The sequence below is a fragment of the Photorhabdus sp. RM322S genome (assembly GCF_042879395.1).
In the GTDB taxonomy this organism is placed as follows: domain Bacteria; phylum Pseudomonadota; class Gammaproteobacteria; order Enterobacterales; family Enterobacteriaceae; genus Photorhabdus; species Photorhabdus khanii.
Window position 1 is genome coordinate 1 of record NZ_JBHFKW010000007.1, and the last position, 57,671, is coordinate 57,671.

Annotated in this window: 50 protein-coding genes and 2 pseudogenes (1 of these 52 running past the window's edge); 36 read left to right on the forward strand and 16 right to left on the reverse strand. The window is 42.9% G+C overall.

Annotated features, from left to right (window positions below; translation table 11 throughout):
* The 4 genes from ACGF63_RS06250 to lhgO all read left to right on the forward strand — a co-directional run.
* On the forward strand, positions 1–860 hold an 860-nt coding region (locus tag ACGF63_RS06250; RefSeq protein ID WP_387629558.1), incomplete at its 5' end, for a glycosyl hydrolase family 65 protein.
* On the forward strand, positions 844–2,058 hold the full coding sequence (locus ACGF63_RS06255; protein ID WP_036843055.1) for an MFS transporter: 1,215 nt from the start codon (positions 844–846) through the stop codon (positions 2,056–2,058). The genes ACGF63_RS06250 and ACGF63_RS06255, both read left to right, overlap by 17 nt.
* An 11-nt stretch (positions 2,059–2,069) precedes the next feature.
* Positions 2,070–3,170 carry a DegT/DnrJ/EryC1/StrS aminotransferase family protein gene (locus ACGF63_RS06260; RefSeq protein ID WP_036843056.1) on the forward strand — a complete coding sequence of 367 codons (1,101 nt, stop codon included), beginning with the start codon at positions 2,070–2,072 and terminating at the stop codon, positions 3,168–3,170.
* Positions 3,171–3,439: 269 nt separating this feature from the next.
* The gene (lhgO, locus tag ACGF63_RS06265; protein WP_036843058.1) at positions 3,440–4,630 is read left to right on the forward strand and encodes an L-2-hydroxyglutarate oxidase; all 1,191 of its coding nucleotides are present in this window, start codon (positions 3,440–3,442) and stop codon (positions 4,628–4,630) included.
* Between the two features lie 262 nt (positions 4,631–4,892).
* Here lhgO and srmB read toward each other — a convergent pair whose 3' ends face one another.
* Positions 4,893–6,230: an ATP-dependent RNA helicase SrmB gene (gene srmB / locus ACGF63_RS06270; RefSeq protein ID WP_387629563.1), complete on the reverse strand. Its 1,338-nt coding sequence runs from the start codon at positions 6,228–6,230 to the stop codon at positions 4,893–4,895.
* 136 nt (positions 6,231–6,366) lie between these two features.
* On the opposite strand from srmB, the gene ACGF63_RS06275 reads away from it, so the two are divergent.
* Entirely contained in the window at positions 6,367–7,116 is a 750-nt protein-coding gene (locus ACGF63_RS06275) for a tRNA1(Val) (adenine(37)-N6)-methyltransferase (RefSeq protein ID WP_036843060.1), read from the forward strand.
* A 36-nt stretch (positions 7,117–7,152) separates the two neighbouring features.
* Here the strand turns inward: ACGF63_RS06275 and nadB are convergent, their stop codons facing one another.
* Complete coding sequence (gene nadB / locus ACGF63_RS06280; RefSeq protein ID WP_152962384.1) at positions 7,153–8,757, reverse strand: L-aspartate oxidase; 1,605 nt, start codon at positions 8,755–8,757, stop codon at positions 7,153–7,155.
* A 203-nt stretch (positions 8,758–8,960) separates the two neighbouring features.
* Between nadB and rpoE the strand changes: the two genes are divergently transcribed.
* From rpoE to acpS, 11 genes are all read left to right on the forward strand, one after another.
* Positions 8,961–9,530: an RNA polymerase sigma factor RpoE gene (rpoE, locus tag ACGF63_RS06285; RefSeq protein ID WP_036843065.1), complete on the forward strand. Its 570-nt coding sequence runs from the start codon at positions 8,961–8,963 to the stop codon at positions 9,528–9,530.
* A gap of 40 nt (positions 9,531–9,570) precedes the next feature.
* Entirely contained in the window at positions 9,571–10,227 is a 657-nt protein-coding gene (gene rseA, locus ACGF63_RS06290) for an anti-sigma-E factor RseA (protein WP_152962383.1), read from the forward strand.
* Positions 10,227–11,183 carry a sigma-E factor regulatory protein RseB gene (gene rseB, locus ACGF63_RS06295; protein ID WP_036843068.1) on the forward strand — a complete coding sequence of 319 codons (957 nt, stop codon included), beginning with the start codon at positions 10,227–10,229 and terminating at the stop codon, positions 11,181–11,183. The genes rseA and rseB overlap by 1 nt, the downstream gene beginning before the upstream one ends.
* On the forward strand, positions 11,183–11,647 hold the full coding sequence (rseC, locus tag ACGF63_RS06300) for a SoxR-reducing system protein RseC (protein ID WP_036843070.1): 465 nt from the start codon (positions 11,183–11,185) through the stop codon (positions 11,645–11,647). The genes rseB and rseC overlap by 1 nt, the downstream gene beginning before the upstream one ends.
* A gap of 191 nt (positions 11,648–11,838) precedes the next feature.
* Positions 11,839–13,635, forward strand: coding sequence for a translation elongation factor 4 (gene lepA, locus ACGF63_RS06305; protein WP_036843519.1), 1,797 nt, complete (start codon positions 11,839–11,841; stop codon positions 13,633–13,635).
* Between the two features lie 20 nt (positions 13,636–13,655).
* Positions 13,656–14,636: a signal peptidase I gene (gene lepB, locus ACGF63_RS06310; protein WP_387629570.1), complete on the forward strand. Its 981-nt coding sequence runs from the start codon at positions 13,656–13,658 to the stop codon at positions 14,634–14,636.
* A gap of 176 nt (positions 14,637–14,812) precedes the next feature.
* Positions 14,813–15,493, forward strand: a complete 681-nt coding sequence (gene rnc, locus ACGF63_RS06315; RefSeq protein ID WP_036843075.1) for a ribonuclease III — start codon at positions 14,813–14,815, stop codon at positions 15,491–15,493.
* Positions 15,490–16,398 carry a GTPase Era gene (gene era / locus ACGF63_RS06320; protein WP_036843076.1) on the forward strand — a complete coding sequence of 303 codons (909 nt, stop codon included), beginning with the start codon at positions 15,490–15,492 and terminating at the stop codon, positions 16,396–16,398. The genes rnc and era overlap by 4 nt, the downstream gene beginning before the upstream one ends.
* Before the next feature lie 10 nt (positions 16,399–16,408).
* Complete coding sequence (gene recO / locus ACGF63_RS06325) at positions 16,409–17,134, forward strand: DNA repair protein RecO (protein WP_036843078.1); 726 nt, start codon at positions 16,409–16,411, stop codon at positions 17,132–17,134.
* Positions 17,135–17,203: 69 nt separating this feature from the next.
* Positions 17,204–17,935, forward strand: a complete 732-nt coding sequence (gene pdxJ, locus ACGF63_RS06330; RefSeq protein WP_036843079.1) for a pyridoxine 5'-phosphate synthase — start codon at positions 17,204–17,206, stop codon at positions 17,933–17,935.
* The gene (gene acpS / locus ACGF63_RS06335; protein ID WP_152962380.1) at positions 17,935–18,315 is read left to right on the forward strand and encodes a holo-ACP synthase; all 381 of its coding nucleotides are present in this window, start codon (positions 17,935–17,937) and stop codon (positions 18,313–18,315) included. Before pdxJ ends, acpS begins: the two co-directional genes overlap by 1 nt.
* 2 nt (positions 18,316–18,317) lie before the next feature.
* On the opposite strand, the gene ACGF63_RS06340 is transcribed toward acpS, so the two are convergent.
* From ACGF63_RS06340 to ACGF63_RS06365, 6 genes are all read right to left on the reverse strand, one after another.
* A complete protein-coding gene (locus ACGF63_RS06340) occupies positions 18,318–18,578 on the reverse strand; it encodes a YfhL family 4Fe-4S dicluster ferredoxin (RefSeq protein WP_132353112.1) in 261 nt (86 codons plus the stop codon).
* A gap of 453 nt (positions 18,579–19,031) precedes the next feature.
* Positions 19,032–19,862: a phage tail protein gene (locus tag ACGF63_RS06345; protein ID WP_241826115.1), complete on the reverse strand. Its 831-nt coding sequence runs from the start codon at positions 19,860–19,862 to the stop codon at positions 19,032–19,034.
* A gap of 388 nt (positions 19,863–20,250) precedes the next feature.
* Positions 20,251–20,685 carry a tail fiber assembly protein gene (locus ACGF63_RS06350; RefSeq protein WP_387629577.1) on the reverse strand — a complete coding sequence of 145 codons (435 nt, stop codon included), beginning with the start codon at positions 20,683–20,685 and terminating at the stop codon, positions 20,251–20,253.
* A 1-nt stretch (position 20,686) separates the two neighbouring features.
* Positions 20,687–21,514, reverse strand: coding sequence for a phage tail protein (locus ACGF63_RS06355; protein ID WP_387629579.1), 828 nt, complete (start codon positions 21,512–21,514; stop codon positions 20,687–20,689).
* Between the two features lie 482 nt (positions 21,515–21,996).
* Positions 21,997–22,431 carry a tail fiber assembly protein gene (locus tag ACGF63_RS06360; protein ID WP_387629582.1) on the reverse strand — a complete coding sequence of 145 codons (435 nt, stop codon included), beginning with the start codon at positions 22,429–22,431 and terminating at the stop codon, positions 21,997–21,999.
* Positions 22,432–22,485: 54 nt separating this feature from the next.
* Positions 22,486–23,205 (reverse strand): phage tail protein, encoded by a 720-nt coding sequence (locus tag ACGF63_RS06365; RefSeq protein ID WP_387629585.1) that lies wholly within the window; start codon positions 23,203–23,205, stop codon positions 22,486–22,488.
* Between the two features lie 670 nt (positions 23,206–23,875).
* On the opposite strand from ACGF63_RS06365, the gene ACGF63_RS06370 reads away from it, so the two are divergent.
* Positions 23,876–24,472 (forward strand): hypothetical protein, encoded by a 597-nt coding sequence (locus ACGF63_RS06370; RefSeq protein WP_051477111.1) that lies wholly within the window; start codon positions 23,876–23,878, stop codon positions 24,470–24,472.
* 233 nt (positions 24,473–24,705) lie between these two features.
* Positions 24,706–25,212, forward strand: a complete 507-nt coding sequence (tadA, locus tag ACGF63_RS06375) for a tRNA adenosine(34) deaminase TadA (RefSeq protein ID WP_036843093.1) — start codon at positions 24,706–24,708, stop codon at positions 25,210–25,212.
* A gap of 84 nt (positions 25,213–25,296) precedes the next feature.
* On the opposite strand, the gene mltF is transcribed toward tadA, so the two are convergent.
* The gene (gene mltF / locus ACGF63_RS06380) at positions 25,297–26,718 is read right to left on the reverse strand and encodes a membrane-bound lytic murein transglycosylase MltF (RefSeq protein ID WP_051477112.1); all 1,422 of its coding nucleotides are present in this window, start codon (positions 26,716–26,718) and stop codon (positions 25,297–25,299) included.
* 267 nt (positions 26,719–26,985) lie between these two features.
* On the opposite strand from mltF, the gene purL reads away from it, so the two are divergent.
* The 7 genes from purL to ACGF63_RS06415 all read left to right on the forward strand — a co-directional run bounded on the left by purL (position 26,986) and on the right by ACGF63_RS06415 (position 38,233).
* Positions 26,986–30,873, forward strand: coding sequence for a phosphoribosylformylglycinamidine synthase (purL, locus tag ACGF63_RS06385; protein WP_387629589.1), 3,888 nt, complete (start codon positions 26,986–26,988; stop codon positions 30,871–30,873).
* A gap of 827 nt (positions 30,874–31,700) precedes the next feature.
* Positions 31,701–33,140 (forward strand): HAMP domain-containing sensor histidine kinase, encoded by a 1,440-nt coding sequence (locus tag ACGF63_RS06390; protein ID WP_162524110.1) that lies wholly within the window; start codon positions 31,701–31,703, stop codon positions 33,138–33,140.
* Between the two features lie 3 nt (positions 33,141–33,143).
* Entirely contained in the window at positions 33,144–33,986 is an 843-nt protein-coding gene (qseG, locus tag ACGF63_RS06395) for a two-component system QseEF-associated lipoprotein QseG (RefSeq protein ID WP_387629592.1), read from the forward strand.
* Positions 33,983–35,320 carry a two-component system response regulator GlrR gene (gene glrR / locus ACGF63_RS06400; protein ID WP_387629594.1) on the forward strand — a complete coding sequence of 446 codons (1,338 nt, stop codon included), beginning with the start codon at positions 33,983–33,985 and terminating at the stop codon, positions 35,318–35,320. Before qseG ends, glrR begins: the two co-directional genes overlap by 4 nt.
* Positions 35,321–35,397: 77 nt before the next feature.
* The gene (locus ACGF63_RS06405) at positions 35,398–37,020 is read left to right on the forward strand and encodes an NAD+ synthase (protein WP_387629597.1); all 1,623 of its coding nucleotides are present in this window, start codon (positions 35,398–35,400) and stop codon (positions 37,018–37,020) included.
* 15 nt (positions 37,021–37,035) lie between these two features.
* Positions 37,036–37,374 carry a nitrogen regulatory protein P-II gene (gene glnB / locus ACGF63_RS06410; RefSeq protein ID WP_036843101.1) on the forward strand — a complete coding sequence of 113 codons (339 nt, stop codon included), beginning with the start codon at positions 37,036–37,038 and terminating at the stop codon, positions 37,372–37,374.
* 541 nt (positions 37,375–37,915) lie between these two features.
* The gene (locus ACGF63_RS06415) at positions 37,916–38,233 is read left to right on the forward strand and encodes a hypothetical protein (RefSeq protein WP_152962373.1); all 318 of its coding nucleotides are present in this window, start codon (positions 37,916–37,918) and stop codon (positions 38,231–38,233) included.
* Positions 38,234–38,537: 304 nt separating this feature from the next.
* Here ACGF63_RS06415 and ACGF63_RS06420 read toward each other — a convergent pair whose 3' ends face one another.
* Complete coding sequence (locus ACGF63_RS06420; protein ID WP_152962372.1) at positions 38,538–38,909, reverse strand: type II toxin-antitoxin system HigA family antitoxin; 372 nt, start codon at positions 38,907–38,909, stop codon at positions 38,538–38,540.
* Between the two features lie 3 nt (positions 38,910–38,912).
* Positions 38,913–39,125 (reverse strand): annotated as a pseudogene (locus tag ACGF63_RS06425) (type II toxin-antitoxin system HigB family toxin); the annotation flags it as partial.
* 539 nt (positions 39,126–39,664) lie between these two features.
* Here ACGF63_RS06425 and ACGF63_RS06430 point away from each other — a divergent pair.
* The 3 genes from ACGF63_RS06430 (at position 39,665) to ACGF63_RS06440 (ending at position 42,186) form a co-directional block, all read left to right on the forward strand.
* Positions 39,665–40,537 (forward strand): phage tail protein, encoded by an 873-nt coding sequence (locus ACGF63_RS06430; protein ID WP_152962370.1) that lies wholly within the window; start codon positions 39,665–39,667, stop codon positions 40,535–40,537.
* A 5-nt stretch (positions 40,538–40,542) separates the two neighbouring features.
* Positions 40,543–40,878, forward strand: coding sequence for a hypothetical protein (locus tag ACGF63_RS06435; RefSeq protein ID WP_387629602.1), 336 nt, complete (start codon positions 40,543–40,545; stop codon positions 40,876–40,878).
* Positions 40,879–41,268: 390 nt separating this feature from the next.
* Entirely contained in the window at positions 41,269–42,186 is a 918-nt protein-coding gene (locus ACGF63_RS06440; protein WP_387629605.1) for an AraC family transcriptional regulator, read from the forward strand.
* 37 nt (positions 42,187–42,223) lie between these two features.
* Here ACGF63_RS06440 and ACGF63_RS06445 read toward each other — a convergent pair whose 3' ends face one another.
* From ACGF63_RS06445 to hmpA, 4 genes and pseudogenes are all read right to left on the reverse strand, one after another.
* Entirely contained in the window at positions 42,224–43,807 is a 1,584-nt protein-coding gene (locus ACGF63_RS06445) for an aldehyde dehydrogenase family protein (protein ID WP_387629608.1), read from the reverse strand.
* A 119-nt stretch (positions 43,808–43,926) separates the two neighbouring features.
* Positions 43,927–44,571, reverse strand: a complete 645-nt coding sequence (locus ACGF63_RS06450) for a LysE family translocator (RefSeq protein WP_387629611.1) — start codon at positions 44,569–44,571, stop codon at positions 43,927–43,929.
* Positions 44,572–44,636: 65 nt separating this feature from the next.
* The gene (locus ACGF63_RS06455) at positions 44,637–45,455 is read right to left on the reverse strand and encodes an AraC family transcriptional regulator (RefSeq protein WP_387629614.1); all 819 of its coding nucleotides are present in this window, start codon (positions 45,453–45,455) and stop codon (positions 44,637–44,639) included.
* A 395-nt stretch (positions 45,456–45,850) separates the two neighbouring features.
* Positions 45,851–47,044, reverse strand: a pseudogene (gene hmpA, locus ACGF63_RS06460) (NO-inducible flavohemoprotein); the annotation flags it as partial.
* 363 nt (positions 47,045–47,407) lie between these two features.
* On the opposite strand from hmpA, the gene glyA reads away from it, so the two are divergent.
* The 5 genes from glyA to treC all read left to right on the forward strand — a co-directional run bounded on the left by glyA (position 47,408) and on the right by treC (position 54,338).
* Positions 47,408–48,661, forward strand: coding sequence for a serine hydroxymethyltransferase (gene glyA, locus ACGF63_RS06465; protein ID WP_132353142.1), 1,254 nt, complete (start codon positions 47,408–47,410; stop codon positions 48,659–48,661).
* 192 nt (positions 48,662–48,853) lie between these two features.
* Complete coding sequence (locus ACGF63_RS06470) at positions 48,854–49,999, forward strand: 3-phenylpropionate MFS transporter (RefSeq protein WP_387629617.1); 1,146 nt, start codon at positions 48,854–48,856, stop codon at positions 49,997–49,999.
* A 76-nt stretch (positions 50,000–50,075) separates the two neighbouring features.
* The gene (treR, locus tag ACGF63_RS06475) at positions 50,076–51,023 is read left to right on the forward strand and encodes a trehalose operon repressor TreR (protein WP_036843125.1); all 948 of its coding nucleotides are present in this window, start codon (positions 50,076–50,078) and stop codon (positions 51,021–51,023) included.
* 145 nt (positions 51,024–51,168) lie between these two features.
* On the forward strand, positions 51,169–52,590 hold the full coding sequence (treB, locus tag ACGF63_RS06480; protein ID WP_036843127.1) for a PTS trehalose transporter subunit IIBC: 1,422 nt from the start codon (positions 51,169–51,171) through the stop codon (positions 52,588–52,590).
* 86 nt (positions 52,591–52,676) lie between these two features.
* A complete protein-coding gene (gene treC, locus ACGF63_RS06485) occupies positions 52,677–54,338 on the forward strand; it encodes an alpha,alpha-phosphotrehalase (protein ID WP_036843129.1) in 1,662 nt (553 codons plus the stop codon).
* Between the two features lie 138 nt (positions 54,339–54,476).
* Here the strand turns inward: treC and suhB are convergent, their stop codons facing one another.
* Positions 54,477–55,280: an inositol-1-monophosphatase gene (suhB, locus tag ACGF63_RS06490; RefSeq protein WP_036843130.1), complete on the reverse strand. Its 804-nt coding sequence runs from the start codon at positions 55,278–55,280 to the stop codon at positions 54,477–54,479.
* Between the two features lie 125 nt (positions 55,281–55,405).
* Between suhB and trmJ the strand changes: the two genes are divergently transcribed.
* The 3 genes from trmJ to ACGF63_RS06505 all read left to right on the forward strand — a co-directional run.
* Entirely contained in the window at positions 55,406–56,131 is a 726-nt protein-coding gene (trmJ, locus tag ACGF63_RS06495; RefSeq protein ID WP_036843131.1) for a tRNA (cytosine(32)/uridine(32)-2'-O)-methyltransferase TrmJ, read from the forward strand.
* Between the two features lie 85 nt (positions 56,132–56,216).
* Positions 56,217–56,711, forward strand: a complete 495-nt coding sequence (gene iscR / locus ACGF63_RS06500; protein ID WP_021323908.1) for a Fe-S cluster assembly transcriptional regulator IscR — start codon at positions 56,217–56,219, stop codon at positions 56,709–56,711.
* A gap of 46 nt (positions 56,712–56,757) precedes the next feature.
* Positions 56,758–57,671 carry the 5' portion of an IscS subfamily cysteine desulfurase gene (locus ACGF63_RS06505; RefSeq protein ID WP_152962364.1) on the forward strand. 301 nt of this gene lie beyond the right edge of the window, so only the first 914 of its 1,215 coding nucleotides appear in the window; it begins with the start codon at positions 56,758–56,760; the stop codon falls past the right edge of the window.

Consider the following 57,671-nt stretch of genomic DNA (forward strand, 5'->3'; position numbering starts at 1 on the left):
TCATTAACTCTGTAATGGGACCTGATGAATATCATTATCATGTCGACAATAGTTTTTTTACAAACTATCTTCTCAGATGGTGCATGAAATTTGCACTATCGCTAATTAGCTACAAATGCTTCCCCGAGATTTCTGCAAACGAGATCAAGAATTGGAAAACAATTAGTGAAAATGTCTATCTTCCTTGGATGGTTATTGATGGCGTTTCCATTCCGGAGGAATTCGATGGGTATGCAATTCTTCAAGATACTGAGTTAAGAAACGAAAAAAAACATGGGCCACAGTTCATAGATGAACATGAACGGTATTCTGCCGAAAAACTGCAAAATTTCACATCCAAAATCATAAAACAGGCTGATGTTGTTCTGCTTATGTCTTTATTCCCTGACGATTTCTCTGATGAAGTCAAGCGAGTAGCATTCAACTTCTATGAGCCCCGTACTGTTCATGAATCATCACTCAGTTATGGCCCTCATGCCGTGCTTGCTGCAGATATAGGTAAGATAGATGTCTGTGCCGATTTTATATCACGTGCAAGTCGATATAATCTGGATTTCACTCCTATATTAAATTACAGCAATGGATTACATCTTTCAGCTTACGCGGGTGCATGGCAAGGGCTTGTTGAAGGTTTAGCCGGGCTACGTGTCGCAGAGAAAAGACTTTATTTTCGCCCTCGGTTACCATCCGACTGGGATTCCTATCGGTTCATGCTTTATTTTTGTGGGCAACGACTTATGGTCAGTGTACTTGCAGACGGTATCATTGACATCTACTGTGGAGGGAAGAAGCTCACTACCGAATGTTGTCCAGATGGACGTATCTATATTTGCGGAGAAACAAATGACTTCATTCGCTGAACGAGCATCGTCTTATTCCGAGGCATTACGCTCCTCATCATTCCGGAAATTGCTTATTGGTCAAGGCTTGTCAATGATTGGTGATGCAGTCTGTTTAGCTGCCCTTCCTGTTGCGTTGATTCATGCCAAACTTAGTGGGGAGGTTTTTGGTGTCGTTATGGCTGCGGTAGGATTAGGGACGGTCATTGGGGCTGTCGCTGGAGGTCTGCTAGCAGACAGAAAGTCACCAAAACACATTCTCATTGCGACAGATACTGCCAGAGGGTTGGCGCAAGTTGCTGCAACTATGTTACTTGTGTTAAACGCTCCGTGGTGGGGATTAGTACTTGCCTATTTAATATTTGGTATTGGCATTGGCGTCTCTCGCCCATGCGCTCAAGTTCTGCTTGTAAACTTGCTACCTAAGCAAGCCTTAGTGGCAGGAAATGGAGCTATGAATTTTATAGATAACTTTGTGGCAGTAGTCTTTCCTGCCACAGTAGGAGTTATGATCATATTGTGGGAACCAGCATGGGGAATACTGGTTGATGGTATTACGTTTTTCGCAGCAGCTCTTTTTACTGCCCTGATACCCGATATAGGGATTCGTGGTTCCGATGATAAATTCTCTATACGTGAGGTATTCAACGGTATCACAGTCATTACTGATAACTCTGTATTGTTACTCGGATTTATCGCGACATTGATCCTGAATGTGTTGTGTTTCCCTATTTTCCTAGTCATCGCTCCATACGCAATCAGTGATCGATTCAGCGATACGATGTGGGGGTTTTGTCTGGCAGCTTCGGGAGCTGGTGCATGTATTGGATCTGTTATCACAGTACTTACTGCTGGTCACCAACGTCTAATACGACTTGCTGTGATCTGTGGTTTATTTCTCTGTAGTGCAATGCTTTTATTGGGTATGGGGGGCTTTGCTTGGATGGTCATTCTGGGGGCAATGTTTGTTGGGATTGTTGAAGCATCCTGGCTTACTGGTTGGGCTACTGCTATGCAAACCCTCTCTCCGGAAAAAGACCTTGGAAAAGTTGTAGCGGTAGATACTTTTGTTACCAGTGGTGCTCACCCATTCATTTATCTTGGAGCAGGAATCATCGGTGCAATGGTGGGATATTCTGAAACACTAACATTGACTGCAATTGTCAGTGCTATTGGAATCACAGTCATCACACTTGCTGCTGTCACTCGAAAAATTTAAAAGGCAATAACATGATTAAATGTAATAATATTCAAGAGCAGGCTATCGATTTGTCCGAACTAATTTTCAAACAATGGCAAAATGTTTTGACAACTGGTGATTTTGTGCTTGGTGGAGAGGTTTCAAGATTAGAAAAATGGATGTCACAATGTTGTGGAGGAGCACATGCCATCGCACTCAATTCTGGTACAGACGCTTTGCTACTTGCATTGCAAGCTTTAGGTATAGGTTCGGGTGATGAAGTTATTACTTGTGCTAATACGTTTATAGCAACAGTTGGGGCAATAGTTGCTGTTGGCGCTAAACCAATCCTGGCTGATATTGGAGAAGATGAGCTCATTAATGTTGACACCATTGCCCCTCTGATTACTGAACGAACAAAGGCTGTTATACCCGTTTATTTGCGCGGACGCCCCGTAGATATTGCTCCGATTGTCACGCTGTGCCACATGAGGGGAGTATATGTTATCGAAGATTGTGCTCAAGCTATTGGAACTACTATCAATGACCAGCAAGTCGGTACATTAGGTGATGCTGCGGCTTTTTCGCTACATCCACTGAAAACGCTCGGAGGTTTTGGTGATGGTGGGATTCTCATCACTACTAACTCGAAAATAGCTGAGTATGCAAAATTTGCTCGCAATCATGGATTGCAGACACGTAATGAATCTATTTTATTTGGTATAAATTCACGCCTTGATACTTTACAAGCAGCTGCATTAAATATCAAAACTCAGTATCTAAACCAGTGGTTACAACGTCGCAAGGAAATTTCAGCTTTTTATGACAAAGAATTGTTCAATACAAAAACTGGAACAGATTTAGGAGCAGGAAAACCAGGAAATGCTTATTATCATTATGTGGTAAAATCAAAAAACCGAGACAAATTGCAGCAGCATCTAGCTAAACATGGTATTGAAGCTGCTATCCATTATCCAATACCGATTCATCGACAACAAGCATGGCTGCGTAGCCAGCCTCAAATAGCTCTTCCCACTACTGAACGTTTAGCGCAAGAAATTCTCACTATTCCCTGTCATCACCATCTTTCTGACAGCGATATTGAGAAGATAGTAATGTTGATAAAGCAATTCGATTTAATTAAGGTTTAATAGAGTTGTACGGACTTACATAAAATTATAATAAACAGAAAACTCCATGAGGTGTGTGTTTTTCATTCGATTATTATTGCCATATATCTTTTTCGTGTATTTAAATAGTGTTTGATGGAGTTTAATATCTTTAAAAAATGAAAGTTTATGTATACTTAAATATTTGTTTAATCTTGACGTGAATCGTTTTAAATAACATATATGGACACCAACTTTAATTTTTGTCGGCGTCCATATATTATTTAGGTATAAATAAGGAAAAACTAAAAATGTACGACGTTATCATTATTGGAGCGGGATTGGTTGGTCTTGGTGTTGCAAATGCTTTGCAAGAACATAATCCACAATTACATTTATTAATATTAGATAAAGAAAATAGAGTAGCTGCCCATCAAAGTGGACATAATAGCAATGTTGTCCACTCCGGTATTTATTATTCTCCCGGAAGTTTAAAAGCACGTTTAGCAAAACAAGGAAACCAAACTATATATCACTTTTGTCAGGAACACGGATTATATTATGACCGCTGCGGTAAAGTAATAGTGGCAACAAATCAAAAAGAGCTTCCTTTGCTCGAGAATATCTATCAGAGGGGCTTACAAAACGGGATTGAAATTAATCGATTATCACGATCTGATTTAAAAAAGCGCGAGCCTTATGTCAATGGGTTGGAAGCTATTCTGGTTCCGGATGCAGGAATTGTGAATTACCCAGAAATTGCGGAAAAACTAGCTGAGATTATTCAAAACAGAGGTGGGAATATTTATTATCAACAGCAGGTGTGTTCAATTCATGAATATACCGACTACGTTGAAATACAAACCTTACATGCGAGTTATAAGGCCAAACAGATTGTGAATTGTGCTGGATTGCATAGTGATAGAATTGCTAGGTTAGCGGGGTATGAAACAAGAATGAAAATTGTACCATTCCGTGGTGAGTATTACGTTCTGGATAGTAGTAAAAATTATTTGGTCAATCATCTGATATATCCTGTTCCTAATCCTGATTTTCCATTCCTTGGTGTGCATTTCACACGAATGTTCAATGGCAAACGGGATGTTGGTCCAAACGCGGTATTAGCTTTTAAACGAGAGGGATATTGCAAAACTGATTTTTGTCTGCAAGATATGATGGAGATACTCACTTATAAAGGTTTTTGGAAGATTGCTACACGTTATTTCAGTGAAGGTATAGCAGAAATTCGACGTTCGTTTTCGCTCCAACTTTTTACCGAAAATGCTCGTCAGCTTATTCCTGATTTGCAATCAGAGGACATCTCTTTGGGGGCAGTTGGAGTTCGTGCCCAAGCATTGACAATTGATGGAAAATTGGTAGATGATTTTCATTTTGTAGTTGGTCATCGTTCATTACATGTTTGCAATGCACCTTCACCAGCTGCAACGGCATCAATAGAAATTGGACGAGAGATTGTAAGAAGATATTTTCCAATTTTTTGAATATAGTAGAACGGTAAAAGTAATCATCAATCATCCCCCAGACGTCTGCTTTTTAACCTTATACTTTGATTATCACTTTAACAGGGCGATAATCAAAACAGAAAGTTGGTAGATTTTGAAAAATATCACCGGACATTCCTGAATTGGGTGAGGAATGTCGAATTTAAAAAAACATTTGTTCGGAGCCTATTTACTCACAGAATAATCTGACTATGAGAAACTGCATATTATAATTAACGGGCCAACCGGCCCGTTTAAAGATTTACTTATCGCTGCTGGTTGGGGCTTCAGGTTTTTGGTTACCAGAAGGTTTACGGCGCTTACCGATATTTTTGCTATCCCGATGGCGTATTTTGACTTTTTGCTTCGATTCTTCCGCTTTCTTTTTCTCTTTGCGTTTAGCCAATACTTTCTTCGATGGCTTATTACTGGTTTTCTCACTTGGTGCTTTGGTTGTTGGGCGAAGTTCATCAACAATCCGTGATTTCAGTGGTTCGTTCAGATAGCGGCTTATTTTACCCAATAAAGCATTATCATGTGCTTCTACTAAGGTAATTGCGGTACCTTTGCGACCAGCGCGAGCCGTCCGGCCGATACGATGCAGGTAAACATCGGCGGTACGTGGTAAATCGAAGTTGAAAACATGACTGATGTCATCAATATCTAATCCGCGGGAAGCAACATCAGTGGCAACCAGAACATTGACACTGCCATCATTCAAACGCTTAACAGCTTCTGTTCTTTTAGCCTGTACCATTTCCCCTTCGAGGAGCCAGGCTTTGATACCGGCTTGACGCAGTCCGTCTACAAGCTCATGTACACGTTCACGTTTGCGAACAAAAATAATGGATTTAGTGACATCCGATTGTTTCAGTAAATGGCAAAGCAGGGCTGTTTTGTGTTCCAGATTGTCTGCACGGTAGTAGAATTGCTGAATTTTTTTGCGTTCACGACGTGACGGCTCTGCATCAATTTCAACCGGATCTGCCAGCAAGCGCTCTGCAAAATCACGGATGGCTTCCCCTTCCAGCGTCGCAGAGAACAGCATGGTCTGTTTACGCCAACGGGTTTCACCCGCGATGGTTTCAATATCATTGGCAAAACCCATATCCAGCATACGATCAGCTTCATCAAGGATGAGTGTTTCAATTGCCCGGCAATCAAAGTTTTCTTCTTTGATATATTGCAGCAGACGGCCAGTGGTGGCGACGACAATATCCTGATTCTCGCTGAAAACTTCTGCGTGGTTCATATAGGCCACACCGCCGGTAATCGTAGCAACATCCAGATTGGTATGTGCAGCCAGTTCTTTTGCCTGGTCTGCCACTTGCATTGCCAGTTCCCGGGTTGGTGTCAGGATCAAAATGCGTGGCGGGCCAGATTTTTTGCGTGGAAAATCGAGTAAGTGTTGCAGAATTGGCAGCAGGTAAGCTGCGGTTTTACCTGTTCCAGTTGGCGCGGAACCCAGAACATCACGTCCATCCATTGCTGCCGGAATAGCAGCAGCCTGAATCGCTGTTGGGCGGGAGTAACCTTTATCATTTAGAGCATCAAGCAGGCGTTCATCAAGATCGAGCTCAGAAAAGTTTGTTGCAGTCATATATACCTCTGTTTAGGCCGCCGATTATAAACAGGTTGGACGTATTGTTCATCTATTTAAGCTGTCAGTGAGGCAGATAGCTTTTATCGAAACGTAATAACCTTTATCCTATGGCGAAATTTTTTTGTGCTGACAGATGCAGGTTATTAATTTGAAACAGAAACAATCTCTGCGCCGGGGAGGATTCACTTTTAAGCAATTTTTTGTCGGCCATGACCGATGTGCGATGAAAGTAGGAACCGATGGTGTTTTATTGGGCGCGTGGACTTCGGTTAGTGGCAAAAAAGCAATTTTGGATATCGGTTGCGGCAGCGGGTTAATTGCTTTGATGTTGGCACAGCGTACAGATGAAAATACCAAAATTGATGCAGTGGAACTGGATACTGATGCTGCATTACAGGCTCAAGAGAATATAGAGCAATCTCCGTGGCAGAGAAAAATAAATGTTTATCAGCAGGATATCGGTGATTTTGCTGATCGGTATTCACAATGTTATGACTTGATTGTCAGTAATCCACCCTATTTTGAACCGGCTGTTGCCTGTCGAAATGAGGCAAGGGAACAAGCTCGTTATACCGGTTCTCTAACTCATCAGCGGTTATTGCAATATGTCGGGAAGTTGATGACATCTGATGGTCTGTTTTGTGTGGTATTGCCGTATGTTATTGGTGAAGTATTTGAAACAATGGCATGCCAGATGGGTTGGTTTTCTCATCATCGAATCAATATCCGCGACAGGCAAGGTAAGCCATTACACCGGGTGTTATTGGCATTTTCCCGTAAGGAAGAAACAAGCTTAATCAGTGAATTGGTCATTCGTCAGCCAGATGGTGTCTATACGCGGGAATTTCAGCAACTCGTCACGGATTTCTATCTCTATTATTGAAATAACCACGCTGGAGCGTGGTTATACCGGTAAAAATCAGGGGGTTAAAATTGTTGGTTTCGATTCTGACAGTAAATCGGGATAATCCAGCGTGAAATGCAAGCCCCGGCTCTCTTTCCTTTCCAGCGCACAACGTACGATTAATTCAGAGACTTGCACCAGATTTCGTAATTCCAGCAAATTGTTAGAGATTCTGAAATTGGAATAATAATCATGAATCTCCTGTTGCAGCATGTTAATACGACGCAATGCGCGTTCCAGGCGTTTGGTTGTACGCACAATACCAACGTAATCCCACATAAATAGACGTAATTCGTGCCAGTTGTGTTGAATGACGACTTGTTCATCTGAATTGTCAACGCGGCTCTCATCCCAGAAAGGGAGTTCTGGCACTTCTTCGATTTTTTCAATTTGTTGTTGGATATCTTCCGCCGCAGACCAGCCATAAACCAGACACTCCAACAGGGAATTGGATGCCATACGGTTTGCACCGTGCAGGCCAGTATAGCTGACTTCACCGATAGCATATAAGTTGTTGAGGTCAGTACGGCCCCGATGATCGACGACTATGCCACCACAGGTGTAATGAGCGGCAGGAACGATGGGAATCGGTTCTTTTGTCAGATCAAATCCCAGCGTCAGCAGTTTTTCATAGATCATCGGAAAATGCTGGATAATGAAATCAGTTGGCTTATGGCTGATATCCAGAAACATGCAGTCAGCACCAAGGCGTTTCATTTCATGGTCAATAGCCCGTGCGACGATATCGCGGGGTGCCAGTTCAGCGCGCTCATCAAAATCAGGCATAAAGCGGCTGCCATCGGGTCGTTTCAGATAAGCACCTTCGCCTCGCAGGGCTTCTGTCAGCAGGAAATTACGCGCCTGTGGGTGAAAAAGACAGGTCGGGTGAAACTGATTAAATTCCAGATTGGCGATCCGGCAGCCCGCGCGCCATGCCATTGCTATGCCATCACCGGATGAGATATCGGGATTTGTCGTGTATTGATAGACCTTAGCTGCACCACCGGTTGCCAATACAACAACCTTAGCGCGATAAGTATCTACCTGTTCCTGCCGGCGGTTCCAGATATAAGCGCCAACGACCCGGTTATTACCATCGAATTGGGCTTTATTTGAAGTAATTAAATCAACGGCATTGCAACGCTCTCTCACTGTGATGTTCGGATGAGACATAGCTTTTTCAACCAGTGTGGTTTCGACTTCTTTGCCGGTTGCATCAGCGTGATGCAAAATACGTCGATGACTGTGCCCACCTTCACGAGTCAGATGATATTGTGTTTCGCCATCTTCGCGGGTTTCTGTATCAAATAAAACACCCTGATCAATCAGCCATTGCACACAATGACGAGCGTTGCTGGTGATAAACTCAACGGCGCTTCTATCGCAAAGCCCTGCTCCGGCGATAAGGGTATCTTCAACATGAGATGCGATACTGTCTGTTTTATCGAATACCGCAGCGATGCCCCCCTGTGCATAATAGGATGCGCCTTCGCTCAGAATACTCTTACTTAATATAGTGACTTTATATTGTGGGGCCAGCCGTAAAGCCAGAGACAGGCCGGCTACACCGCTGCCTATGATAAGTACATCGCTGTAATGTTGCGGGAATAATGATTGCATAATTGATGATGTATGAAGAAGATGAGTAAAATCATGTTAGCCTATCAGATAGGATAAAGGCTATGATTGCAACAAAATGATGGCAGAAATTGAACTTCGCAGAATTTTATTACTCAAAGCCATGCTTGCTTAGAAAAATGGGACATCATGGTTGGTTCAATAAATATAAATGTGGAGCTTTGCTTCAGGAGATTTAACCTCGGATGAGCGAGCAGTTAACGGATCAAATGCTGGTTGAGCGAGTGCAGAAAGGTGATCAAAAGGCGTTTAACCTACTGGTAATCAGATATCAGCATAAAGTGGCGAGTCTTGTGTCCCGCTATATTCCGCAGGGTGATGTTCCTGACGTTACGCAGGAGGCATTTATTAAAGCATATCGAGCATTGGCATCATTTCGTGGTGAGAGTGCTTTTTACACTTGGTTGTATCGAATAGCAGTTAACACTGCTAAGAACTATTTGATTTCTCAAGGGCGGCGTCCGCCATCCAGTGATTTGGATGTCAATGACGTAGAAAATTATGAAGCTTCAAATGCACTAAAAGAAATTTCGAACCCTGAGAATTTAATGTTGTCAGAAGAATTAAGGCAGGTGGTTTTCCGAACCATTGAGTCTCTTCCCGAAGATTTGCGAATGGCAATAACGCTAAGGGAATTAGATGGGTTAAGCTATGAGGAAATAGCTGCTGTTATGGATTGCCCGGTAGGTACTGTTCGTTCCCGTATCTTTCGTGCAAGGGAAGCTATTGATGATAAAATTCAACCACTGATTTAAAATTAAAATATAGTGGAACAATACTGAAGGGTACTTTGGCATGCAAAGAGAAAAACTTTCCGCACTGATGGATGGCGAAACTCTTGATAGTGAAGTCGTTAGTATTTTATCTAAAGATTCTGCCATGCAGAAACACTGGGAAAATTACCACCTGATACGTGACGCATTGCGTGGTGATGTGGCTAAAGTATTGCATATGGATATTGCGAGCCGGGTCGCATTAGCGCTTGAAAAAGAGCCTGTTCATTTTAATCCTAGGGCTGTTCCTGAATCTCAGCCTCAGCCTGAAAGCTGGCAGAAAATGCCGTTCTGGCAAAAACTTCGCCCTTGGGCGAGTCAAATTACTCAAGTGAGTGTTGCAGCCTGTGTTTCGCTGGCAGTATTGATAGGTGTGCAACAGTACAATAGTCATAATGTTGTCGATCTTGAATATCAATCTGATACGCCGGCATTTAACACATTGCCAATGATGGGATCTGCTTCTCCGGTGAGTTTGGGAGTACCTTCCGGTGATGATATGTTTGGCGATGATCAGCGTATTCAGGTGCAGGAGCGTAATAAACGCATTAATATTATGTTGCAACAATATGAGTTCGACCGCCGTGTGCATTTTGAACAAAATGATAGACGGAGAATTCCATTACCGGTTGCTATTCCGGTTCCCGGAACGCAATCTTTAGGAACGCAACAGCAGTAATGAAGCATATCTGGTTCTCCGTTTCTTTGCTGGCGGGCAGCCTGTTTACTCCTTTACAAGTCTCGGCGCAGTTCAGCAGCGCTGAGGCTTTGTTGCAGGAGATGGGTAATGCCACTCAGTCCCTGACTTACGAGCTTGCTTTTATTAATCTCAGTCAGCAGGCTATTGTCTCAGTTCGTTATCGTCACGCCATTATCAATGGTATTCCAATTGCTCAAATCATGCAGATGGATGGCTCCCGCAGGGAGATTGTCCAGCGTGGTAATGAGATCAGTTATTTTGAACCTGGATTGGATGCTTTCAGTCTTAATGGCGATCATATTATTGATTATTTGCCTGCCGTTATTTTTGCTGACTTCACTCAGTTGAAAAAATACTACAATTTCATCGACGTTGGCCGTACTCATATAGGCGACAGACCTTGTCGGGTTGTACGCATCACTTCCAAAGATGAAGTGCGTTATAATTATATTTTACTGATCGATGAAAAAACGCATTTGCCATTACGTATCGATTTACTTGATCGTGATAGTGAAACACTTGAGCAATTTCGGGTTGTTTCCTCCATAATAGGTGGCGATATCGATAATGCAATGCGTGTTATTACCCGCCTGAATATGCCACCAATGCTGGTAATTCCATCGTTAGAGAAGGTGGTATTCAACTGGAAAGTAGGGAAATTGCCGGATGGTTTCACCGAGGTTTCACGTAACCGGCGTAAACTCTCAAATGCTGACTCGCTTGAGTCCATCATGTTCAGCGATGGTCTATTCAGTTTTTCAGTGAATGTGACTAACGCTGATAAAACCGGTAAGTTGGAACATCCTCTCCGTCGCGGTCATCGAACAATCTATAGTGTAATACGTGGAGCGAATGAGGTGACAATTATTGGTGAATTACCACTGGCAACTGCCAAGCGTGTCGCTGCGGGTGTCGCGTTTATAGGAGCTAACTGATGGTTAAAGAATGGGCGACAGTAATCCGCTGGCAACAGGGGAGGGCATTATTACGTTATGGTTCCTCTTCTGGTTGTGGCAGTTGTCAGGCACGCGTGACGTGTGGTTCTTATTTACTGAATAAATTGGGGTCTGATGGTATACATCAGCTCGAACTTGAGATTTTACAGCCGTTGCAGCCAGGGCAGAAAGTGGAAGTCGGGATCCCAGAAGGGAGCTTATTGCGTTCGGCGTTGCTGGTTTATTTGACACCACTTATCGGGTTATTCCTGGGGGGCGTACTTTTTCAGTTATGGGTAACCAATCAATTATGGGTGTTTTGTGGTGGTGTTTTGGGAGGTGCGTTAGGGTTCTTCCTTGCCCGCAAAATTGCTACTTATTGGGATAATCAGCAGGAATATCAACCTGTCGTTTTACAAATAGGCTTGCCTCCTGATGCAATTCATATTCAGCATCAGGAATAAATCTGTTTTAATCATCCAGAACTTTTAATGCCTCATATTTAAAGCCACAGGCATGACTAGGTTTTCGTAGATTTGGCATGTAGAATACAGCCTTTCCGGCCGGTGGCCGGCCTATAAACCGTCGCTTTATGTCCCTCTGTGTGTCCATTAGGCGAATGATTCAGAAATATCAAGGCAGAAAAATATTTATAATGAAGCAAATACGAAATTTCTCCATTATTGCTCACATTGACCACGGTAAGTCGACGTTATCTGACCGTATTATTCAAATTTGTGGTGGTTTAACAGATCGTGAGATGGCAGAGCAAGTGCTGGATTCTATGGATCTTGAGCGTGAGCGTGGTATCACCATTAAAGCACAAAGTGTCACTCTGGATTACAAGGCGAATGATGGTCAACTCTATCAATTGAACTTTATCGACACTCCGGGGCACGTAGACTTCTCTTATGAAGTTTCTCGCTCGCTGGCTGCTTGTGAAGGGGCGTTGCTGGTGGTTGATGCTGGACAGGGCGTGGAAGCCCAAACACTGGCTAACTGTTATACCGCGCTGGATATGGATCTGGAGGTTGTTCCTGTTCTAAACAAAATCGATTTACCGGCGGCTGAACCTGAGCGTGTGGCGGAAGAAATCGAAGATATCGTCGGTATTGATGCTACTGATGCCGTGCGTTGTTCAGCCAAAACGGGTGTAGGCGTACAAGACGTCATTGAGCGTTTAGTTAAAGAGATTCCGGCACCGGAAGGTGATTCTGACGCGCCATTACAGGCACTTATTATCGACTCATGGTTTGATAACTACCTTGGTGTTGTCTCTCTGGTTCGGATTAAAAACGGTACCCTGCGTAAGGGTGACAAAATCAAGGTGATGAGTACCGGTCAGGTGTATAACGCTGATCGTCTTGGAATTTTCACACCTAAGCGTGTTGACCGCGATGTACTGGGTTGTGGTGAAGTGGGCTGGCTGGTGTGTGCGATTAAAGACATTCTTGGTGCGCCCGTGGGGGATACATTGACGCTGGCCCGGCAGTCAGCGGAAAAACCACTCCCAGGCTTTAAGAAAGTCAAGCCACAGGTTTATGCCGGGTTGTTTCCTATCAGCTCTGATGATTATGAGGGATTCCGTGATGCATTGGGTAAATTGAGTCTGAATGACGCATCCTTGTTCTATGAACCGGAAAGCTCGACTGCACTCGGTTTTGGTTTCCGTTGTGGTTTCCTTGGTCTGCTACATATGGAGATCATTCAGGAACGTCTGGAACGTGAATATGATCTTGACCTCATTACCACTGCGCCAACGGTTGTGTATGAAGTGGAAACGACCAGCCACGATATTCTCTATGTGGACAGCCCATCTAAGCTGCCACCGCTGAATAATATTGAAGAGTTACGTGAGCCGATTGCCGAGTGTCATATGTTGTTGCCCCAGGAATATTTGGGGAATGTCATTACGTTGTGTATTGAGAAACGTGGGATGCAAACTAACATGGTTTACCACGGTAAACAGGTTGCACTGACTTACGAAATACCAATGGCTGAGGTGGTTTTGGATTTCTTCGACCGATTGAAATCTACATCCCGCGGTTATGCTTCACTGGATTATAATTTCACTCGCTTCCAGGCATCTGATATGGTTCGTGTAGATGTGTTGATTAACGGTGAGCGGGTTGATGCATTAGCGTTGATTACTCACCGTGACAATGCACAGTACCGTGGCCGGGAACTGGTGGAGAAGATGAAGGAACTCATTCCTCGTCAGCAGTTTGATATCGCCATTCAGGCTGCGATTGGTAATCACATTATTGCTCGCTCAACAGTGAAGCAATTGCGTAAAAACGTCTTAGCGAAGTGTTATGGTGGTGACGTCAGCCGTAAGAAAAAGCTATTGCAGAAACAGAAAGAAGGTAAGAAACGCATGAAACAAGTGGGTAACGTTGAGTTACCACAAGAAGCTTTCTTAGCCATTCTTCATGTTGGTAAAGACCATTAATAAGCTTGTAAGGAGTCTAAATGGCTAACACTTTTGCCCTGATCCTAACGCTGGCAACGTTAGTCACCGGCATTATTTGGTGTATTGATCGTTTCAAATGGGCCCCAGCGCGTAAGAAAAAACTTATCAGATTGCAGGAGCTGACTGAAGGTACAATGGATCAGGAGCATCTGGCTGAGACTATTCACAAACCAACATGGGTGGATACTTGTTCATCTATTTTCCCTGTGTTAGCCGTGGTTCTGCTCCTGCGCTCTTTTGTTTATGAGCCATTTCAGATCCCATCGGGTTCCATGATGCCAACTTTATTGATTGGTGATTTTATTCTGGTCGAGAAGTATGCATACGGATTGAAAGATCCCATTACGCAAACAACATTGATTAAGACCGGTGAACCAAAACGTGGTGATATCGCGGTATTTAAATATCCGCTGGATCCAAGTTTTGACTATATCAAACGGGTAATTGGCTTACCGGGCGATAAAATTGTTTATGATCCGGTAAAGAAAGAGCTGCGTGTTTTCTCTGGTTGTGGCAAAACAGAGAGTTGTCAGGAAGAATTACCGGTTTCTTACGGTTCACTGTTCCCAAGTGAGTGGACAATGCAGCAGTATGGCGTTAATTCCAAGGGTGAAGGCCTGAAAAAGATAGGTGTTTTCCAAATACCGGTTGAAGAAACGTTACCACCTTACAGTCGGCGACAAGGTGAGCGGATTGAGAATTTGGGAACGGCGACACACCATATTCTGGAGATCCCGGGTTTATTGCCGATGCCTAATTTCCGCCAGCCTGGTTTGCCAGAGGGAATGTGGATTGTACCCGAGGGCCACTATTTTATGATGGGTGACAACCGTGATAATAGCGCGGATAGCCGTGAGTGGGGCTTTGTTCCTGAGAAAAATCTGGTTGGCCGCGCTTCAGCGATTTGGATGAGTTTTGAGAAACAGGAAGGGGAATGGCCTACCGGAGTTCGCTTTAGCCGTATTGGTGGAATTAATTAATATTTCTATATTAGCGAAGCATTAATTTTACTCACAGTGTAGAATATCCTTTCAAACTTAATAACTGGCTCCTTTAAGGAGCCAGTGCAAACGCAACAGTTTTGTCAGAATTTCCTGTAACAGGTCTGTTGCGTGTGCGTTTTTATTTGACGAATTCTGACCTATATTGGTAGCACATGAATCCCATCGTAATTAACAGATTGCAGCGTAAGCTGGGGTACACTTTTGATCAGCATGATCTGCTGGTACAAGCGTTAACTCATCGTAGTGCCAGCAGTAAACATAACGAGCGGCTGGAATTTCTTGGTGACTCAATTCTGAGCTTTGTCATTGCCAATGCACTGTATCATCGCTTTCCTCATGTAGATGAGGGGGATATGAGCCGGATGCGCGCCACATTGGTGCGTGGTAATACTTTGGCTGAATTGGCAAGGGAGTTTGAATTAGGTGAATGTCTGCGTTTAGGGCCGGGTGAATTGAAAAGCGGCGGTTTCCGTCGTGAATCTATATTGGCTGATACGGTTGAAGCGCTGATTGGTGCTATTTTCCTTGATAGCGATATTCAGGCCATTGAAAGAATTATTCTCAGTTGGTATGAAACCCGCTTGAATGAAATCAGCCCTGGCGACAAACAGAAAGACCCGAAAACCCGTTTACAGGAATATCTGCAAGGGCATCATCTGCCCCTGCCATCATATCTGGTTGTTATGGTTCGTGGTGAAGCCCATGACCAGGAATTTACTATTCACTGCCAAGTGAGTGGTATCGAACAGCCGGTTAAAGGAACAGGCTCCAGCCGCCGCAAAGCGGAGCAGGCTGCGGCCGAGCAAGCATTAAAACAATTGGAGCTTGAATGAGCGAACAAGAAACCTATTGCGGATTTGTTGCAATAGTTGGACGGCCTAATGTGGGCAAATCCACATTGCTGAATCAGCTTTTAGGTCAGAAAATATCTATCACTTCCCGCAAACCACAGACTACCCGTCACCGTATTATGGGTATTCACACTGAAGGTGCTTATCAAACCATTTATGTAGATACCCCTGGATTACATATTGAAGAGAAACGGGCGATTAACCGGTTGATGAACCGTGCGGCCAGTAGTTCTATCGGTGATGTGGAGCTGGTCATTTTTGTTGTTGAAGGGACTCACTGGACCGCCGATGACGAAATGGTTGTGAATAAACTGCGTAGCTTGCATTGCCCGGTTTTACTGGCTATCAATAAAGTAGATAACGTGACGGATAAAGCCACCTTGTTGCCACATATTGGTTTCCTTAGCAAACAGATGAACTTCCTTGATGTTGTACCGATGAGCGCTGAAAAAGGTATGAACGTAGATACGATCGCAAAAATTGTGCGTGGACATATACCGAAAGCAACTCATCATTTCCCGGAAGATTATGTTACTGATCGCTCCCAGCGTTTTATGGCGTCTGAAATTATCCGTGAAAAACTCATGCGTTTTCTCGGTGATGAATTGCCCTATTCTGTCACTGTTGAAATTGAGCAGTTCGTGGTGAATGAGCGTGGTGATTACAAGATTCACGGTTTAATTCTGGTTGAGCGTGAAAGCCAGAAGAAAATGGTTATCGGTAATAAAGGCAGTAAAATTAAAACGATTGGTATTGAAGCCCGTCAGGACATGGAAAGATTGTTTGATGTTAAAGTCCATTTGGAACTGTGGGTTAAAGTTAAAGCGGGTTGGGCTGATGACGAGCGGGCACTGCGTAGCCTGGGTTACGTCGATGATTTGAAATAAGGTCTCACCTGTGGACGGTTGGCAGCGTGTTTTTGTTCTTCATGGGCGTCCTTACAGTGAGACCAGCCTGTTGCTGGATCTGTTTACTGAAAATGAAGGGCGGATCAGCGTGTTGGCAAAAGGTGCGCGCAGCCGTCGTTCCAATCTTAAAGGCTGCTTGCAGCCATTTACCCCGTTACTGGTTCGTTGGAGTGGGCGGGGGGCAATTAAGACGCTGCGTGATGCCGATCCTATCTCTCTAGCCCTTCCTCTTACCGGCAGCGTGTTGTACAGCGGTTTATATATCAATGAATTGCTGTCAAGAGTGCTTGAACCGGGGACGGCTTATCCTGCTTTATTCTTTGATTATCTCCAATGTTTGCAGATTCTTGCTGCCAGTGAATATACACCGGAACATGCATTACGCCGGTTTGAGCTGGCGCTGCTGGCAAATCTTGGTTACGGCGTTGATTATCTTCATTGTGTAGGAAGTGGCGAACCTGTGGACGATACGATGACTTACCGTTATAGAGAAGAAAAAGGATTTATCGCCAGTCTGGTTGTTGATCATTACAGTTTTACTGGGCGTGAATTAAAATCATTGGCAGCCCGTGAATTCCCTGATTTGGTAACATTAAAAGCAGCAAAGCGTTTCACCCGTATTGCTCTAAAACCTTATCTTGGTGGCAAGCCTCTGAAAAGTCGTGAGTTATTTCGGCAGTTTGTATGTAAAAAGCCTGAAGAGAAAGAAAACTAATGAATTTGTTTCTCTTCATAATGGAAAGTGTAAACTTGTTACCATTCTATATAACTACAGGAGATAAATATGGCTGAGGTATTGTTAGGTATTAACATCGATCACATTGCGACAGTGCGTAATGCTCGTGGCACAGTTTATCCGGACCCTATTCAGGCTGCTTTTATTGCAGAGCAGGCGGGTGCGGATGGGATTACTATTCATTTGCGTGAAGATCGCCGTCATATTACTGATCGGGATGTTGAACTGCTGAATGAAACTATCCAGACCCGGATGAATCTTGAAATGGCCGTGACAGATGAAATGTTGGATATTGCCTGTCACTTTAAACCTAAATTTTGCTGTCTGGTGCCTGAAAAACGTCGGGAAATAACAACAGAAGGGGGTTTAGATGTTATTGGTCAAAAAGATAAAGTGGTTGAGGCGATTAAGCGTTTATCTGACGCGGGTATTCTTGTTTCGTTATTTATCGATGCGGATCACCAGCAGATTGATGCTGCTAGTGAGGTTGGTGCACCGTTTATTGAGATTCACACAGGTGCTTATGCTGATGCAGAAGGTGAAATAGAACAGGAAAAAGAGTTCCAGCGTATTAAAGAAGCTGCTACTTATGCTGCTGGCAAGGGACTGAAAGTTAATGCGGGTCATGGACTAACGTATCATAACGTACAACGTATTGCGGCTCTGCCGGAAATTTATGAACTGAATATTGGTCATGCAATAATCGGGCGTGCGGTATTCAGCGGCTTGGCTGCTGCTGTGGCAGATATGAAAACTGAGATACGGAAAGCTCGCCGTTAATGGCTATTATTGGGTTAGGTACAGATATTGTTGAAATCGCCCGTATTGAGGGTGTTGTCGGACGCTCAGGTGAGCGTCTGGCAAAACGCATTCTCAGTGAATCAGAATGGCAGAAATATCAGCAACATGAAAAACCGGTTCGTTTTCTGGCTAAACGTTTTGCGGTAAAAGAAGCGGCAGCAAAAGCGTTGGGAACCGGTATCCGTAATGGGCTGGCATTTAACCAGTTTGAAGTGCTTAACGATGATTTGGGAAAACCCATTTTGCGGTTCTATGGTGCAGCCGCAGAATTAGCACAGAAACTGGGAGTAACCTCTTTGCATGTCACATTGGCTGATGAGCGTCGTTACGCCTGCGCGACAGTTATTCTGGAAAGTTAATTTCAGATTTTATCGGCATGATGTAATAGCACAAATTTATCCCACAGTTGTTCTTCTGTTTCCTGGCGGTCTGGATCGGTAATAATGGTATTGTTTATCGGACAGACTGACTGGCAAGTTGGAGCATCATAATGACCGATGCATTCAGTGCAACGATCAGCATCGATTTCATAAATTTTATCTCCCATTGATATAGCCTGATTGGGACATTCGGGTTCACACATATCACAATTGATACAGCTTTTTTTGATTAATAACGACATTTTAATAACTTAGTTTATTTTTCATTTTATACCAGTGTGTTATCGTCAGTTTTAATTTCTTACTATTACACACTTATTGTATTTTTATACGGTATAAATTACATTGAAAAACCAAATCTGGCAACCCAAAACCATAACACATGAGATTTTTTCTACCTTAGAAAACCTTTATGTATGAGTTTTATTATCCGGTTAGCTATATAAGGAATTTCAATAACGTGCAAGGTCACCAATATCTCATGGGTTAACAAGTCGTGGGGGAGAATAGTTCTAATTATAACAAAATATTTACTGATGTAGTATTAGCAATAATAAAATAATTAAGACCGGGCGCTATCCTAATCCCGGCCTTTTTGTTAATTACGATAATGGCAGAATTGACCAATCAAATGCCGATGCTTTATCGAGATAATTCTAAAATCTGGGATAGATAACAACTATGAATGTTGAAAGTTAATTATCTGATATCCCTACTACAAATATGCGTACAGGCGGAAAGGTTGTATTGCGATACTGCCAATGTGATATTATTACTAGATTTTCTTTATTGATTTTTAATATATCAGCTCCTTCACCATAGTTGCCGCCACTGATATATCCACCCATACTTGAAAGTATAGCATGAGGTTCATAAGAGTATGCAATTGGGTATGTGATAGTGAATTGCCCCTCGTTAGCTAAATGTGGAGCCTTTACATATACAGACTGGAATAAGAGATATTTTCTCTTTAATCCATTCAAAAATGGAATTTTAAAAGTCATGAAATTATCCCCTTGTGTAAACAGAGGAGTACCTGCGAATAATAATTCCAATAAACCGAGATTTTTCACAAACTCATTTTTATTGGGAATATCTGCACCATTTTGGTTTTTGGCCAATCTGCCGTTAGCATTATCATTTACATCGGAAACAAGCTTCTGAGTTGCTGTGAGTGTATTGCTATTGCCAATGATATCTGTGAATTGAACAATACCTTTTTGTGTTAATGAGGCATCAGGAATTTTTGTTGTGATTTTTTGTTCTAATGCTTTATTTAATTGTGCCGTGAGTTTGGTGATATTACCATCATCCAAAACATCACTGCCAGATTCTGTCGCAATAAAATCAGCTACAACAGATGATATTGTTGATGACTGACGTAATGCCTTATTTAATATATGGGTGATAAAACCGTCTGGTGAAAACCCAGTCTGCAACTCTGGACTATTTTCATATAAATTTTGATCCACCACATTAGCACCATCTTTAATAGAAAATGCTTTAAAATCATTCTTGTGACTCATATCAATTTTCCTAATATTTAATAGTGGGTTTATAGTAATATCTTAAATTATTGTAAGGATAATTTACTGATTCTTATAGTTTAAGGATAAAAAATAATAATTAAATGTTTTTATAAATTATGGTGTTAATGATTTTTGTATGTTTTTAGTAGTAAATAATTCGATACTATATAAGTAATTAATGCTTATTTTATAGAAGCTGCCTTAAATAATTTTTCTATTGAAAGATTTATTATGGCAAGTAGATTTCAATAATGTTCGTGGTCACTAATATCGTATGGAGAATAGTTCGGATGATAACAGAATATTTGCTGCTATAGTGCTGGCAATAATACAATAACAAAATGATAAAGACCGGGTTCTACTTGAATCCCGGTCTTTTTATTAATTACGATAGTGGCGTAATTGGCCAGTCAACTTCTGGTGTTTTTGAAGTATCAACCCGGTTGAGCATCACACGATATTTTTTCCATTCTTTAAGTGATAGCATTTCTTCATCTGTTGCTATATCAAGTTCTACCGCATCGGCAAGCGGCGTTATTTTTTTATTTGCGAGAGATATAAATTGCTTTCTTTGGATTTCCGCAATAGATATCAATTCTTCTTTCGTTGGTAGAGGAATATTTTCCCAGCAGGGAAGACCATCTTCGCCAGAGGAAAGTATTTTTCCTGCGGGAGGTATTCCCGAAAATTCATTAAATATATCATCAGTTACAGGTAAAGGGTCATTTGGCCATGAGCCTGCTGCAATGTAATCCTGCTGTAATGATAGCGGATAAAATGCTTTATTTAATGCGCTAAATACGTAGTTTTTATCATTCATATTAATACCCTATGGCTCTATAAAATGCTGCTACAGGAATTTGTAAATTTGGAATACTGCTAAAACATTGGAATTGGGTATTATTGACCATCATTATTGAAAATGTGCCAGCATGTTGAGGGGCGTTACCAACGTGAGTTAACGTGACGTTGAGACATTGATTCGGGAATGGGATTGGAAAGTTGTTTAAAGTACCAGGTTCGGCATAAGCATTGCCTTTAACTGATGCTATTCCCCACATTTCAATTAAACCCGAAGGTAATTTTTGCCATCCGACCTGATTTAGGCTAGAGGTGAAAAACGACATATTAGGTACCTGATTTTCACCATTCCCTATTGTTATATTTGTTGAATCTGATAAACCAAGGTTCTTTATAAACTCAGCTTTATTAGGAATGTCTGCGCCGTTTTGGTCTTTTGCCAGTCGATTATTAGCATTATCATTTACATCAGAAACAAGCTTCTGAGTTGAAGCGAGTGTATTACTGGTGCCTATTTGGTCTGTAAGCTGAATAATTCCTTTTTCTGTTAATGAGGCATCGCGAATTTCTGTTGTGTTTTTTTGTTCTAAGGCTTTCTTGAATTGGGCGGTGAGTTTGTCTATATCCCCATTATCCAGAACATCATCGCCAGATTGTGTTGCGATAAAATTAGCGACGACAGTGGATATGGTTGACGATTGACGTAATGCCTTATTTAATAGTTCAGCGGTAATATTTCCTGTTGGAAACCCAGTTTGCAAATTTTGCTCTTTTTCATATATTTCTTGCTTCACTATATTTGCATTTTCACTAATAGAAAAAGCCTTAAAATCATTCTTTTGACTCATATATTTTTCTCCAATTAAGCACTGCATTTTATAAGCAATATAGTGAATTTTTATAAAAATAATTTTTCCCTATTCACGTCAGCTATAGTTTAGTTAGAAAAAATAATAATGGAATATTCTTATAACTTATAGGGTTAACTATTTTTATATAATTGGTGGTAATAAGTATTTTAATATTTTGTAATCTGAAATACATCTAAACTATTTGCATTTATTAGTCGAATCTGCCCTTTATAACTTGTGGGATTAATTGTTTTTTATATTCTTAATAATAATTAATTTTTTCTTATAGGAACTATCTTAAATAATTTATGTTTTTAAGTTTTCTATGGAAGGTAAATTTCAATAACGAACAAGGTCGCTAATATCGTATGGAGAATAGTTTGGATGATAACAGAATATTTATTGCTGTAGTATTAGAAATAATACAATAAGAAAATAATAAAGACCGGGTTCTGCCTGAATCCCGGCCTTTTTATCAATTATGATAATGGTGCAATTGGCCAGTCTATTTCCAGTGCTTTTGAAGTATCAATTCGATTAAGCATCACGCGGTATTTTTTCCATTCTTTGAGCAATAGTGCTTCTTCATTTGTTGCTATATCAAGTTCGACAGCATCAGAAAGTGGCGTTATTTTCTCATTTGCAAGAAATATAAATTGCGCTCTTTGGGCTTCTGTTATAGAGATCAATTCCTCTTTCGTTGGAGATGGAATATCTTCCCAACAAGGAAGACCATCTTCGCCAGAGGAAAGTGTTTTTCCTATAAGGGGAATTCCTGAAAATTTATAGAATATATCATCAGTTACGGATATAGGATCATTTGGCCATGAACCTGCTTCAATATAATCCTGTTGTAATGATATCGGATAAAATGCTTTATTTAATTCACTGAATACATAGTTTTTATTGTTCATGATTTTCTGCCAATTTTAATTAAATAATCATCATAGTAAATTAGTTATTTTTAATTAATAGCCTATTGCCCTAAAATAGACGCCAACAGGAGGAATATGATTAGTAGGACTTCTATAACATCGGAACTGACTCCGACTGATTACGTGTACTGAACATATTCCGGAGTCTTGGGGGTTATAACCACCATGAGTTAACGTAATATTTAAGCATGCGTTCGGAAATGGTATTGGGAAATTATTTAAATATCCAGCTTCGAGAGAACCATAGCCGTTAGCTAGTACAAATCCCCATGTTTCAATTAAACCTGAAGGTAATTTTTGCCAACCAGAACTAGTCAAGTTTGCGGTGAAAGACGACATATCTGGAATTTGATTAATATCCGTTCCCACTTCTCGTTTCGCGGCTTCTTTTAAACCTAAGTTTTTCACAAACTCATTTTTATCAGGAATATCTGCGCCGTTTTGTGCTTTTTCTAATGCGGAATAGGAAATTTTAGTTATAATTTTTTGCTCTAACGCTCTATTTAATTGGGCGGTGAGTTTCACTGTATCCCCATCATCAAGAACATCTTCGCCAGATTGCGTTGCAATGAAATTAGCCACGACAGATGATATGGTTGACGATTGACGTAATGCTTTATTTAACAAGTGAGTGGGAACATTATCTGGTGGAAATCCAGTATATAAACTTAGACTTTCTTCATATCTTTCTTGACTCACGACATTAGCGTTATTACTGGTAGAAAAAGCTTTAAAATCATTTTTTTGACTCATATGTTTTCCTCAAATTAAATAATATTCTTTTGTAATTAATATGTTGAATTATGCCACAGGTAATTTGTCACGATTAATTTCAATCATAGAGTCTAGTCTAAAAAAAGAATGGAAGAATTATATTATAGCTTAAGAGGTTAATTATTTATGTATAGAAGATGGTAATAAATAGTTTAACATCTTGTAATTGGAAATATACTCAAGTCATTAATGTTTTCCTTTTGTAAATTATCTTCAATAGTTTCCATGCTAAAAAATCCATCCTTAAGACTGACTTTATACCCGAAATTATATTGTTGTTAATGTGGATGACTATTGCCTTAAATTATTTTATTGGGTTGAATATGTTCACTATATGAAGGTGAGTAATATTTTATTATTTCTGATGTGGGGTCGATTTATTTTATATATGACTGATTGTGTTATCATTAATAAAACCAAAATCAATGAAATGATCTGAGTATTTCCCTAAATAAAGTCATTTGTATTTATAGGTGGCAATTGATTGCATTAAACTATAATAATATTCTATTGTATTCTCTTTAATGACATCATTATTAAAATCAGTTTATTGATTGTTTATATGCTTATGTTAGCTTTGTATTTGGAAATTTTCATGTGAATAGACTTTTCGTAAATAATATCCGTTATTTTTCTGTGGGGATGATAAATGAGTAATAAGAATGATTTTAAAGCTTTTTCTACCAGTAATAACGCTAATGTCGTGAGTCAAGAAAGATATGAAGAATATCCTAATTTGCAAACTGGATTTCCACCAGGGGAGATGACCACTCATGTATTAAATAAGGCATTACGTCAGTCGTCCACAATAGCATCTGTTGTGGCTAATTTTATGTCCACACAATGTGGGAAAGATGTTCTGGATAATGGCGATCTAGAAACGCTTAATAAGACGTTTACTGATTCGTTGCAGTGTTACATGAAAGAACAATCTCCTGGTCAGCTATCACATAACGGTTATCAACAATTACCTGGGGGATTAATATTTCAATGGGGAAGACATAATTTTACTCCATTAACTATGAACAAGGTAATTTTACCAGTACCTTTTAAACGTGGTTGTCTGAAAGTTTTTATAACACCGGTTGGTGATTGGGTATTTCCGATGTCGGCAGCACCTAACGGAACATTGAATAGTTTTGTTGCTTGGGTTGCTGCGCGAACTATTAATGCTTATGGAACTGAAATCAAGTTGTCTGCTAGTGATACTTATGTATATGGAGACTATTTTGCAATCGGTTATTAATTAATATATGGAGATAAATAATAAGCCGGATTTATTCCGGCTTTGTTTTTTTATTCTTAAATATATTAATGTGAATTAAATGCTGTTTAGAAATAATATAAAATATAGCTATGGGGAATATATCAAATAGTCTCGAATATATGTTACCCGTGTAATGATAAGTAAATATATCTGGAAAATAGGTAAAATAAATCGTTATAATTGCCTCTGATATAATGAAATGAGATACCGCAGTGATTGAAATATATAGTGATGAATATTGGATGCGGAAGGCAATGGAACAGGCAATGAAAGCGTGGGAGCAGGGGGAAATACCTGTCGGTGCTGTATTGGTCACTGATAATAAAATCGTTGCTGAAGGCTGGAATCAGTCCATTATTAAGCATGATCCCACTGCTCATGCTGAAATTATTGCGTTACGAAAAGGGGGAGAGCAGTTACAAAATTATCGTCTGTTGAATACCACGTTATATGTCACTCTTGAACCTTGCACTATGTGTGCCGGCTCTATGGTGCATAGCCGGATACAGCGACTGGTTTATGGTGCCAATGATATGAAAACAGGTGCAGTCGGTTCTTTGATTGATATATTGCGCCATCCCGGTATGAATCATCAGATTGAAATTACAGGCGGCGTACTTGCTGAAGAGTGTTCCACGATGTTGAGTACTTTTTTTAAACAACGTCGGGAGCAACATAAGGCATTAAAAGCCGCCAGAAAACAGCCGGAAGAAAGCTAATACGCCGTTTCTGCTTACTGAGGCTTGAGTCAGATTTAAGCCTCGTCCAGTCAGGATGGGGTGTTATTACAGCCAGCCAATTGCTTACTCTGTTTTCGATTTTTCTGTTTGGGAAATTAATTTCTTCCGGTTTTCTTTGGCCTGTAAATAGCCAACTAAACTAAGCTGATAGCGGCGGATATTTTCGACATAGCGATAAGCCTCGTGCCCACGGGCATAACCATAGGTGGTATTGGTGTAGTACTTTTTCTGGCTTAATAGGGGGATTCGGGCTTTTACATCAAGCCAGCTATCGGGATTTCCTTTCTGTGATGCCGTTAGTTTACGGGCATCCAGCATATGACCATAGCCCATATTGTAAGCAGCCAGCGCAAACCAAATTCGCTCATCTTTAGGGATGTTTTCAGGTAGTCGTTCCATCAGATTTTGCAAATAGATTGCGCCTCCCTTAATACTTTCTTCTGGATCAAGACGGTCAACAACACCTAATCCTTTAGCCGTCGGGCTGGTTAACATCATCAGGCCACGCACACCCGTGGGAGAGGTTGCCAGCGGGTCCCAGTGAGACTCTTGCCAGGCAATTGCAGCCAGTAGTTGCCAGCTGATTTCACCGGAGTATTTCTCAAACAGAGGCTGATAAGTAGGCAGAATATGATCAATCGCACTGAGAAAAGAGAGGGTATCGAAATAATCAAATGAGCCGACATGACCAAAGTATTTCTCTTCCAGCCGTGGCATCACATCTTCTTCCGTCATCTGGCTGAAAAAATCCAGCATGGCAGCATAAAGGCTGTAATCATCAATACGTTTTAAATACCACGTCAGGGGATTATCTTCACTGATATCAAAAGCGACGGCTAGATTAGGGTGAGTACGCTGTTGCAACGCGACATTGATAGAGTCGCCCAAGGTGTAATCCAGTTTGCCCTCTGATACCAGCTCCAGTAATTCCCGGGTGTTGTATTGCTGTGTCTCATCCCATCCAAGTTCCGGGTAAGGCTCTTCTTTCATCTTTTTCAGCGTACTGACATGAGCTGAACCGGAAGTGACCAGCAATTTGCCTTTCAAATCCTTAAAAGAGCGGGGACGTGGAGTCCCTTTGCGGTAAATCAGTTGTTGAGAAACAGAATAGTAAGCTGGACCCGTGCGGGCTTGCTCCAGTCTCTCTTCATTATAGGTAAGACCGGCAGCCAAAAAATCAGCGTCACCCTTTTCCAGATCGTCAAATAACTGGTTGAGATTTGTTCTGAATTTGATTTCCAATTTAACGCCAAGATAATCTGCAAAGCGTTTCGCCAGCTCGTAATCAAACCCATTGGGTTCTTTTTTACTTGTAAGATGAATCAGAGGTGAGCTGATTGTGCTAATCCGTAGCTCTCCCCTGGTCATGATCCTGTTAATCTGCTCCTGCTGTTTATTCGGCCAACTGATGTTCAGACTGATAATGGCGGCAGAAAAAAGAGCGATAACAATGATAACGAAATAATTTATTTTTATATTATTCAAACGGTTATCTCTGTATAACGCGGTGTGGTGCGATGTAAAAACGCGTTATATTATCATGGCTAAATTTCCAGTGATTGAGCATTTTGCGGAACAAAAACTTGCGGCGCAACTTAATTGATACCATTTGCATAACCTGACGATAAGATAATTAGCATTCATAATCGTCACGCAAACGGTTTCGTCACTGACCGCAATCCTCTATAATGTGCCCGTTTCCCCCTGAGGCATCAGTCAGGCTTTGCTTCTAAGATGAGAGAATGTATTACTATGGAAATTCTGCGTGGCTCACCTGCTTTATCGGCATTTCGTATCACCAAGCTCCTTTCTGTGTGTCAGGAACAGCAACTTCCGGTCAATGATATTTATGCGGAATATGTTCATTTCGCAGAAATTAATGCCCCTTTGAGTGATGCTGATTCAGCAAAATTACAACGATTATTAAAATATGGACCTTCTCTGGCTGAACATGAACCACAAGGTACATTGCTGTTAGTGGCTCCCCGTCCGGGAACCCTTTCTCCGTGGTCTTCGAAAGCAACTGATATTGCTCACAACTGTGGTCTGTCTCAGGTTGTGCGTTTGGAGCGTGGTCTGGCTTACTACGTTCAGTGTGATGAAATGAGTGATGCACAATGGCAAACGCTGTCGGCGTTGTTGCATGACCGGATGATGGAAACGGTTTTTACTCAACTGGAACAGGCGGAGAAATTATTTTCTCATCAGCAACCCGTTCCGTTAAAACGCATTGATATTCTGCAAGCAGGGCGTAGTGCGTTAGAGAAAGCCAATATTGAACTTGGATTGGCGTTGGCCCCGGATGAGATTGATTATCTGATGGAAGCTTTCCAGAAACTGGAGCGTAATCCAACCGATATTGAGCTTTATATGTTTGCTCAGGCTAATTCAGAGCATTGTCGCCATAAAATATTTAATGCCGATTGGATTATTGATGGTCAGGAACAGCCAAAATCACTGTTCAAAATGATTAAAAATACCTATGAGCAGACACCTGATTATGTCCTGTCAGCTTATAAAGATAACGCCGCTGTGATGGAAGGGTCTGCTGTTGGCCGTTTCTTTGCCGGTGCGGAAGATGGTTCATATGATTATCATCAGGAGCAGGCCCATATCCTGATGAAAGTTGAAACGCATAATCACCCAACCGCAATTTCCCCGTGGCCGGGGGCATCGACAGGTTCTGGTGGCGAAATTCGCGATGAAGGCGCGACGGGTCGAGGCGCCAAGCCAAAAGCCGGGTTGGTGGGATTTTCGGTATCCAATCTGCGGATACCGGGTTTTGAACAGCCGTGGGAAGAGGATTTCGGTAAACCGGATCGGATCGTCAGCGCCCTGGATATCATGACTGAAGGTCCTCTGGGCGGCGCGGCATTTAATAACGAATTTGGCCGCCCGGCGTTGCTGGGTTATTTTCGTACCTATGAAGAAAAAGTAAACAGCCATAACGGCAGTGAATTACGTGGTTACCACAAACCCATCATGCTGGCGGGTGGGATGGGTAATATCCGTGATGAGCATGTCAAAAAGGGTGAAATTTCTGTTGGCGCCAAATTAATTGTGCTTGGCGGTCCGTCTATGAACATTGGTTTGGGCGGTGGTGCGGCATCTTCTATGGCATCCGGTCAGTCTGATGCTGATCTGGATTTTGCTTCTGTTCAACGCGATAACCCGGAAATGGAACGTCGTTGTCAGGAGGTGATTGATCGCTGTTGGCAATTGGGTGAAAACAACCCAATTCTGTTCATTCATGATGTCGGTGCCGGTGGGCTTTCTAATGCGATGCCTGAACTGGTGAGTGATGGTGGTCGTGGTGGACGGTTTGAACTACGTAAAATTCTTAATGATGAACCGGGAATGAGTCCACTGGAAGTTTGGTGTAATGAATCTCAGGAGCGTTATGTACTGGCTGTTGCGCCAGAACAGCTTCCTCTGTTTGAAGAGATTTGCCGGCGTGAGCGCGCGCCTTATGCCGTTATCGGCGAGGCGACAGAAGAGCGTCATTTGCTGCTGAATGATGAACACTTTGATAACCAGCCAATTGATATGCCGCTGGATGTGCTGCTGGGTAAAACGCCGAAAATGTTGCGTAATGTCAGTACATTAAAAGCCAGTGGTGAAAGTTTTGAGCGCCGGGATATCAATCTGGCAGAAGCCGTTAAGCGCATTATGCACTTGCCGGCTGTGGCGGAAAAAACATTCCTGATAACGATAGGCGATCGCACTGTGACTGGCATGGTTTCCCGTGATCAGATGGTTGGCCCGTGGCAGATCCCGGTGGCAGATTGCGCTGTGACGACCGCCAGCCTTGATAGCTACTATGGTGAAGCGATGTCTATGGGTGAACGAGCGCCGGTCGCTCTGCTGGATTTTGCCGCCTCTGCCCGTATGGCTGTTGGTGAAGCGCTAACTAATATCGCTTCCGCTTATATCCAGGATTTGAAACGTATTAAGCTTTCGGCTAACTGGATGTCTGCCGCGGGTCACCCTGGCGAGGATGCCGGTTTGTATGCGGCGGTTAAAGCCGTGGGTGAGGAGTTGTGTCCTGCACTGGGGCTGACTATTCCCGTGGGTAAAGATTCCATGTCGATGAAAACCCGCTGGAATGACAAAGGTGAAGAGCGTGAAATGACGTCACCTTTATCGCTGGTGATTACAGCCTTTGCCAGAGTAGAAGATGTGCGTCGTACAGTAACGCCTGAGCTTTCCACTGATAACGATAATGCGTTGTTGTTAATCGATTTGGGGCAAGGGAAAAACACATTGGGCGGCACTGCGTTGGCACAGGTTTACCGCCAGCTTGGCAACAAAACTGCTGATGTACGTAGCGCTGAACAATTGGCTGGGTTTTTCAATGCGATTCAGCAACTGATTGCAGAACAGAAATTGCTGGCCTATCACGACCGTTCTGATGGTGGTTTACTGGTGACGTTGGCTGAAATGGCTTTTGCCGGTCATTGTGGCATTGAAGCTGATATCAGTGTGTTTGATGAAGATATTCTGGCTGCGCTGTTTACGGAAGAGTTGGGTGCAGTGGTTCAGATCCGTGCATCTGATAAAGCGTTTGTTGAAAACCTGCTGGCAGAACATGGATTGGCTGATTGCGCTCATTATTTGGGTAAGGCTAAAGTAGGTGGTGATTTTGTCATCTTTAGTGGCAATACCGAAGTATATCGTCAGAATCGCAGTACTCTGCGTCTATGGTGGGCGGAAACCACATGGCAAATGCAGCGTCTGCGTGATAATCCAGAGTGTGCAGATCAGGAGCATCAGGCCAAACGGGATAATCAAGACCCTGGACTGAATGTAAAACTGACTTTTGACATTTCAGAAGATATTGCAGCGCCTTACATTTTGCAGCAGGTAAGACCGAAAGTGGCTGTCCTGCGTGAGCAGGGTGTTAACTCTCATGTTGAAATGGCCGCCGCATTCCACCGGGCAGGTTTTGAAGCTATTGATGTGCACATGAGTGATTTGTTGTCTGGACGTACTGGATTAGATCAGTTCCAGACACTGGTTGCTTGTGGTGGCTTCTCTTACGGTGATGTGCTGGGTGCCGGTGAAGGTTGGGCGAAATCAATTCTGTTCAATGAACGTGTTCGTGATGAATTTGCGGCTTTCTTTACACGGCCTGATACGCTGGCGCTTGGTGTTTGTAATGGTTGTCAGATGCTGTCTAACCTGCGGGAATTGATCCCAGGTGCGGAACATTGGCCACGTTTTGTCCGTAACCGCTCAGAACGTTTTGAAGCTCGTTTCAGTTTGGTGGAAATTACTGACAGCCCGTCACTTTTCCTGAGAGATATGATGGGTTCACGTATGCCGATTGCTGTTTCTCATGGTGAAGGGCAAGTGGAATTCCGCGATAGCCAGCATCTTAAGATGCTTGAAAGCAACCAGTTAGTGGCTCTGCGCTACGTGAACAACTATGGTCAGGTTACGGAAAACTACCCGGCTAACCCCAATGGTTCAGTGAATGGTATTACCGCAGTCACCAGCCTTGATGGGCGGGCAACCGTGATGATGCCACATCCTGAAAGGGTATCCCGTACTGTGAATAACTCTTGGCATCCAGAGGCGTGGAACGAAGATGGTCCGTGGATGCGAATTTTCCGTAATGCCCGTAAGCAGTTAGGGTAGTACTACAGTGTAAGTAAATTAGTATCAGGCGGTTTTTAGCAAAAACCGCCGTAAACCTTAGCTTTTTGTCAAGCTTCGCAGACTATCTCGCAGTTTATTAGATGACACGATCTATCTGAATGATACTAATATTATTGATTCAGATGTGAAAGTCTTATACCGGTAAATTCTTATAAGCTCAGGTGTTTGTTTCTCCATTGTCTCAATTACCCGACAAACGCCATTATGGGTGTCTCAAAAAAGAGACATTTAATTATTTGATTTATATCTATTTTTATTTTTATGATTTCAGGTGTCTGTAATTGGCGACAGAAGACAAATTTTATTTATGCCAAAAACAAGGTATTTGGTAGCTGAAACGTTAAGTTTTTTATTTTTTATAATAAAAACAATTTATTATGATTTTAATTTTAACATTGGCACGGAACCTGCATTAAGTTAGCACAGTTGCTCATTCAACTTCTTATGTCGGTCCACAGTAGGGTGGAGATATACCACATAAACTATCGAATGATGCCAGAGTAAGGTGCCTACCGTCCAACTTAGTGATATCGCTTTCAGGCCTTATCAAACATCGGGCGACACGTGGAGTGAGGCACCAACCTATGTTTGACTGTAGATAAAAACAGCAGGCATGCGTTATCCTCACTGGCGGGGTAGTAGCAAAAACTATTATCCCGCCATCATAATTCCAGGTTTCTGCCTGCGCCATTGTTGATTGTTCGCGTCCTGACTATATTTTTCAGTAACAGGTAAAATTTATCAGCCGACAGGTTTTTCTATCTGCCCTTTTGTCGGTTAGCATTAGTGTACTGACAGGCTACGAGATGATTTCCTTGAAAAAATGGCGTTTGTTTCCGCGCTCATTGCGCCAATTAGTTGTCATGGCTTTCTGGCTGGTGTTATTGCCGTTATTGGTTTTGGCTTATCAAGCTTATCAAAGTCTTGATCAGCTCAGTGAGAAAGCGGCTGATATAAACCGTACCACATTGGCTGATGCCCGCCGCAGTGAGGCGATGACGGGTATTGCGCTGGAGATGGAACGCAGTTACCGCCAATATTGTGTGTTGGGGGATAAAACGCTGGAAAACCTCTACCAAAAGCAATATCGGCAATACGCTAAAATGCTGAAAGATCAGATGGCGATACTTGATGATCAGCAGTACATCAAGACGCTTGACAACTTACTGTTGCAACTAACCAAAATCACTTGTTTCAATAGTGAACCCACCGAGCCCGCCGCTCAATTACTTGAGCAATTCTCTGATGCCAATAGTCAGATGGTACAGGCCACCCGTGATGTTATTTTCAGCCGGGGAGAACAGCTACAGAAAGATATTGCTGATAAAGGTCAATTTTTTGGCTGGCAGAGTCTTATTTTGTTTCTACTTAGCGCATTACTGGTCGCGTTATTTACCCGTATGATTATCGGGCCGGTCAAAGGTATTGAACGAATGATTAACCGATTGGGAGAAGGGCGATCATTGGGGGTTCGTATAGATTCTTTTCCGGGGCCAAGAGAACTTCGTTCCCTGGCTCAGCGGATTGTCTGGCTCAGTGAACGGTTGGCCTGGCTGGAATCACAGCGCCATGAGTTTTTGCGTCATATCTCTCATGAACTGAAAACACCGCTGGCAAGTATGCGGGAAGGGACAGAATTGTTGGCCGATGAAGTTGCTGGCCCATTAACCGCTGATCAGCAAGAAGTCGTTGCGATTCTTGATAATAGTAGTAAACATTTACAGCAATTGATCGAGCAATTATTGGATTATAACCGTAAACTGGCAGATAGTCCGACGGAACAACAGCAGGTTTCTTTACGGGAAATTGTTGATGAAGTGGCTTTATCACATAGTTTACCGGCGAGATCAAAGAATATTCAGACAGAAATTCAGCTTAATACTGATATTTGTTGGGCAGAACCGACACTATTAATGCGGGTTATTGATAATCTCTACTCCAATGCGGTGCACTATGGCGCTGAATCCGGTAACATCTGGGTTTCAAGTCGTCAGATCGGCAAATGTGTTCAAATTGATGTTGCCAATACAGGTACACCAATTCCTGAATCAGAACGTAGCATGATTTTTGAACCGTTCTACCAAGGAACGCTCCAGCGTAAAGGCGCAGTAAAAGGCAGCGGTCTTGGGCTCAGTATTGCACAGGATTGTATTAAGCGTATGGGGGGTGAACTGTTACTAATTCAGAGCGAATTTGCTGACGTCTGTTTTCGTATTGAATTGCCATTAACTGCTGAGAATGAATAAATAATGCATAACAGGTCTACTTACCGTTTTGTACAAAAGACGGATCGGCAGAATATTGCAGTGCAGCCTGGGAAAAACGCTTTTGTCACCAGACTCTTGTTACCACGAGTTTCAGTTTGGGGTTTCAGAATGATTCCGCTGATCTTTGCCCCTTTTTTATTGACGGGTTGCGCCAAGGCTCCGGTTAATCATGATTTAACTACCGTTGCCCAGATGGTAATACCAGAACAGCGAGTGACAGATTATCGTGTCGTTGATTGTGATTTGATGTGGGATATAGAGACGCCGCAGTCGGTTGAGAACGCGCTTTATTGGCTGAGACTGATAGATTGTTCAGATCTCCTGACGTCAGCCAAAGCCCGTAATATAGCGAAACACATCATTCCGGTGACTTGGGATCAGGCTTTTAGGCAAAGTATTTTACTTAACAGCGCTGGGCCAACGTTGGCTGAGCGTCGGAAAATGGTTGAAAATCTTAATAAATACCGACTGAAATTCCCAGAACCATTGCGACCATTATTAAAATTGTGGCGCGAACAGCAGATTCAGCAAATTGCAGTTGCGGAGGAGCGGGCAAAATTCCAAAAATTACAGGCGGATACAGATAATAAAATTGATCGTCTGCGCGAAAGCCGTGCACAGATGGAATTTGAACGACAGGAAATGTCCCGTAAACTGGAAAACCTGACAGATATTGAGCGTCAGCTCTCTTCCCGTAAGCAAAATCAGAGTAGTTCTGGCTCAGGCAGCTCAAATGAACATACTGAGACGCCGGCAACGATATCACCCAGTGAAAACAGCAAGCCAGGTAGCCCATCTGAATCGGATAAAGGAGCAGCACAATGACAGCGCGTAAGCCAGCCCATCTTCTTCTGGTTGATGACGATCCAGGTTTGTTGAAATTACTGGGAATGCGTCTTACCAGCGAAGGTTTTCGTGTCACAACCGCAGAAAGTGGCTGTGAAGCACTGAAACTGTTAGCGAAAGAAAAGATCGATTTGGTGATCAGCGATTTGCGTATGGATGAAATGGATGGGATGGCGTTGTTTGCTGAAATCCAGAAGCAGCAACCCGGTATGCCGGTCATTATTCTGACTGCTCATGGCTCCATTCCGGACGCAGTAGCGGCAACTCAGCAAGGCGTCTTTAGTTTTCTGACTAAACCTGTTGACCGGGATGCGCTTTATAAAGCGATTGATGGCGCATTGGCGTTATCCACTCCCGCTGGTGATGAACAATGGCGGGAGCAGATAGTCACCCGCAGTCCCGTTATGTTGCGCTTGTTGGAACAAGCACGAATGGTCGCTCAATCCGATGTGAGTGTGCTGATAAACGGCCAGAGTGGTACCGGGAAGGAAGTGTTAGCCCAGGCAATTCACCGCGCCAGTCCACGGGCGAAAAAACCATTTATTGCGATTAACTGTGGCGCTTTGCCGGAACAACTGCTTGAGTCAGAACTGTTTGGGCATGCCAAAGGGGCATTTACCGGTGCGGTTAGCAGTCGTGAAGGGTTGTTTCTTGCTGCACAGGGGGGGACGCTGTTTCTTGATGAAATTGGTGATATGCCGCTGGCTTTGCAGGTTAAATTATTGCGGGTATTGCAGGAGCGTAAAATACGCCCGTTAGGAAATAACCGTGATCTGGATATTGATGTACGGATTATCTCAGCGACTCACCGTGATTTACCGAAAGCAATGGCAAAAAATGAATTCCGTGAAGATCTCTATTACCGCCTGAATGTTGTTAACTTGAAAATTCCTGCTTTGAATGGCAGGGTTGAAGATATTCCTTTATTGGCGAACCATCTGTTGCGTGAATCAGCGAAGCGCCATAAACCTTTTGTCCGTAGTTTCTCTGCCGATGCAATGAAATGTTTGATGGCGGCAAGTTGGCCGGGAAATGTGCGCCAGCTTGTGAACGTAATCGAACAATGCGTCGCGTTGACTACCGCACCGGTTATTAGTGAAGCGCTGGTTACACAGGCGCTGGAAGGGGAAAACACGGCGTTACCCACTTTTGCTGAGGCCAGAAATCAGTTTGAGCTGAATTACCTGCGTAAGTTACTGCAAATGACCAAAGGTAATGTGACTCATGCTGCGCGTATGGCGGGGCGTAACCGGACTGAATTCTACAAATTACTGGCGCGTCATGAATTAGATGCGAATGATTTTAAAGAATAACTTTTCTGCTACTCATGAAGTTTTTACACTGAAAACTGATATATAGATAGATTGATGGCCCGGGAGAGCCAAATTGTATGAGCCGTACTCTTAATATTACCCTCGCACAGCTTAATTGGGTGATTGGTGACATTGAAGGCAACTGCGAACGTATGTTGCAAACAGTGCAGGAACAGCAGCAACAAGACGCTGATTTGGTGATGTTTTCTGAACTGGCGCTATCCGGTTATTCTCCAGAAGATCTATTATTCCGCGCTGATTTTCATCAGCGTTGCTGCGAGCAGCTGACACGTTTACAGGCTGCCAGTTGCCAAACCGCTATTCTGGTTGGTCATCCCTGGGAGCAGGATGGGGAAATTTACAATGCACTGTCCTTATTCTGGCAAGGGGAAATCCTGGCCCGTTATTTTAAACAGCGGTTGCCGAATTATGGTGTTTTTGATGAAAAACGCTATTTCAAAGCGGGCGATCAACGCTGCGTTGTGCCATTCAAGGGATATCACCTTGGGCTGCTAATTTGTGAAGATTTATGGTTTAACGAACCGGTTGATACTTTGAAACAGGCCGGTGCGGATTTAATTCTTTCTATCAATGCTTCTCCATATAATCGTGAAAAGCCTTATATCCGTTATGAATTAATTAAAGAACATTGCCAGCGTACAGATTTACCGATGATTTACCTTAATCAGATTGGTGGTCAGGATGAACTGATTTTCGATGGCTGTTCTAAAGTCTTTAATGCCAGTGGTGAAATAACTCACCGGTTGGCCGCATTTAATGAACAAATCCAGCAGTGCCGTTTTAATGAATTAAATATCGAACCTATGGTTAATCCGGCACCTCAATTACCGCCATTGCAGCAGATATATCAGGCGTTAGTGCTTTCAGTGCATGATTATGTACGTAAGAATGGTTTTAAAGGTGTTCTGTTAGGTTTATCTGGTGGTATTGATTCTGGCCTGACGCTGGCAATTGCGGTTGATGCATTGGGTAAAGAGCATGTTCAGGCGGTGATGATGCCGTTCCGCTATACATCTGAAATGAGTATAGAAGATGCTAAAGAGCAGGCCGATATGCTGGGTGTCGAGTTTAATGTGGTATCGATCGAACCGGTGTTTGATGCGTTTATGACGCAATTTGAACCTCTGTTTGCCGGTACTGCCAAAGATACCACAGAAGAGAACTTACAGGCGCGTTGCCGTGCCGTTATTCTGATGGCGATGTCCAATAAACGCCATCGTCTGGTGCTGACGACCAGTAATAAGAGTGAATCGGCAGTGGGGTATTCCACATTATACGGTGATATGGCGGGTGGTTTTAATGCATTGAAAGATGTACCGAAAACATTGGTATTTGAATTGGCAAAATACCGTAATACCGTTTCTCCGGCGATACCTCAAAGAGTGATTGATCGTCCGCCATCGGCAGAATTGGCGCCGGGGCAGCTTGATCAGGACAGTTTACCGCCATATGACATTCTGGATGATATTCTGGAGGGGTATGTGGAACAGGATAAATCAGTTGAGGAACTGGTAGCAGCGGGTTTTGATGAACAAGTTGTACGTAAAGTGATTCGTCTGGTTGATATCAACGAATATAAACGTCGGCAGGCTCCAGTTGGTCCGCGTATTACCCTACGCAATTTTGGTAAAGACAGACGCTACCCGATCACCTCTGGTTTCGGCCGTAAAAACTGGTAACAACAGGAAAACTTCATGAAAAAGATTGATGCGATTATCAAACCCTTCAAGCTGGATGATGTCCGTGAAGCGCTGGCTGAAGTGGGTATCACCGGTATGACAGTGACAGAAGTGAAAGGTTTTGGACGTCAGAAAGGGCATACAGAACTGTATCGTGGTGCAGAGTATATGGTGGATTTTCTGCCAAAAGTAAAAATCGAAATTATTGTGGCTGATGATATTGTTGATACCTGTGTTGAAACCATTATGCAGACCGCGCAAACCGGAAAAATCGGTGATGGTAAAATCTTTGTATTCGATGTTGCCCGTGTTGTGCGTATTCGTACCGGTGAACAGGACGAAGAGGCGATTTAGCTAATTTAACTCTGGGGGTGGTAACAGGCAAATTAAAGGCCACCCTCTATAAAATCAAAGTATTGGCTGATATAAAGGATATTTAAAATAGAGTAAAAAGTCTGATGATATAATATAAAAATTAAATAAATATATTAATCAGCGATAATGAGTGATATGAATAATTAAATGATTATTTAGAAATACAATCATATAAATCAATTACTTTCTGGTTGGTTATATACAGTTTCGATAAAGAAATTTATCTTTTAAAATTAAACTTCTAGACGATATTCATCATTATTTTATTTCCCAAAGTATACCAATGTATAGCTCATAATTAACTTGACTAATTTTAATAATGAGATTTAATGTATTCCAGGGAATATTCTACCTACTAATCATTTAATACTGATATGACCATGAGGTTATCTTATTATTTTTACATCACTGATAAAGTTCAATATTTAACTGTTCGGAGTAAATGCTAATTTAAATTTTACCGATAAAGTCATTTGCTATATAGACAGTCAAATAACCGTAATAATAAGGAAACAATAAAATGGCACGAGTGTATATAAACCCTAATCAGACTCTTGATATTTATAAGAATGGCAGTATATTAGTTCCTGCTCATCAATCTCATATAACTATAAAAAACGTTAGCTTAGCGTTAGTTAAAGTGAGTGGCTACTGGGCATCCTTAGTTGGAGATTATACTCTGTATAATTCTATAAAGATCTACCCCGGAAGAAGTGAAATATTTGTACCGCCTCCTAACCTTATTTACTACTATAAAGTTACAGCTACCAATCTCGCCAGTTATTTAAACGCAGAAATTGAAGTGGAGGTTGGGTCGAATAATAATCCTCTCTTTTAACCTGAGCCCACCCTGGAAAAATGTCCAAGGCTGGTCAATATCAATGATGCGCCTCTGATCAGCACTACAATGGCATTAATCAGAGCATTCTGTCGATATTTGTGGAATAGCGCTAAGGCATATGGGAAAAAGTTCTGACATACATTACGAATAGGCATAGAGGTGATTTCATTGAATTGGTTGCGTAATCGGTGGATTACAAACACGCTATGCCTGTTTCACGTTCTGGTGATTCCTCAGCGTTTTGGTGGGTTTTTTTATGGTAGAGAATTCAGTTAAGCCCCTATACGGGGCTTGTTGAAGATTAGATATGTTTTGCCGGTTTTATAAGGATCTCAGCCGGAATACCAAACATACTGTGCAACTTTCGTATCATCGGCAATGTTAGGCTGCGCTTTCCGTTAAGAATTTCGTAAACCCGATTTGTTTTGCCAATTGCAGGTTCTAAATCTTTGACCGTCAATCCAGATTGTTCCATTCTGAATTTGATAGCTTCAATTGGATCTGGCGGGTCGATAGGGTAGTGTTCTGCTTCATAGGCTTCAATCAGCAGAACCATAACTTCCATATGATCAAATTCAGGTGTGCCGATTTCAGGTTGATTATCAAACAGTGAGGCAATAGCTTTTAATGCTTCTTGATAGTCTTGTTTTGTTCTAATGGGCTTAATGTTCATTGTTCACTCCAGCTCTACGGTGTTGGTATCTATAGCGTCGTATTGTTTATGTGTACCGATAAATTTCACGTAGACCCCGCCTGCGGGGTAAAAGATGGAAACGACCAGACGGTAATCGTTTCCTTTAATGTTAAATACCACGCGATTATTTTTCAGGATGCTCGCATTGCGGTATTGAGACTTAATATCTGCGGGGGTTTTCAATGATGCAACGGATATTATTTTCATGGCAGTCATCTTAGTCCCGTAATGGGACTGGGCAAGTATTATATCGCTTAACTGCGGTTGTTTTATGGGTGAAATATGTCAACTGTAACATCGCCAGCACTCTCATTTACCGGTACGTTTTTAGAACTGGCAACTTAAGTATGTCGATAATAACAATGAGCGTGTCTTTTACAAAGATGGGGAGTTCTGTGATATTCCTGAGCATTGCCGCTTAGATATTCTTGTCCAAATGCCAGAATATTCAGTTTGGGATTTAAAACAGAAAAAGTGACAGGATGAAATAGAAATAATAGGAGAAAATAATTTCTGTATGTTAAATATAAATTGTGGATATATTTTAGACGCAAAAATGTTGAACTACTTATTTCTGCTAATGATACAAAAACGGTTAACCTTATAATTAATAAGAACACAGTATTATTTTTTCTCTGGACTAGACTTTGATTGGCATGAATTGCAGGAGACTATTTCTACAATAATTCAATATATTGATTATAAAATAACATTATTTAATTTAAGGAAAGTATATGAGTCACAAGAATGATTTTAAGGCTTTTTCTATTAGTAATAATGCAAATGTCATTAGCCAAGAAAAATATGAACAAAACCAGGGTTTGCAGACAGGATTTTCTCCGGAGAATGTTCCCACACACTTGTTAAATAAGGTGTTACGTCAATCGTCAACCATATCATCTGTCGTCGCTGATTTTATCGCGACAGGATCTGGCAATGATGTTCTGGATGATGGAAATGTAGCCAAACTTACCGATCAATTAAATAAAGCGATAGAACAAAAAATTACAACAGATATTCCCAGTGCTTCATTAACACAAAAGGGGGTTGTTCAGCTTACAAATGTGATTGGTAATAGCGATACATTGGCGGCTACACAAAAGCTTGTTCAGGAGGTAATAAATTCATTACGTGAAGAAATTAATATACCTGTGGGTTCTCCTATTCCCTGGCCGTTACCCCATCCACCTTTCGGTTATTTCATTTGTAATGGCTCACCTTTTAATAAATTACAGTATCCGAAGTTAGCGGAGGCTTATCCTGGCGGTAGATTACCTGATTTAAGAGGAGAATTTATCCGCGGATGGGATGATAATCGAGGTGTTGATGGTGGTCGTGGGCTTTTGTCTTGGCAGGGAGATGCAATCAGAAATATTACAGGGTCAACTCAAGTTATACATGCTCAGATGGGCGGTGCTCCCCAGACGCCTGTTTTGAGTGGGGTCATGGCATCGTCGCGATATGCTACGGCAGATACACGTTCAGCAAATGGCGGCAGTAGTACTGATCTTACATTTTTTGACATTGATGCATCAAGACAAGTCCCAACTGCTCACGAAAATAGACCCCGTAACGTGGCATTTAACTACATCGTAAGGGCAGCATAATTCTAGTGGCTGTACCGTTTGTAGTAAGAATAAAGCCGGTTAGTCCGGCTTTATTGAGGCTGACGGAAAACCGGGACAAAACCTCCCTAGCGCACAGCACCATAGGTATCTACACCATTCTCGTCAGAAATGGTATTAATATTCAGTATGCCTTTAACTTTTCTATCGCCGGACTTGATGCCCGGCTCAACCGTCGATATCAATCTTTGGTTAAACAACCTATGACTCCTGCCACTTCTCTGGCGCCGGCAATTAAAGATATCGCCAGTGCCCAGAAGACCCCTTTTGCCACCACTAAGTCACCAGTGACTCGAGTAGGGGCTTCTTATGACCCCTATTAGCAACGGCTAATAGTTTTCGTCAATCCCTGCGCTATGCAAGGGAACTCTTTACATAATTGCTATGCCCATTTGGTATGATAAACCACTGACAGCTCTATGGGCTGTTGGCTATCCATCTCCCCTCTAATCCAAAAGTTCGCTTCACTTTCAATGAGAACTTAGGGGGGAGAATTCCGCAGTTTTGTTAAATTTAAGAATTGACAGTTGTCATTTTCAGAAGACGACTGCACTAAGCGCGATTATACTCAATACTCATGTGCACGAAGGCGAGGTTTGGGCATGACGTCAAACATACCACAGATTGCCGAGCAAGGAGTGATCACCTTGCCTGATCATGCAGGCAAAAAATAGTTACTATTATATACAGAAAATTTATCAAACAAACAGGCAATGATGGACCCATTATCCGATATTGTTTCCAGGCTAAAGATAAGCAGTCAAAAAGTCGTCGTTTTTGACATGAGTGAAAATACCAAAGCCCTCTTCCCAGAATATTCAGGGATGAAGATTTACATTGCAAAAAGTGGCTCGTTCTTCATAAAAATGGAAGGCGACGAAACAGCTTACCCTGTTGAGCAAGGCGATGTGCTAATTTTGTCAAGCGGGAGGGAATTTAGCCTTTTCGACAACCCAAACGCTAGCCCGATTGATATAAGAAAAATCCACATTATGAAGGACAGATCCTCTTATTTCACCAATGGGAGGTGCGATTTCTCGTTTGTTGGCTGCCGATTTGTTTTTCAAATCAATGACACATTCAGATTTATTAAAAACCTTCCCGAGCCGATTATTATAAAAACGCAAAGAGAAGAGAATGAAGGAATAAAAAACTTCTTAACCAGGCTTTCATCGGAGATAGAAAGACCAGGGCCGGGCAGTGAATTGATCACCGAGCATCTTCTGCAAATCATTTTGACGCAGGCTTTGAGAGTCTTATTGTCTTCCGGGGCGCTTGTCAGAGGCGAAGGATGGTTTTATGCCATGGCTGATAAAAATATCGGCCTTGCGCTCACCTATATACACAATCAACCAGGAAAAAAATGGCGCTTGGACGAACTCGCCAAGGTTGCAGGCATGTCTCGCACTGCATTTACAACGAAGTTCAGAAAATTAGCCGGCTATAGCGTCATAGAGTATATCCGCGTATGGCGTTTTAGTCTGGCTATCGAAAGAATGGTGGTAAATAAAGAAAAAATATCGCAAATCGCGTTTGATCTGGGGTACGAATCGGAGAGCGCATTCAGCACCGCCTTCAAGAAAAGCATGGGTGAATCGCCAAGGCGTTATATAGGGAAGCATAATACTTGACGTCAGCAATAGGTGCACGTCCCTGTGCATTTTATTATCAGTTTTCCGCGAACCAGACAGAGGGGAGATCCGTCTGCAACGTTATCGTTTTGATTTGTGTATAGGCATTAAGTGTTTCTTTGCAAAACTCTCGACCTATACCGCTATTTTTGTAGCCACCGAAGGCGGTACCGTCGGTAATGTTTGAATAGCGATTAACCCACACGGACCCCGCTTCCAGTCTGTCGGCTGTCTCCATGGCGTTTTTCAAACTGCCGGTGTAGATCCCTGATGCCAGTCCATATTCGCTATCGTTTGCCTGCGCGATCATTTCGTCATAGTCCGACCATTTTATCAGCGCAAGAACCGGCCCAAAGATTTCCTCCTGACAAATACGCATCGTATTTTGCGCCGAGAAAATAGTGGGTTCGATAAAATATCCATGCTCACAGCCGGCGATAGTACGGCGTTTCCCTCCGGTTAGGAGCGTTGCGCCCTCATCAAGACCTGTTTGTATGTAAGAGAGCACGCGCTGGCCTTGTTTTTCAGACACCAGACAGCTGATTCTGGATTGCTCTTCTAAAGGCGAACCAACTCGCACTCGTTCAAACGACGCAACGAGCTTGGCGCAGAAGTTGTCATAGATATCAGCATGAACAAACAGCCGGGTGCCCGCCAAACAAGACTGGCCGTTATTATGGATTGCGGCAAATGTAACATTATCTACCACCGCATCTATATCGCTGATATCGGGAAACACAATATTGGGGCTTTTCCCGCCCAGCTCCAGCGTAACGGGCACCAATCTTTCCGCCGCCGCTTTGGCGACCAGCTTGCCAACCTCGGTGCTGCCGGTAAAAGACAGCTTGCGAACTTTCTTATTACCGGTTAGCGCTGCACCAGCCACACTACCCAGTCCGGTAATGATATTGACTACGCCGGCCGGGAAGATTTTGGCGATCATTTTTCCCAGTTCCAACGTGGAAAGAGAAGCGTTTTCATCGGCTTTGAGTACCACTGTGTTGCCTGTCACCAGCGCCGGCGCCAGTTTGAACGCTGCCATAATCGCGGGTGCGTTCCACGGGATAATCTGTCCGCATACTCCAAGCGGTTCACGCTTCGTCAAACTGTAACCATCCGCGATGCTTCTGCCGGTGTCTTCATGTCCCATGATTACCGCCGCAAAGTAACGATAGTGCCGAATTGCCGTTTGGTAGTCACGGCGCACTTCGCTGATGCAGCGGCCAACATCATGCGCGTCGATCTGGGCCATTCTCTCCAAATCGCCTTCCAACGCATTTGCCAGCTGAAGCACCAGCTGCGCGCGAGCCTGTTGTCCTAATGCTCTCCAGGCCGGGAAGGCGGCTTCTGCCGCCAATACGGCTCGCTCGACGTCCCGCTCGTTGCAATAGTGCAAGTCGGCTAAGCTTTCCCCTGTTGATGGCGAAATAATCGGATGAATGTCGGTGCTATCCAGCTCAAATATGCCGTTAATAAGTGGCCCGTAGGCTTTATCCAGTTTCATATCAGTCCCAATCAATGCAAAATCAGTGCAAACCGCCGCCAAGCGTTTGGCGATAGCCGTATCAATTCCCTTTGAACTGCCCGTGACCAGGGCAACTTTGTTTTCAAAGCGTTTCATCAGTCAATCTCCTCGGTATAAGTAAAACTCAGGGGAAGATTACGGGAATTATGCTCATTGCTGCATAATTGAATGAACATAATACCTTATCAATCGGACATTGCTACTGTGTTGCTCCTCTAAACCCGTTGGCATATATGTGAGAATAGAATGGTTATCGCCAGCGTTAAAATAATACCGCCAAACGTTCTGTTGATATAAATGCTCAATGCTGGGTACAATTTAATATTCTCCGCTATTTTTCCCGCAAGGAGAACCAGCGGAATTTCAATCAGCAACATGATGATTATCAGCTCGATGCCGAGCATCAGCATCTGCTGGCTAGGCTTACCTGCGTCGACATGAATAAACTGCGGGATAAACGCCAGCATGAAGATTATAGCTTTGGGGTTCAATAGGTTAGTCAACAAACCTTGTGAATAAAGCTTTTTAATGGTTTTCTGCGCGCTATTGCTTTCGAGACTGAGTGTGTTCTTGTTGATAAAGATGCTAACCCCTACCCATATGATATAAAGCGCGCCGCCGACAACAAAAAGTTCATACAACACAGGAGTAGAGGAAATCAACGCAGTCAAACCGGCAATAGCGAACACAATATGGAATATTACCCCAGTTACTGCGCCGCAAACGGTGATTAAACCGGCTTTGGTTCCCTGGCTAACAGCATTAGATAGAGCGCAAAGCATATCCGCTCCAGGGATAAGCGTTAAGGCGGCTGCCGAAATGGCGAATAGGCCAAGCGTGGAAAAATCGATAATCATCATCTTCTCGCATTGTTAAATAGGCATATTGTCGATGCCGTTGAGTCAGCGAGATAGAACGATATTGCTCAGATGCGCAAATCGCGGTAGTTGCGCGGGGTGATCCCATAGGTCGATTTAAATGCCCTTCCCAAATGCGATTGATCGGCAAACCCGCAGGCCGCCGCTATCTCCGCGATTTCCCAGTCTGTTGAGAGCATTCTTTTGGCCTGCTGTAGCCTGAGTTGCCGCTGATAGCGACTCGGTGACAATCCGAATTTTTCGGAGAACTGGCGGCAGAGGTGGTACTTCGACATGCCGACGGCATGAGCCAATTTATCCAGGCGCACTTCCTGCGTGTTATGATCGTGAAGATACTCTTTAGCGTGTATCAAACACGGCGAGATGCGGCCGTTAACGCCTAAATCCTGAGTAGCGAAAGGGGAGAATACATTGATCAACTCCGCCACGCAGTGGCTCCAGACAACTTCCCGTTCAAAGCTGTCGGCATGTGCGTTGGTCAATATAGCTGCGGCCTCGCACAGTTTGCCTGCAAATGCCGTTTGTTCAATGCATTTACCCTCCGCAACCGGCAAATTTATTTCCATACTTTCTGCCGCGCTAAGCACACTCTCGTTCTTGGGGTAAAACATAAAATAATTGCATCCGTTCTCGCCCACAACGGAACCAGCATGTACCTGACCTGGTGCGATAATGCTTATTTGTCCACGCCTGACGATGCCGTCGGCTCCGCCCTTGGCACTATTGTTATTTGCACCGCGTAATACGACGCCAATCGACCATGTGTCATGCCAATGCACATCAAATTGATGGTCTGAGAAGTCCGCAACCAGCAGCTCTAATCCTCCCAAATCATCAAAGCGATGCATTAGCGCTGAATTGCTCATTGCGTATTTCATCCGGTTCGCTATGACTTATATGCTCTCAAGATAGCACACTATCTATGGAGTGAAAGCGGTCTGGGTTCTAAGCCGGACAATGGCATTCGGTTAAGCTCTCATAACTGAGCTCTATAAGAATTCCACCGGGTTCTGGGACGCATTGATTTACGTGGCTAATGTCTTCCTGGACTGATCCGCTGTGTGAATCTGAAGAGGGGGTTGTGAAGCGCATAATAGAATGATTTTAAATGGTAGATTCACATAATAAGTACAACATCGTTAATCTGGATAAGGCATTTCAGCACTTTTTTAATCCGATTTACCCATGATTTTTGAAATCAATGGAGCTGACGTCCAATGGGACGGGCTCCATGATAAACAAACTCCGTTAAACTGAAAATTTAAATCACTTTATGCGGACCGAAGCATTCATAGTGAATATATTGCTTATCAATTCCCATATCTAATAGTTGTTTTGCCACATATTGCATAAAGGGAACCGGACCGCAGAAATAGAAATGCATTCCTTCCGTTTTCAGTGCGTTATTCAGAACCGTCAGATCCATAAAACCTTTGTGTTGATAATGGACACCTTGCTGGTCTTCATCTCTTGGTTCGCGGTACCAGATTGTGCTGTTAAGATTCGGCATTGCCTGCGCAATAGCAGTCACTTCATTGGTAAACGCATGATGACCACCGTGTTCCGCCGCATGTAACCAATTAATCTGGCTGTTGTGATGTTGCTGGTGGAGTTGATGCAGCATACTCATCATAGGTGTCAGGCCGACACCGGCAGAAATCAGAGTAACCGGTGTTTCTGGCTGAATATCAAGAAAGAAATCCCCGCGTGGAGCGGCCAGCCAGACAGTATCGCCTTCTTGCATCTTATCATGCATATGGTTGGAAACCGTTCCTTGTGGCTCACGTTTGATAGCAATCCGGTAGCTGGAGCCGTTTGGGGCTGCTGTCAGTGAATACTGGCGAATTTCGCGGTTATCAAAGCTGCCGTCTTCCAGATATATGCTCAGATACTGACCGGGTTTATAATCCATCACCTGCCCGCTATCCTGTGGCACAAACTCAAAGCTGCAAATCACATCACTTTTTACCTGTTTCCGGTTGATACGGAATGGACGCAAACCACGCCAACCGCCATCGACTGATTCGTCATGATGATAAATCTGCTCTTCACGGTTGATAAAAACATCAGCCAGCACACCGTACGCTTTTCCCCAAGCATCCAGCACTTCATTTCCTGGCTGGAACATTTCATCTAACGTTGCCAGCAAGTGAGTTCCGACAATCTGATAATGTTCTGGTTGAATATTCAGGCTGGCGTGTTTATGCGCGATTTTTTCAACTGCCGGCAGCAGTACTGCCAAATTATCAATATTGGCTGCATAGGCGCAGATAGCATTGAACAGGGCTTCACGCTGATCGCCATTGAGTTGATTACTCATATTAAAAATATCTTTCAGCTCAGGATTATGTTTGAACATCCGCTCATAGAAATGGGCGGTTAGTTTCGGGCCAGTAGCAGAAAGCAGTGGAATAGTTGATTTGACAGTTGCAATGATTTGACTATCCAGCATGGTGAAGCTCCTGAATTTCTTTCAAGTGATTATGAAAGTTATAACATGTAATTTAAATACAACTTATAATTTTTTGAGGATCTTGTAAATATAAAATGTGGTCTTTATGGTGAAAAAATATTCTTGGTAGATATTTACACTAAGGCAGGAGCCGACTGAGGCTACAAATTCTGACAATGAGGGAAAATACAGGAAGTTTTCGTTATGTCTGTAAAGAATCGATGCCTTGCTGTAATTGATGTGCAATCGTTTGCGTAAAATATTTTGTCAAGACTATCTCATTCAGTGAAAAGGGTTTACACTGTGTGCCATTCTGCCCTTTGGGGTGTTTGTTTGAAGAGAAGTTAGCTGAGTCTGGAGAACCCAATGTTAAAGCGTGAAATGAATATTGCTAATTATGATCCCGAACTATGGCAGGCGATGGAACAAGAAGTTGTTCGTCAGGAAGAACATATCGAGTTGATTGCCTCTGAAAACTATACCAGCCCAAGAGTCATGCAGGCACAAGGCTCCCAGCTCACTAACAAATATGCTGAAGGTTATCCGGGTAAACGCTACTACGGCGGTTGTGAATATGTCGATGTTGTTGAGCAACTGGCGATTGATCGTGCTAAAGCGTTATTCGGTGCTGATTATGCCAACGTTCAGCCACACTCGGGTTCTCAGGCGAATGCGGCGGTTTATATGGCTTTGCTGCAACCGGGTGATACCGTGCTGGGGATGAATCTGGCACATGGCGGTCATTTGACTCATGGCTCTCCGGTAAACTTCTCTGGTAAGTTATATAACATCGTACCTTACGGTATTGATGAAAGCGGTAAAATTGATTACGACGATATCGCGGCACAAGCTCAAAAACACCAGCCAAAAATGATTATCGGCGGTTTTTCTGCTTACTCCGGCGTTGTTGATTGGGCAAAAATGCGTGAAATTGCAGACAGCATTGGTGCTTATTTGTTCGTTGATATGGCACATGTTGCCGGCCTGATTGCCGCAGGCGTTTATCCTAACCCAGTGCCTCATGCTCACATTGTGACGACTACCACGCATAAAACACTGGCGGGCCCACGTGGTGGTTTGATCCTGGCGAAAGGTGGTGATGAAGAGCTGTATAAGAAACTGAACTCTTCCGTATTCCCTGGTTGCCAGGGTGGACCTCTGATGCATGTTATTGCCGGTAAAGCCGTTGCACTGAAAGAAGCAATGGAGCCGGAATTCAAAGCATATCAACATCAGGTTGCTGATAATGCTAAAGCCATGGTTGAAGTCTTCCTGGAACGTGGCTACAAAGTGGTTTCCGGTGGTACTGAGAACCACCTGTTCCTGCTGGATCTGGTTGACAAAAACATCACCGGTAAAGATGCCGATGCTGCACTGGGCCGTGCCAACATCACGGTAAATAAAAACAGCGTGCCAAATGATCCGAAGAGCCCATTTGTGACTTCCGGTGTGCGTGTTGGTACACCGGCGATTACCCGCCGTGGTTTCAAACAAGCTGAAGCTTGTGAATTGGCTGGCTGGATGTGCGATGTATTAGACAACATCAATGATGAAGCGATCATTGAAGCGATTAAACAAAAAGTTCTGGCTATTTGCGCAAAATATCCGGTTTACGCATAAATTATAATTTTAATAAGTCATTACAAAAACCTGCTCCGGCTGACATTGTTTGCTTAAGCGAGATATTAAAGGAATGACGGATGGATTTTCCGCAGGAATGTCCATCTCAGAATAGTCCTTGATATCTTAATTTCTTAAGCTAATCAGGTTAGTTTTGAGCGGGTTTTTTGCACTTTTAACCAGGGAGGATTAATGGTTATTCAGTCGACACGTTGGCTGGCGTTAGATTATTTCACGTATTTCTTTTCTTACGGGATATTTTTGCCTTTCTGGGCGGTCTGGCTCCAGGGTGAAGGAATAAAACCCGATATGATGGGGATTTTATTGGGTGCGGGCTTGATTTCCCGTTTCCTGGGGAGTTTATTAATCACGCCTACCGTTAAAAATCCCGCAAAACTTATTTTCGCGCTGCGTGTATTAGCATTGCTGACCTTGATTTCTGTTATCGGGTTTACATTGGGAAATCATTGGGCATGGCTGCTATTCATTATGATTGGTTTCAACCTGTTTTTTTCGCCGATGATGCCATTAAGTGATGCATTGGCGGGAACATGGCAGAAACAATTTCCCTTTGATTACGGCAAAATACGCGTCTGGGGTTCAATTGCCTTTATTATCAGCTCGGCGCTGACCGGGGAATTGATCTCTGTCTGGGGACATCAGGTCATTCTAGTCACTATACTGTTCAGTGTTTTGTCAACGCTGTTGGCGACATTGCTTAAACCCGCCATCATGCCTGTTGGTGAAGTCAAGTCAGCTAAAGTTGATGTTGTGTCATTTAAACAGTTATTGTCTGAAAAATCGGTATGCCGGTTCCTGCTATGCGTGGCTTTATTGCAGGGTGCTCACGCGGGATATTACAGCTTCAGTGCGATTTACTGGGAAAAGGCAGGCTATTCTGCTGCGGTAGTCGGTTATCTCTGGTCGTTGGGAGTGGTGGCTGAGGTTATTATTTTTACGCTGAGCAATAAATTATTCCGGCGCTGGAATGCCCGTAATCTTCTGTTGCTTTCCGCTATATGTGGGGTTGTCCGTTGGGGATTAATGGGCTCATTCACGACATTACCGGTGTTGATTATCATTCAAATCTTGCATTGTGGGACGTTCACTGTCTGCCATTTGGCAGCAATGCGTTTTATCAGCGCGAGAAAGGAAGGGGAAATTGTTCGTTTGCAGGCGGCTTATTCTGCATTGGCGATGGGGGGCGGTATCGCTGTTATGACGGTAGTTGCAGGATTTATGTATAATTATCTGCACAGCGGCATTTTCTGGATAATGGTCTTAGTTGCTTTTCCTGCTATTTTCCTGCGACCACAGGTTAAAGCTCATCATTATTAACAATATGAATTCAGTTTCTTATGATATTTTTGTAAGAAACTGGATGCTTCTAATAATAATATTTTCATGAGATATCATGTCGAATAAATTAACAATAAAAGATATTGCACGTCTGGCTAATGTCAGTAAATCAACCGTCTCGCGGGTATTAAATAACGAAAATAGCGTCAGTCCACAAGTACGTGAAAGAGTTGAAGCGATTATTGATCAAAATAACTTTATTCCCTCTAAATCAGCGAGAGCGATGCGAGTGAAAAGTGACAAAATTATTGCTTTAATTGTGTCACGGTTGGGATCTTTTTCGGAAAATTTATCAATAAGTACGATGTTGCCGCTGTTTTATCAGCATGGTTATGACCCCATTATCATGGAAAGTGATTTTGATCCCCAGCTTTTACAGGAACATCTGCGTCAGTTGGCATTACGTCATGCAGATGGTGTTATTTTGTTTGGTTTCACCGGATTGCCAGAAGAATCCCTTTTGCCCTGGCGTGACAAAATAGTGGTATTTGCGCGCGAATATACTGATTTTGCTTCTGTATGCTATGACGATGTTGGTGCTGTTCGTCTATTGATGAATGAACTCTATCAGCGAGGTCACAGAGAGATCAGTTTTCTTGGTGTACGCGATTGTGATACCACGACAGGTTTTCGTCGCCATCAATCCTATCTGAGTTGTTGTGAACAGAAGGCGTTACACCCGCTTTCCGTTCAATGTGATTTAAACTATCAGAGTGGGTTTCAGCATGTCGACAAGGTATTAAGAAAGGAGACGACGGCCTTAATCTGTGCAACTGATAGCCTGGCATTAGGTGCATATAAGTATTTACAACAAAATAATCGGGAAGATATACAAATAGGCAGTATTGGTAATACGCCTTTGCTGAACTTTTTGTACCCTGACACGCTTTCTGTGGATTTAGGTTATGGTGAAGCGGGTAAATATGCAGCTGGTCAATTAATAGCTCAAATAAATCAGCGATACCCCAAACAGCAAGTAATCATTTCGAGTAAGTTGGCTTAAAAATAAGAATATTGTTGTTTCAATGTGATCGTTAACGCATTTTTGGGAACGTTCCCATGACAAGCATAACTAAATGATATTAGGATGAAATTATCTTACTAAGCATGGCATAGTAACTGATACTAACTTATGATGACTGGCTATTATGAAAAATAAAATAAATTATAAAGACATAGAAAAACTAATTACATTAATCGGTGGTTGTAAAAATATAGCCAGTGTAACGCATTGTATTACCCGGTTGAGATTTTCTTTGGTTGAACCGACGGAAGCCCGGCCGGATGAAATAAAAAATCTGCCGATGGTTAAAGGCTGTTTTACCAATGCAGGGCAGTTCCAGGTAGTGATAGGCACGAATGTGGGTGATTATTATCAGGTTTTAAATAGCTATCTTGATAAAACTGAATTAAATAAAGAAGATATAAAACAGGCTGAGAAAAAAAATATGAAATGGCAAGAACGTGTCATTTCTCAATTTGCAGAAATCTTTTTTCCTCTCCTGCCGGCATTAATTAGTGGCGGTCTTATTCTGGGCTTTCGTAATATTATTGGTGATATTCCTTTTAGTGACGGTAAAACTTTAGCTCAAATCTATCCTGTCTGGAAAACAATATATGATTTTTTATGGCTGTTAGGAGAGGCAATATTCTTCTATCTGCCGGTGGGTATTTGCTGGTCTGCGGTCAGAACAATGGGTGGAACCCCGATATTAGGTATTATATTGGGAATAACCTTGGTATCTCCGCAACTTATGAATGCTTATCAATTAGGGCAACAGATCCCTGATATATGGAATTTTGGCCTGTTCACGATTGGAAAAGTGGGTTATCAGGCGCAGGTTATTCCGTCACTTTTGGCGGGTATTACGTTGGGGTGGATTGAAATTCAATTAAAGAAGGTGGTTCCTAGTTATCTTTATTTGGTGGTTGTTCCGGTAGTTTCGTTAATATTGGCAACCTTTTTAGCACATAGTCTTATTGGGCCGTTTGGCCGGTTAATTGGAGATGGAGTCGCCTGGGTTGTTAAGGCGTTGATGACGGGAAGTTTTGCGCCTGTCGGTGCGGCTTTATTTGGATTCTTTTATGCGCCTTTGGTTATCACGGGTATACATCAAACTACATTAGCTATCGATATGCAGATGGTTCAAAGTATCGGTGGGACACCGATATGGCCGATTATTGCTCTATCCAATATTGCTCAGGGGTCAGCGGTTGTGGGCATTATTTTGGTCAGCAAAAAGCATAATGAGCGTGAGTTATCTGTACCCGCCGCCATCTCCGCCTATTTAGGCGTCACTGAACCGGCAATGTATGGGATTAACATCAAATATCGATTCCCTATGCTCTGTGCCATGATTGGTTCAGGTTTGGCCGGGTTGATTTGTGGGTTAAGTGGTGTGTTGGCAAACGGTATTGGTGTTGGTGGCTTACCCGGTATCCTTTCGATCAAACCGCAATTTTGGGCAATCTACGTATTAGCCATGCTCGTAGCTGTCATTGTTCCGTTGATACTGACTACGGTTGTTTATCGAAAGAAGAGTATGAGCGGTATGTTAGCTGTTGAATAATTCTGTTAAATCTTCATCTGAGTAACAGATATAAAAGTAACCATTTAGGTTATTCAATTCAGAAATATATTGATAAGGCGTTTTCGATGGACAAAATCATTCCGTGGTGGTTACAAGGTGTCATCTATCAGATATATCCTAAGAGTTTCCAGGATACTACCGGTAGCGGAACAGGTGATCTCAACGGTATTACTTACCGGCTTGATTATCTGAAAAAACTGGGTGTGGACGCTATCTGGGTGACGCCTTTTTACTGCTCACCGCAGGTAGATAACGGTTATGATGTTGCTGATTATTGTGCGATTGATCCGGCTTACGGCTCAATGGATGATTTTAAGCGTTTGGTTGATGAAGCACATCAACGTGATATCCGTGTGATTGTGGATATCGTTTTCAACCACACCTCTACTCAACACTCATGGTTCAGGCAGGCACAGGATATTAATAGCCCTTACCGGCAATATTACATCTGGCGGGATGGAGTGCCTGGAACACCCCCTAATAATTGGTTGTCAAAATTTGGTGGGGGTGCCTGGGAGTGGCATGAAGCGAGTCAACAATATTATTTACATTTGTTTGCTGTTGAGCAGGCAGATCTCAACTGGGAGCATGAACCCGTACGGGCCGAGCTGAAAAAGATTTGTGAATTCTGGGCTGATCTTGGTGTTGATGGTTTCCGTTTGGATGTTATCAACCTGGTTTCTAAGCAGCAGGATTTTCCAGAAGCAACGCAGGGTGATGGGCGTCAATTCTATACCGATGGTCCCCGTATTCATGAATTTCTGCAAGAAATAAACAGAGAAGTCTTCCAGCCGGCGGGAGTGATGACGGTAGGCGAAATGTCTTCTACTTCACTGGAAAATTGTCAGCGCTATTCTTCATTAGAGGGTGAAGAGCTGTCGATGGTTTTTGCTTTTCACCACTTGAAAGTCGATTATCCCAATGGCGAAAAATGGGTTACAGCACCGCCTGATTTTATTGAATTGAAAAAAATCTTTGCTAAGTGGCAACAAGGCATGCATCAACGGGCGTGGAATGCGCTGTTCTGGTGTAATCACGATCAACCACGTATTGTTTCACGTTTTGGTGGTGAAGGTGTCTGGCGGGTTCCATCCGCTAAAATGCTGGCAATGGTGCTGCACGGTATGCAGGGAACCCCTTATATCTATCAAGGGGAAGAATTGGGGATGACTAACCCTGATTTTTCCCAAATTGAAGATTACCGGGACATAGAAAGTTTAAATATTTACCGGGAGAAGATTGAGCAAGGCAATGATAAGGAAAAAATCTTATCGGTCTTAGCGAAAAAATCCCGCGACAATGGGCGAACGCCGATGCAATGGGATACGACTTCCAATGCCGGATTTACTCAGGGAGAACCTTGGATAGCACTGAATAGTGATTATCAGGAAGTGAACGCGCAAAATGCCATCAAGGATGAGGATTCCGTTTTCCATTGTTATGCGCGCTTAATAAAACTGCGTAAGGAATATCCGGTATTGACCTATGGCAGCTATGAAGATTTGTTGCCATCTCACTCTTCGCTTTGGTGTTATGTGCGCCGTTGGGAAAACCAAACGTTGCTGGTTATCGCCAATCTCAGTGCGGAAGTGCAGGAATGGTCGCTGGACGCTTCTTTATCCGATTGTTCATGGGTTAAGTTAATGGGGAACTATCCTGAACATCAATCGCCTGCAAAAAATAGACAGTTACAACCTTATGAAGCCGTTTATTGGTTAGCAAAATAATTCAGGTCTAAAATGGCAACAAAAAAGTTCATCAGTGACTTTTTTGTTGCCAGGTAGAATTGCCGGGCGGAGGATATATTGCATTATTACGGTTTGCCTATTATCACCCAGCAATTCCAGTTTAAGGGTTAATTTGAGTTAACGCTTCAATGACTCTGATAATTCATCACGCATTTCGGCCAGAATATCTTTAACAACGCGTGGGTTACCCGCAACAAGATTACCGGAATGAATGTAATTATGACCGCCAATGAAATCAGTGATGATACCGCCAGATTCACGGACTAACAGTTCTCCACCCATGAAATCCCATGGCTTCAGGCCAATTTCAAAGTAACCATCAACACGGCCAGCTGCAACATAAGCCAGATCCAGCGCGGCTGAACCTGTACGACGGAAATCAGCGCAACGAACAAATAATTTGCCTAATGTGTTGATAAAAACAGTGGAATGCTGTTTTGCTTTGAATGGGAAACCTGTCGCCAGAACAGTGCCATCCAGATCGCGGGCATTGGTGCCACGCAGACGGTAGCCATTCAACTGAGCACCCTGACCACGGGCTGTGGAGAAAAGTTCGTTACGCATGGGATCATAAACAACAGCAACTTCAGTACGGCCTTTGATGCGTACTGCAATAGAAACGGCGAAGTGGGGGAGGCGTTTGATAAAGTTAGTGGTGCCATCCAGTGGATCGATTACCCATTGAATATCATCATCTTCACCTGGCAATTCGCCACTCTCTTCAGTAATGATTGAGTGTTTAGGATAAGATTTGCGGATAACGTCGATAATGAGCGCTTCTGCGGCTTTGTCAACGTTGGTAACAAAGTCGTTACTGCCTTTTTGGCTAGCTTCAACCGCATCGGGAGTTTCATAATTTTTGGCAATCAGGTTGCCGGCTTTACGCGCCGCACGTATGGCGATGGTCAGCATTGGATGCATGGGATATCTTCCACCAGGATGTTAAAGAACGGATAATTAATCGGCGCGCAGTATAGCAGTAGTTCGGAAAAATGACTAACGCTGTGTTAAGATATTTGGCTCTTATAACTAATCCAGAAGTTGTCATGTTAGAAAATATCCGCATTATCCTGGTTGAAACTTCCCACACCGGGAATATGGGTTCAACCGCCCGGGCAATGAAAACAATGGGATTAACAAACCTTTATCTGGTTAATCCACTGGTTCAGCCAGATTCCCATGCGATTGCGCTTTCTGCTGGTGCCAGCGATGTTATTGGTAATGCGACTATTGTTGATAGTTTGGATAAAGCTCTGGCTGGCTGTGAACTGGTGATTGGCACCAGCGCCCGTTCAAGAACCCTCTCATGGCCGATGGTCGAACCCCGTGAATGTGGCGAGCGCAGTGTTCAGGAAGCTCAACATGCGCCGGTGGCAATTATTTTCGGGCGTGAGCGTGTAGGGCTGACGAATGAAGAATTGCAGAAGTGTCATTATCATCTGAATATCCCGACTAACCCAGAATATAGTTCGTTAAATCTGGCTATGGCTGTCCAGCTTGTCAGTTATGAAATTCGTATGGCATATCTGGCATGTCAGGATAAACCTGAGCAGAAAACAGATGAGACTGAATATCCATTAGTTGATGATATGGAACGTTTTTATCATCATCTTGAACGTGTATTATATGATTCTGGTTTCATCAGGAAAGCCCACCCTGGTCAAATAATGAATAAGTTAAGACGGCTTTTCACCCGTGCCCGACCTGAAACGCAGGAGCTGAATATTCTGCGTGGTATCCTGACCTCCATTGAGAAATGGGCGAAAAAATAGTTGAGTAAATTACTTGGTTAAATAGTTGACTAAAATACTCAGGAATGACACAATTTCGTCATATTTCACCACGGGGTAATCATTTATGAGATTGACATCTAAAGGGCGTTATGCAGTAACTGCCATGCTTGATGTGGCGTTACACTCACAAGAAGGTCCGGTACCACTGGCCGACATTTCTGAACGTCAGGGTATTTCCCTCTCTTATCTTGAGCAGTTATTCTCTCGCTTGCGCAAAAATGGTCTGGTTTCAAGTGTCCGTGGTCCGGGTGGCGGTTATTTACTGGGCAGAGATGCCGGGGAAATTGTTGTCTCCGAAGTTATTTTCGCTGTTGATGAATCGGTAGACGCGACGCGTTGCCAGGGCAGAGAAGGGTGTCAGGGCGGTGATCGCTGTCTGACTCATACTTTATGGCGCGATTTAAGTGATCGTATTACCGGTTTCCTGAGTAGCATCAGTTTAGAAGAATTAGTTAATAACCAGGAAGTATTAGACGTTGCTGACCGCCAGGATAACGATAAGCGCCGCGCACCTCACGGCAGAGCACAAGAAACAATTAATGTTAATCTGCGCGCATAAGCAGAACTTGTGATGAATTGAAGTATTAGAAGGGAGCATGTGAGCAATGAAATTACCAATTTATTTAGACTACTCAGCAACAACACCGGTTGATCCGCGTGTTGCTGAAAAGATGATGCATTATCTGACCATGGACGGGGTATTTGGTAACCCAGCGTCCCGTTCTCACCGTTTTGGCTGGCAGGCTGAAGAAGCGGTTGATATTGCCCGTAATCAGATTGCTGATTTAGTGGGTGCCGATCCACGTGAGATTGTTTTCACTTCCGGCGCAACGGAATCTGACAATCTTGCTATTAAAGGTGCTGCTAATTTTTATCAGAAAAAGGGCAAGCATATCATCACCAGCAAAACCGAACATAAAGCGGTTCTGGATACTTGCCGTCAGTTAGAGCGTGAAGGGTTTGAAGTCACTTATCTGGCACCTCAGAGCAATGGACTGATTGATTTAAACGATCTGGAAGCCGCAGTGCGTGATGACACTATGCTGATTTCTATCATGCATGTTAACAATGAAATTGGTGTGGTGCAGGATATCGCTGCAATCGGTGAAATGTGTCGTAGCCGCGGTATCATTTTCCATGTTGATGCGACTCAGAGCGTAGGTAAATTACCTATCGACCTAACCAAACTGAAAGTCGATCTGATGTCTTTCTCTGCGCATAAAATTTATGGGCCGATGGGGATTGGCGCGTTGTATGTTCGCCGCAAACCACGCATTCGTATTGAAGCTCAACAGCATGGTGGCGGTCATGAACGTGGTATGCGTTCCGGTACTTTGCCGGTTCACCAGATTGTCGGTATGGGTGAAGCTTACCGCATTGCCAAACAGGACATGGACAATGAATCTCAGCGTCTGCGTGGCCTGCGTTTACGCCTGTGGCAGGGTATCAAAGATATCGAAGAAGTCTTCCTTAATGGCGACTTGGAACATGGCGCACCACACATTCTGAATGTCAGCTT

Excerpts from the sequence above, each read along its gene's own strand:
- srmB (WP_387629563.1), bottom strand. The coding sequence starts at position 6,230 with ATGACTGCAACAAACTTTTCTGAGCTCGATCTTGATGAACGCCTGCTT.
- treC (WP_036843129.1), top strand. The coding sequence starts at position 52,677 with ATGGACAAAATCATTCCGTGGTGGTTACAAGGTGTCATCTATCAGATA.
- ACGF63_RS06415 (WP_152962373.1), top strand. The coding sequence starts at position 37,916 with ATGGCACGAGTGTATATAAACCCTAATCAGACTCTTGATATTTATAAG.
- glrR (WP_387629594.1), top strand. The coding sequence starts at position 33,983 with ATGACAGCGCGTAAGCCAGCCCATCTTCTTCTGGTTGATGACGATCCA.
- purL (WP_387629589.1), top strand. The coding sequence starts at position 26,986 with ATGGAAATTCTGCGTGGCTCACCTGCTTTATCGGCATTTCGTATCACC.
- ACGF63_RS06440 (WP_387629605.1), top strand. The coding sequence starts at position 41,269 with ATGATGGACCCATTATCCGATATTGTTTCCAGGCTAAAGATAAGCAGT.
- ACGF63_RS06365 (WP_387629585.1), bottom strand. The coding sequence starts at position 23,205 with ATGAGTCAAAAAAATGATTTTAAAGCTTTTTCTACCAGTAATAACGCT.
- treB (WP_036843127.1), top strand. The coding sequence starts at position 51,169 with ATGAAAAATAAAATAAATTATAAAGACATAGAAAAACTAATTACATTA.
- era (WP_036843076.1), top strand. The coding sequence starts at position 15,490 with ATGAGCGAACAAGAAACCTATTGCGGATTTGTTGCAATAGTTGGACGG.
- ACGF63_RS06420 (WP_152962372.1), bottom strand. The coding sequence starts at position 38,909 with ATGAACATTAAGCCCATTAGAACAAAACAAGACTATCAAGAAGCATTA.
- ACGF63_RS06370 (WP_051477111.1), top strand. The coding sequence starts at position 23,876 with ATGAGTAATAAGAATGATTTTAAAGCTTTTTCTACCAGTAATAACGCT.
- ACGF63_RS06345 (WP_241826115.1), bottom strand. The coding sequence starts at position 19,862 with ATGAGTCACAAGAATGATTTTAAAGCATTTTCTATTAAAGATGGTGCT.
- ACGF63_RS06430 (WP_152962370.1), top strand. The coding sequence starts at position 39,665 with ATGAGTCACAAGAATGATTTTAAGGCTTTTTCTATTAGTAATAATGCA.
- treR (WP_036843125.1), top strand. The coding sequence starts at position 50,076 with ATGTCGAATAAATTAACAATAAAAGATATTGCACGTCTGGCTAATGTC.
- ACGF63_RS06455 (WP_387629614.1), bottom strand. The coding sequence starts at position 45,455 with ATGAGCAATTCAGCGCTAATGCATCGCTTTGATGATTTGGGAGGATTA.
- trmJ (WP_036843131.1), top strand. The coding sequence starts at position 55,406 with ATGTTAGAAAATATCCGCATTATCCTGGTTGAAACTTCCCACACCGGG.
- ACGF63_RS06470 (WP_387629617.1), top strand. The coding sequence starts at position 48,854 with ATGGTTATTCAGTCGACACGTTGGCTGGCGTTAGATTATTTCACGTAT.
- rseA (WP_152962383.1), top strand. The coding sequence starts at position 9,571 with ATGCAAAGAGAAAAACTTTCCGCACTGATGGATGGCGAAACTCTTGAT.
- ACGF63_RS06405 (WP_387629597.1), top strand. The coding sequence starts at position 35,398 with ATGAGCCGTACTCTTAATATTACCCTCGCACAGCTTAATTGGGTGATT.
- pdxJ (WP_036843079.1), top strand. The coding sequence starts at position 17,204 with ATGGCTGAGGTATTGTTAGGTATTAACATCGATCACATTGCGACAGTG.
- ACGF63_RS06260 (WP_036843056.1), top strand. The coding sequence starts at position 2,070 with ATGATTAAATGTAATAATATTCAAGAGCAGGCTATCGATTTGTCCGAA.
- ACGF63_RS06360 (WP_387629582.1), bottom strand. The coding sequence starts at position 22,431 with ATGAACAATAAAAACTATGTATTCAGTGAATTAAATAAAGCATTTTAT.
- ACGF63_RS06355 (WP_387629579.1), bottom strand. The coding sequence starts at position 21,514 with ATGAGTCAAAAGAATGATTTTAAGGCTTTTTCTATTAGTGAAAATGCA.
- rpoE (WP_036843065.1), top strand. The coding sequence starts at position 8,961 with ATGAGCGAGCAGTTAACGGATCAAATGCTGGTTGAGCGAGTGCAGAAA.
- ACGF63_RS06445 (WP_387629608.1), bottom strand. The coding sequence starts at position 43,807 with ATGAAACGCTTTGAAAACAAAGTTGCCCTGGTCACGGGCAGTTCAAAG.
- glnB (WP_036843101.1), top strand. The coding sequence starts at position 37,036 with ATGAAAAAGATTGATGCGATTATCAAACCCTTCAAGCTGGATGATGTC.
- rnc (WP_036843075.1), top strand. The coding sequence starts at position 14,813 with ATGAATCCCATCGTAATTAACAGATTGCAGCGTAAGCTGGGGTACACT.
- lepA (WP_036843519.1), top strand. The coding sequence starts at position 11,839 with ATGAAGCAAATACGAAATTTCTCCATTATTGCTCACATTGACCACGGT.
- ACGF63_RS06275 (WP_036843060.1), top strand. The coding sequence starts at position 6,367 with ATGCAGGTTATTAATTTGAAACAGAAACAATCTCTGCGCCGGGGAGGA.
- lhgO (WP_036843058.1), top strand. The coding sequence starts at position 3,440 with ATGTACGACGTTATCATTATTGGAGCGGGATTGGTTGGTCTTGGTGTT.
- glyA (WP_132353142.1), top strand. The coding sequence starts at position 47,408 with ATGTTAAAGCGTGAAATGAATATTGCTAATTATGATCCCGAACTATGG.
- iscR (WP_021323908.1), top strand. The coding sequence starts at position 56,217 with ATGAGATTGACATCTAAAGGGCGTTATGCAGTAACTGCCATGCTTGAT.
- nadB (WP_152962384.1), bottom strand. The coding sequence starts at position 8,757 with ATGCAATCATTATTCCCGCAACATTACAGCGATGTACTTATCATAGGC.
- ACGF63_RS06255 (WP_036843055.1), top strand. The coding sequence starts at position 844 with ATGACTTCATTCGCTGAACGAGCATCGTCTTATTCCGAGGCATTACGC.
- rseB (WP_036843068.1), top strand. The coding sequence starts at position 10,227 with ATGAAGCATATCTGGTTCTCCGTTTCTTTGCTGGCGGGCAGCCTGTTT.
- qseG (WP_387629592.1), top strand. The coding sequence starts at position 33,144 with ATGCATAACAGGTCTACTTACCGTTTTGTACAAAAGACGGATCGGCAG.
- lepB (WP_387629570.1), top strand. The coding sequence starts at position 13,656 with ATGGCTAACACTTTTGCCCTGATCCTAACGCTGGCAACGTTAGTCACC.
- suhB (WP_036843130.1), bottom strand. The coding sequence starts at position 55,280 with ATGCATCCAATGCTGACCATCGCCATACGTGCGGCGCGTAAAGCCGGC.
- ACGF63_RS06350 (WP_387629577.1), bottom strand. The coding sequence starts at position 20,685 with ATGAATGATAAAAACTACGTATTTAGCGCATTAAATAAAGCATTTTAT.
- ACGF63_RS06340 (WP_132353112.1), bottom strand. The coding sequence starts at position 18,578 with ATGTCGTTATTAATCAAAAAAAGCTGTATCAATTGTGATATGTGTGAA.
- acpS (WP_152962380.1), top strand. The coding sequence starts at position 17,935 with ATGGCTATTATTGGGTTAGGTACAGATATTGTTGAAATCGCCCGTATT.
- ACGF63_RS06390 (WP_162524110.1), top strand. The coding sequence starts at position 31,701 with ATGATTTCCTTGAAAAAATGGCGTTTGTTTCCGCGCTCATTGCGCCAA.
- rseC (WP_036843070.1), top strand. The coding sequence starts at position 11,183 with ATGGTTAAAGAATGGGCGACAGTAATCCGCTGGCAACAGGGGAGGGCA.
- ACGF63_RS06450 (WP_387629611.1), bottom strand. The coding sequence starts at position 44,571 with ATGATGATTATCGATTTTTCCACGCTTGGCCTATTCGCCATTTCGGCA.